This window comes from Enterococcus gallinarum, assembly GCF_021496385.1.
In the GTDB taxonomy this organism is placed as follows: Bacteria; Bacillota; Bacilli; order Lactobacillales; family Enterococcaceae; genus Enterococcus_D; species Enterococcus_D gallinarum.
The window spans coordinates 397,501-455,171 of record NZ_CP050816.1 but is presented as its reverse complement, the minus strand read 5'-3'; the positions used below and the strand labels follow the sequence as shown (position 1 = coordinate 455,171).

General features: G+C 40.2%; 48 protein-coding genes, 1 rRNA gene and 1 pseudogene (2 of these 50 only partly in view). 44 read left to right on the top strand and 6 right to left on the bottom strand.

Annotated features, from left to right (window positions below; translation table 11 throughout):
* From flgL to HED61_RS02130, 8 genes are all read left to right on the top strand, one after another.
* Positions 1-543: the 3' portion of a flagellar hook-associated protein FlgL gene (gene flgL, locus HED61_RS02165; RefSeq protein WP_103300683.1), read on the top strand. It extends 378 nt beyond the left edge of the window; 543 of the gene's 921 nt are visible here — the last part of the coding sequence; its start codon lies beyond the left edge, outside the window; its stop codon occupies positions 541-543.
* 399 nt (positions 544-942) lie between these two features.
* Positions 943-2,028 carry a flagellin N-terminal helical domain-containing protein gene (locus tag HED61_RS02160; RefSeq protein ID WP_138371416.1) on the top strand — a complete coding sequence of 362 codons (1,086 nt, stop codon included), beginning with the start codon at positions 943-945 and terminating at the stop codon, positions 2,026-2,028.
* A 338-nt stretch (positions 2,029-2,366) separates the two neighbouring features.
* Positions 2,367-3,782, top strand: coding sequence for a flagellar filament capping protein FliD (gene fliD, locus HED61_RS02155; RefSeq protein ID WP_219645378.1), 1,416 nt, complete (start codon positions 2,367-2,369; stop codon positions 3,780-3,782).
* 34 nt (positions 3,783-3,816) lie between these two features.
* Positions 3,817-4,146 (top strand): hypothetical protein, encoded by a 330-nt coding sequence (locus HED61_RS02150; RefSeq protein ID WP_219645377.1) that lies wholly within the window; start codon positions 3,817-3,819, stop codon positions 4,144-4,146.
* A gap of 13 nt (positions 4,147-4,159) precedes the next feature.
* Complete coding sequence (gene fliS, locus HED61_RS02145) at positions 4,160-4,534, top strand: flagellar export chaperone FliS (RefSeq protein WP_081131817.1); 375 nt, start codon at positions 4,160-4,162, stop codon at positions 4,532-4,534.
* Positions 4,535-4,934: 400 nt separating this feature from the next.
* Complete coding sequence (locus HED61_RS02140) at positions 4,935-5,321, top strand: DUF6075 family protein (RefSeq protein ID WP_113848978.1); 387 nt, start codon at positions 4,935-4,937, stop codon at positions 5,319-5,321.
* 140 nt (positions 5,322-5,461) lie between these two features.
* Complete coding sequence (locus HED61_RS02135; RefSeq protein ID WP_219645376.1) at positions 5,462-5,836, top strand: hypothetical protein; 375 nt, start codon at positions 5,462-5,464, stop codon at positions 5,834-5,836.
* A 278-nt stretch (positions 5,837-6,114) separates the two neighbouring features.
* A complete protein-coding gene (locus HED61_RS02130; protein ID WP_103300677.1) occupies positions 6,115-6,441 on the top strand; it encodes a hypothetical protein in 327 nt (108 codons plus the stop codon).
* Positions 6,442-7,002: 561 nt separating this feature from the next.
* On the opposite strand, the gene HED61_RS02125 is transcribed toward HED61_RS02130, so the two are convergent.
* Positions 7,003-7,956: a GNAT family N-acetyltransferase gene (locus HED61_RS02125; protein ID WP_103300676.1), complete on the bottom strand. Its 954-nt coding sequence runs from the start codon at positions 7,954-7,956 to the stop codon at positions 7,003-7,005.
* A 426-nt stretch (positions 7,957-8,382) separates the two neighbouring features.
* Here HED61_RS02125 and HED61_RS02120 point away from each other — a divergent pair, with 426 nt between their 5' ends.
* From HED61_RS02120 to HED61_RS02050, 16 genes and pseudogenes are all read left to right on the top strand, one after another.
* Entirely contained in the window at positions 8,383-8,880 is a 498-nt protein-coding gene (locus tag HED61_RS02120) for a hypothetical protein (RefSeq protein ID WP_219645398.1), read from the top strand.
* Between the two features lie 17 nt (positions 8,881-8,897).
* Positions 8,898-9,020 (top strand): hypothetical protein, encoded by a 123-nt coding sequence (locus HED61_RS16890; protein ID WP_255199839.1) that lies wholly within the window; start codon positions 8,898-8,900, stop codon positions 9,018-9,020.
* Between the two features lie 365 nt (positions 9,021-9,385).
* Entirely contained in the window at positions 9,386-9,913 is a 528-nt protein-coding gene (locus HED61_RS02115; RefSeq protein ID WP_171917803.1) for a YfbU family protein, read from the top strand.
* The gene (locus tag HED61_RS02110; RefSeq protein ID WP_219645375.1) at positions 9,914-10,429 is read left to right on the top strand and encodes a (4Fe-4S)-binding protein; all 516 of its coding nucleotides are present in this window, start codon (positions 9,914-9,916) and stop codon (positions 10,427-10,429) included.
* A 190-nt stretch (positions 10,430-10,619) separates the two neighbouring features.
* On the top strand, positions 10,620-11,219 hold the full coding sequence (locus tag HED61_RS02105; RefSeq protein ID WP_171917801.1) for a tyrosine-type recombinase/integrase: 600 nt from the start codon (positions 10,620-10,622) through the stop codon (positions 11,217-11,219).
* A gap of 48 nt (positions 11,220-11,267) precedes the next feature.
* Positions 11,268-11,960, top strand: a complete 693-nt coding sequence (locus HED61_RS02100; RefSeq protein WP_219645374.1) for a Fic family protein — start codon at positions 11,268-11,270, stop codon at positions 11,958-11,960.
* An 85-nt stretch (positions 11,961-12,045) separates the two neighbouring features.
* Complete coding sequence (locus HED61_RS02095; protein ID WP_171917799.1) at positions 12,046-14,280, top strand: KAP family P-loop NTPase fold protein; 2,235 nt, start codon at positions 12,046-12,048, stop codon at positions 14,278-14,280.
* Positions 14,281-14,596: 316 nt separating this feature from the next.
* Positions 14,597-14,839, top strand: a pseudogene (locus HED61_RS02090) (hypothetical protein).
* A 247-nt stretch (positions 14,840-15,086) separates the two neighbouring features.
* On the top strand, positions 15,087-15,539 hold the full coding sequence (gene tnpA / locus HED61_RS02085; RefSeq protein WP_103300663.1) for an IS200/IS605 family transposase: 453 nt from the start codon (positions 15,087-15,089) through the stop codon (positions 15,537-15,539).
* A gap of 306 nt (positions 15,540-15,845) precedes the next feature.
* On the top strand, positions 15,846-17,564 hold the full coding sequence (locus tag HED61_RS02080) for a hypothetical protein (protein WP_171917798.1): 1,719 nt from the start codon (positions 15,846-15,848) through the stop codon (positions 17,562-17,564).
* Positions 17,565-17,784: 220 nt separating this feature from the next.
* A complete protein-coding gene (locus HED61_RS02075) occupies positions 17,785-18,225 on the top strand; it encodes a MarR family winged helix-turn-helix transcriptional regulator (RefSeq protein WP_138371419.1) in 441 nt (146 codons plus the stop codon).
* On the top strand, positions 18,222-19,937 hold the full coding sequence (locus HED61_RS02070; RefSeq protein ID WP_219645373.1) for an ABC transporter ATP-binding protein: 1,716 nt from the start codon (positions 18,222-18,224) through the stop codon (positions 19,935-19,937). The genes HED61_RS02075 and HED61_RS02070 overlap by 4 nt, the downstream gene beginning before the upstream one ends.
* A complete protein-coding gene (locus tag HED61_RS02065) occupies positions 19,930-21,699 on the top strand; it encodes an ABC transporter ATP-binding protein (protein ID WP_138371421.1) in 1,770 nt (589 codons plus the stop codon). Before HED61_RS02070 ends, HED61_RS02065 begins: the two co-directional genes overlap by 8 nt.
* Before the next feature lie 288 nt (positions 21,700-21,987).
* Positions 21,988-23,424: a glycoside hydrolase family 1 protein gene (locus HED61_RS02060; RefSeq protein ID WP_060813651.1), complete on the top strand. Its 1,437-nt coding sequence runs from the start codon at positions 21,988-21,990 to the stop codon at positions 23,422-23,424.
* Positions 23,425-23,609: 185 nt separating this feature from the next.
* Entirely contained in the window at positions 23,610-26,072 is a 2,463-nt protein-coding gene (locus HED61_RS02055) for a heavy metal translocating P-type ATPase (RefSeq protein WP_219645372.1), read from the top strand.
* A gap of 27 nt (positions 26,073-26,099) precedes the next feature.
* Positions 26,100-26,300 carry a heavy-metal-associated domain-containing protein gene (locus tag HED61_RS02050; RefSeq protein ID WP_103300656.1) on the top strand — a complete coding sequence of 67 codons (201 nt, stop codon included), beginning with the start codon at positions 26,100-26,102 and terminating at the stop codon, positions 26,298-26,300.
* Positions 26,301-26,457: 157 nt separating this feature from the next.
* Here the strand turns inward: HED61_RS02050 and HED61_RS02045 are convergent, their stop codons facing one another.
* Together HED61_RS02045 and celB are read right to left on the bottom strand one after the other, a co-directional pair.
* Positions 26,458-27,174 (bottom strand): GntR family transcriptional regulator, encoded by a 717-nt coding sequence (locus tag HED61_RS02045; protein WP_060813648.1) that lies wholly within the window; start codon positions 27,172-27,174, stop codon positions 26,458-26,460.
* Between the two features lie 113 nt (positions 27,175-27,287).
* The gene (celB, locus tag HED61_RS02040) at positions 27,288-28,559 is read right to left on the bottom strand and encodes a PTS cellobiose transporter subunit IIC (RefSeq protein ID WP_219645371.1); all 1,272 of its coding nucleotides are present in this window, start codon (positions 28,557-28,559) and stop codon (positions 27,288-27,290) included.
* Positions 28,560-28,716: 157 nt separating this feature from the next.
* Between celB and HED61_RS02035 the strand changes: the two genes are divergently transcribed.
* From HED61_RS02035 to HED61_RS02015, 5 genes are all read left to right on the top strand, one after another.
* Positions 28,717-30,105, top strand: a complete 1,389-nt coding sequence (locus HED61_RS02035; RefSeq protein WP_103300654.1) for a glycoside hydrolase family 1 protein — start codon at positions 28,717-28,719, stop codon at positions 30,103-30,105.
* Between the two features lie 199 nt (positions 30,106-30,304).
* Entirely contained in the window at positions 30,305-31,585 is a 1,281-nt protein-coding gene (locus HED61_RS02030; protein ID WP_060815438.1) for a PTS sugar transporter subunit IIC, read from the top strand.
* Between the two features lie 175 nt (positions 31,586-31,760).
* Positions 31,761-32,501 carry a GntR family transcriptional regulator gene (locus tag HED61_RS02025; RefSeq protein ID WP_003129115.1) on the top strand — a complete coding sequence of 247 codons (741 nt, stop codon included), beginning with the start codon at positions 31,761-31,763 and terminating at the stop codon, positions 32,499-32,501.
* Between the two features lie 145 nt (positions 32,502-32,646).
* Positions 32,647-33,483: a glycosyltransferase family 8 protein gene (locus tag HED61_RS02020; RefSeq protein WP_113848969.1), complete on the top strand. Its 837-nt coding sequence runs from the start codon at positions 32,647-32,649 to the stop codon at positions 33,481-33,483.
* Between the two features lie 165 nt (positions 33,484-33,648).
* A complete protein-coding gene (locus tag HED61_RS02015; RefSeq protein ID WP_219645370.1) occupies positions 33,649-34,116 on the top strand; it encodes a TspO/MBR family protein in 468 nt (155 codons plus the stop codon).
* 42 nt (positions 34,117-34,158) lie between these two features.
* On the opposite strand, the gene HED61_RS02010 is transcribed toward HED61_RS02015, so the two are convergent.
* The gene (locus tag HED61_RS02010) at positions 34,159-35,964 is read right to left on the bottom strand and encodes a M3 family oligoendopeptidase (RefSeq protein ID WP_219645369.1); all 1,806 of its coding nucleotides are present in this window, start codon (positions 35,962-35,964) and stop codon (positions 34,159-34,161) included.
* Positions 35,965-36,077: 113 nt separating this feature from the next.
* Between HED61_RS02010 and HED61_RS02005 the strand changes: the two genes are divergently transcribed.
* Positions 36,078-36,587, top strand: coding sequence for a VanZ family protein (locus tag HED61_RS02005; protein WP_003129119.1), 510 nt, complete (start codon positions 36,078-36,080; stop codon positions 36,585-36,587).
* Positions 36,588-36,667: 80 nt separating this feature from the next.
* Positions 36,668-37,378: a YoaK family protein gene (locus HED61_RS02000; RefSeq protein WP_003129120.1), complete on the top strand. Its 711-nt coding sequence runs from the start codon at positions 36,668-36,670 to the stop codon at positions 37,376-37,378.
* 45 nt (positions 37,379-37,423) lie between these two features.
* Here the strand turns inward: HED61_RS02000 and HED61_RS01995 are convergent, their stop codons facing one another.
* Positions 37,424-38,821, bottom strand: coding sequence for a L,D-transpeptidase family protein (locus HED61_RS01995; protein WP_113848968.1), 1,398 nt, complete (start codon positions 38,819-38,821; stop codon positions 37,424-37,426).
* A 306-nt stretch (positions 38,822-39,127) separates the two neighbouring features.
* A complete protein-coding gene (locus HED61_RS01990; protein ID WP_060815444.1) occupies positions 39,128-40,111 on the bottom strand; it encodes an L-lactate dehydrogenase in 984 nt (327 codons plus the stop codon).
* Positions 40,112-40,433: 322 nt separating this feature from the next.
* On the opposite strand from HED61_RS01990, the gene pth reads away from it, so the two are divergent.
* From pth to HED61_RS01925, 13 genes are all read left to right on the top strand, one after another.
* Complete coding sequence (gene pth / locus HED61_RS01985) at positions 40,434-40,994, top strand: aminoacyl-tRNA hydrolase (protein WP_003129124.1); 561 nt, start codon at positions 40,434-40,436, stop codon at positions 40,992-40,994.
* Between the two features lie 11 nt (positions 40,995-41,005).
* Positions 41,006-44,527, top strand: coding sequence for a transcription-repair coupling factor (gene mfd, locus HED61_RS01980; protein WP_219645368.1), 3,522 nt, complete (start codon positions 41,006-41,008; stop codon positions 44,525-44,527).
* 19 nt (positions 44,528-44,546) lie between these two features.
* Positions 44,547-46,151: a putative polysaccharide biosynthesis protein gene (locus HED61_RS01975; RefSeq protein WP_081131812.1), complete on the top strand. Its 1,605-nt coding sequence runs from the start codon at positions 44,547-44,549 to the stop codon at positions 46,149-46,151.
* Positions 46,138-46,404, top strand: a complete 267-nt coding sequence (locus HED61_RS01970; protein ID WP_005472932.1) for an RNA-binding S4 domain-containing protein — start codon at positions 46,138-46,140, stop codon at positions 46,402-46,404. The genes HED61_RS01975 and HED61_RS01970 overlap by 14 nt, the downstream gene beginning before the upstream one ends.
* Before the next feature lie 84 nt (positions 46,405-46,488).
* Positions 46,489-46,932 carry an FtsB family cell division protein gene (locus tag HED61_RS01965; protein ID WP_219645367.1) on the top strand — a complete coding sequence of 148 codons (444 nt, stop codon included), beginning with the start codon at positions 46,489-46,491 and terminating at the stop codon, positions 46,930-46,932.
* A 72-nt stretch (positions 46,933-47,004) separates the two neighbouring features.
* Positions 47,005-47,448 (top strand): S1 domain-containing RNA-binding protein, encoded by a 444-nt coding sequence (locus HED61_RS01960; RefSeq protein ID WP_005472931.1) that lies wholly within the window; start codon positions 47,005-47,007, stop codon positions 47,446-47,448.
* A 217-nt stretch (positions 47,449-47,665) separates the two neighbouring features.
* The gene (gene tilS / locus HED61_RS01955; RefSeq protein ID WP_219645366.1) at positions 47,666-49,051 is read left to right on the top strand and encodes a tRNA lysidine(34) synthetase TilS; all 1,386 of its coding nucleotides are present in this window, start codon (positions 47,666-47,668) and stop codon (positions 49,049-49,051) included.
* A 19-nt stretch (positions 49,052-49,070) separates the two neighbouring features.
* Entirely contained in the window at positions 49,071-49,616 is a 546-nt protein-coding gene (hpt, locus tag HED61_RS01950) for a hypoxanthine phosphoribosyltransferase (protein ID WP_003129132.1), read from the top strand.
* 73 nt (positions 49,617-49,689) lie between these two features.
* Positions 49,690-51,783: an ATP-dependent zinc metalloprotease FtsH gene (gene ftsH / locus HED61_RS01945; RefSeq protein ID WP_219645365.1), complete on the top strand. Its 2,094-nt coding sequence runs from the start codon at positions 49,690-49,692 to the stop codon at positions 51,781-51,783.
* 257 nt (positions 51,784-52,040) lie between these two features.
* Positions 52,041-52,922, top strand: a complete 882-nt coding sequence (gene hslO / locus HED61_RS01940) for an Hsp33 family molecular chaperone HslO (RefSeq protein WP_219645364.1) — start codon at positions 52,041-52,043, stop codon at positions 52,920-52,922.
* Positions 52,923-52,925: 3 nt separating this feature from the next.
* On the top strand, positions 52,926-53,936 hold the full coding sequence (gene dusB / locus HED61_RS01935; RefSeq protein ID WP_156248237.1) for a tRNA dihydrouridine synthase DusB: 1,011 nt from the start codon (positions 52,926-52,928) through the stop codon (positions 53,934-53,936).
* Positions 53,937-54,031: 95 nt separating this feature from the next.
* Entirely contained in the window at positions 54,032-55,525 is a 1,494-nt protein-coding gene (lysS, locus tag HED61_RS01930; protein ID WP_081131809.1) for a lysine--tRNA ligase, read from the top strand.
* Positions 55,526-56,197: 672 nt separating this feature from the next.
* Positions 56,198-57,671: ribosomal RNA gene (locus HED61_RS01925) — 16S ribosomal RNA — on the top strand (it continues 77 nt past the right edge of the window).

Sequence of the window (57,671 nt, the reverse complement as noted above, 5' to 3'; positions counted from 1 at the left end):
ACCAATTACGATGGCCGATATATCTTTGGCGGTACCAGTACGACGACCCCGCCATTTGAAATCGTAAAAGAAGATGGCGAAATCGTTGGGATCAAATACAATGGGACTAGCAAAGACTTGCCGCGAGAAATCGCGAATGGTGTTTCTGTCGATTTACTATCCGACGGCAGTCGTCTAATGAAGGAAACCGGAACAGAGTCAGATCCGGAAAATTTAAGTACGTATTTCAATGATTTATTGTCTGCATTGCGTACTGATGACAAAGAAGCTTTGGGGGGCAAACTGCTGGAAGCCCATGATGAGTATGCCAATCATTTTGTGAATGTGCGTTCTCAGATCGGCGCTTTGTACAATCGGCTAGAAGCTGCCTCAGATCGTAATGAAACAGAGAAACTGAATTTGACAGAGACGCTTTCCAACAAACAAGATATTGATTTTGTGGAAAAGTATATGGAGTTTTCTAATCAAATGACTGCTTACCAAAGTACATTGGCGATGGGAACAAAAATCATGCAGTTGACGATCCTTGATTACGTTAGATAATCGTTTATAGATGTCACCGCAAGATGCAAGAGAGGAACAACAAACTCTATGGACTCTACTTAGAAAAGGAAGTTGCAGGCGGCTATGCTCCGCTGCAATTTACGAATAGCTAAGTAGAGTTTTTTGTTTAAGATGTTTTTTTGATGGTTGACTATAGCAGTTTTATTGCCAGATTGGATAAGAATCACTCTCACGATAGCTGGAGCAATAGAAGATGATTTCTTAGATCCTGTCGTTTACCAAGAATGAACGTGGGTTTCTCTTGTTCAAGAGCAGCTGTTTATACGGAGCATAAATTTTTTTTGATTTTTTTTATTTCCCTATCTTAACTAACGGTTTTTTCTTCCGATACATATAAACAGAGGGAAACCTTAGCGAAAAATTAGGAGGAATAATCAAATGAGAATCAATACAAACGTGTCTGCGTTAAACACTTACTCTCGTTTAACAGCAGCAAATGCTTCTAAAAGCAACTCTTTATCAAAACTATCTTCAGGTATGCGTATCAACAAAGCCGGCGACGATGCTGCTGGACTAGCTATCTCTGAAAAAATGAAAGGCCAAATCGGTGGATTGTCTCAAGCGAAAAGCAATGCACAAGATGGTATCTCATTGATCCAAACAGCTGAAGGTGCATTGAATGAAACCCACAGCATCTTAGGCCGTATGCGTGACTTAGCAGTTCAAAGTTCAAACGGAACTTTGAGTACAGATGACCGCGAAGCAATCTCAAAAGAGTTTTCTGCTTTGTCTGACGAAATCGATCGTATCAGCACAACAACAGAATTCAATACTAAGAGTTTATTAAAAGGTGGAGAAAGTGGTGAAAAAGCTTCTTTCATCTTCCAAATCGGTGCCAATGCAAACCAAACGATGAGTGTAAAAATCGGTGACATGGGTGCTAAGGCATTAGGCGTAGACGCTTTAAAACTTGAGGAAGCAAAAGATGCTGAATCTGAAATTGCTAAAAAAGTTGAAACGGCCTTTTTAGATGCAGCTAATTCAGATAAGTACGATGCTGACGGTAAAGTTGATACAACAGCTGGTAAAACAGCTGCAGAACTTAAAGATGCAATTGAAAATGCGGCTGATGATACTGCAAAAGCAGCAGCACAAAAAACATATGATGCAGCTTTAGAAACTTTTAAAGCTTCTACTAATGGCCAAACAGCTATCGCAACGGCTAAGACAGAAGTTGAAGAAGCTTCTAAAAACAGCACAGTCAGCAAAATCGATGAAGCCATCAAAACTGTTTCTGCACAACGTGCGGACCTAGGTGCGGCTCAAAACCGTCTAGAACACACAATCAACAACTTGGGTACAACGCAAGAAAACCTTTCTGAAGCAAACTCACGTATCCGTGACGTTGACATGGCGCAAGAAATGATGAGCTTTACTAAGAGCAACATCCTTTCTCAAGCAGCAACTTCTATGTTGGCACAAGCAAATTCAATGCCAAACAGCGTATTGAGCTTACTTCAATAATTTTGGGGAAATCACAGCCAAGGACCAGACGGGGAAGCAAGGTCCTTGGCTTTACATAGCACCACTAAGAACATCGGTCGCTGGATGACCGCTCACATAATCAAGAGGCACCAAACAAGCAAATTCACAGAGCTGGTCCAGTGTGAAACGCTAGTTGACTGGATGGTCGCTGTTGTCTGCACCACAGCTTTTGAAGAATATCGTCCAAATCAGGAAAAGTGAACAACTTGTTGGAAAGCCCGCCACTATGGTGCAACAGATGATCAGCGTAATTGAAGACTTTAGAGAATAGATCTCTGAAGTCTTTGAAAGGTTGCGCACTAGAAAGGGATGAGGAAATGGCAAGTATTACAAGTGCTTCAGGAATCAGTACGACATTAGGGAGTTATTCGGGGATCACTGCAGAAGATATCGAAAGTTTATTGGCAGCAGATGCCATTAATAAAACCCGCGCCCAGAATCAAATCAAAACCATCAACTCGCAAAAGACTGCCTGGAGCGACATCAGCACTCGTTTGACCAACTTTTTGAACAAAATCGATGCCCTGCAAAAAGACGAGGCATTTCAAACGAAGAAAGCAGCGTCGTCAAACAGTGGGATAGCGTCTATCTCAGGAACAGCCGAAGCATTGGAAGGTTCCTACGATCTAAAGGTAAAGCAGTTAGCTACTGCTACTAAAGTAACAGGAACGAAAGTTACTGATAATAGCAAAGCTGCATTGAATGTCGAAGGCACGCTTTCTTTGACAAGTTCCGAAGTAGATAAAGACGGCAATCCTATCACGGTAGACATTGAGATCACTAGTGAAGACTCACTAAAAGACATTGCAGATAAAATCAATAAACAAAGCAAAAATTCCTCTGTGAGTGCCAATATTATCGATAACCAGTTAGTATTGACCAATACTAAAATGGGGGACAAAAATTTTACTATCTCTGGTGATGTTGCAGAAAGTATAGGGATCGGTTCCACTGCGAAAACGACGCAAGGGCAATCAGCTATTTTTGAGTTAGACGGTATGGAGATCACTCGTGACAGCAACACGGTCAGCGACGTAATCGATGGTGCAACACTGACGCTATCCAAGGTCAGCGACGAATCCGTAAAAGTATCTTTGACCAACGACACTTCCAAATTGGTAGATGCGGTACAAGGATTAGTTGATCAATACAACAGCTTAATGAGCTTTATTGGTGAAAATCTATCTGTTGGTGATCCTAGCAGTGAAAACAACAAGACGGGTGCGTTGGCTGGGGATACTGCGCTGACTCGGCTTCAAACCCAATTACGTAATTTGATCACGATCCCTTCTGTCAAAGGTTCAGATCTAAAACCGAATGATCTGGGAATTTCGACAATCGACAATAACGGCACTTTAGGCTTTGATAGTGAGAAATTTAAGAAAGCTTTAGAAGAAGATCCTTCAGCGATCAAAGATTTCTTTTATGAAAAGACCAAAAGCAAAGACAGCGACGGGACCACATCAACGACAGAATCTGGCTATACATTAGCGATCAAGGAGTTAGTCAATAGTTATGTTGTTAATACTTCTACCAATAAAGGGGTCATCGCTACAAAATCAGCCACCTATGATTCCACCATCAAAGATCTGAACAAGCAAATCACACGTTTTGACAAGATTTTAGAGATGAAAAGAGATCGGTATATCACGATGTTTACCAAACTTGATGAAGCAATGATGCAAGCTGAGAGCCAGTTAGAATACTTAGCTAGTCAATTCTCATCTAAATAATTCTGGACAATCAGAGTAAGAGAGGAAGAGTGGAATGGAAAATAGCCTGCCTACACTGGACGAACGATTAACACGGATTTTACAAGGGTTGACGGATTGGAACGGTGAAGTGGAGCAAGCAGAAGTACTGCTGGAAACCAATGCTGAGCTTTTAGCAACTCTGACAGATAGTCCGAATCGCACAAAACAGACACAAGCCCTAGTTGAAAAGGTCGTGGCTGCGTATCAAACATTTCTTACACAAGTGCAAGCACAACAAACACTGATCAAACAAGAACTGGGACGTTTGAATCGACAAAATAATTTGGTAAAAACCTATCTGCAACAGGAAGATGTTGCTGGATTTGTCGAATTCGACTATTAGTGAGGGAAAGAAAATGAATTATCAGCAAATGCAATCAAATTATTTAAAGAATCAAGTGATGAGCGCGTCTCCTAACAAATTGATCGAAATGCTTTTGCAGGCAGCAATCAAGAATATCAAGTTGGCCCAGTTAGCGATTGAAAAACAAGAACTAGCAAAAGCCCATGAATACTTTATAAAAACACAAAATATTTTGTTGGAGCTGCGTACGTCGTTAGACGAAAAACAAGGCGGTGAGATTGCTGAAGGTCTTGCAACGTTGTATGAATACATGTATCAGCAGCTGATTGAAGCCAATATCAAAAAAGAAGTGGCTCCTGCCCAAGCTGTTGCGGAACTGCTGAGCGAGTTATTAGAAAGTTGGCAGGTCATTACCCAATCTGCTTGATCAAGTCTACCACCAGCTTGCTGACGGTAGCAAAAGCAAGTATGTATATAGAAAAAACAACGACATGCTGTTTTCAGCCGGGCAAAGTCGCAAACATTGGGTTTGCGACTTTTTTATTTATTGACTTTAGTCAGTTTCTTTCGCGTAGCGTACGAAACAAAAAAAACGCGCGTTTCTACGCGTGGACGAAATAGATTTAGCGATAAAAAAAAACCTTTCGATATACTAATAATGGCTACCAACCGCATATCAGATCGAAAGGAGTTTTTTTACGTCTAACGACGATAAAAGTTTAGCACATACGAGATGGAATTGTAAGTATCACATCGTCTTCACGGGTGGATATTTACTTGGAGGAAATCATATGATTAAAATAAGAAACGTTTGAGGAGGATATATAGTGAAAGAATTATTTTTAAACAAGGATCATATGGCAAAATTTAGTTACATGATGGAAGAATTAGGGTTTGAGGATCTTCGGGATCCATATTGGACGAGCCTTTCCTTTATTGTTACAGGCAATGAAAAGCTTTTTAACAAACGTCACTCACTAATCAATTTTGATCAAAGATTGATTAATAGTGAAGTGTGGTTTTCTGGAACACTTTCGGGTGGGGAGCAACGATTGATTGCTCTAGCTTATAACTTATTTACCAACATGGATTTCTATGAGTTTGAGGATGGGAAGAAATACTACATTTCTCCTTTGGAAATATTTTCTGGAGTTGATGAGGTGGGTTACAAGCTTGCGAAAAATGCGATCGATGTGAGACTGAAGTTTTATTAGTTTTGGAAGTACATTTATAAAAAACTAAAGGGCCATTGTTATTCTTAAATAACTTTGAAAAATAGTGTGTTTTCTCAAATTTTTTAATTATCTCAAACATTTGAAAAGGTGTAATTTTTTATGGAAAAAAATATATAAAATTGATAGTAGCATTAGCAGGTGTTTTAACAGTAGTTTTAGCAGCTTTTTTCTTTTTTAGACCAAGTGGTTTCACTGGGTATTATGAAGGAGAAGACGATTTTGGAAATAATTATAGCCTATCAGTAAAAGATGATGAAGTAACACTACCGAATGATGGAGAAATCTCAACTCACAAGGGGGAATATAACGATATTGATAATTCAAATAAGAAATACCTGCTTGTAGATGACAAGCATATCAAACTCGACATGGGGGAAAATTTGGATGGATCAGATACATATACGATGTTTGTATCAGACAAGAATAGTGGTGATACTAGTCAAGTGATACTAAAGAAGGTAAGCAAGAAAGATAGTATGATTGGGTCTAATTAAATAGTAAAGTAGCTTGGCTTTCATAAAATATTTTATCAAGAAATAAAAATAAGAGACTCAGACTGTTTGGGTGTCTTATTTTTATTTATATCCACAAATTCTTTAACAGGCTCTTTTTAATTTAGCTATTTCTCTTTTGGATTTTAAATTATTATCTCAAAAGAGAATAGTAGATTTAACTTATAAATTATTTTACAATTTTTAGTTTAATTTTGAAATTATAGCGCTTTCATGTTATGGTGACAGTGTAAAAATACTGTATTGAGAGTTGAGTAAATATGAGTAGAAAAGGTAAATGGATTTCTTGCTTTGTAATGGTCCTTTTTGGAATTACTTCATTTAACACTTTGGGTCAATCGGTTAGCGCTTCGGAAAATGTCATTGTTAGTAGTAGCGATAGAGAAATAACCGAGCCAAAAATCATAGAATTTGGGGAGCAAGGTGGTATCCAAGCTCGTGTTCAGGTTTTTAAGTTCAGTATATTATTTCCTCCTGGACAATATCCTTCAGCTGTATACTCAACTCATATGTACATTGGTCATTTAGAACGTGTAAGCTATGTCGGCGGAGCTCAGTATATCGGACATTATTCAACTGGAATCTGAGAAGGAGTCTGAGAATATGAATAACTTTGATCTATGGAAATGGGTTGCAGGAAAAAGGGCAGATAAAGAACCCAACTATTCCAAAAAAAATTGGTTGTATGTAGGTTTAATGTTACTGCTGTTCATATTGATTGTCCTATCTTATTATTTCATTTCCGTATTATGGTAGATTCTAGATCTTTTGAATGAGTGTAACATGGATATTATAAAAATGAATAAATAGCAAAAAGCCTCTTGCATGTTCAAGAGGTTTTTAATTTACTAATTACTTGCAGCCAAATCTTGGTAGTACCTAATGAGTGTGCCAACCAAGTTGTAATTAAATTGTTCAAGTTAGTGTGTTAATCTGATTAAAATTTAGTTCCGGCGTATTACAAATTCTTATTAGGACATCAGAGTATACCTTGCTAGTCTGTTTTTCCTGTCATTTTTCTTTTTAAATGGCAATAATTTTATTTTCTAGATGGTAAAAAATCTATGTAATTTCGTGTAGTGATAAAAATATTTTTCGCTTTATTTGCAAAAAGATCAATCCCAATAAACGAGGATTGATCCTTTTTTCTAGTTAATATATTTCTTTAAAATAACCTCATCACCGTTTGTTTCACCAGTTAAAGTAAATCCAAATTTCTTATATAAGCGTAATGCATTGTCGTTATCTGATTTTGTCGATAAAGTAATGACTGGAACGGATTTGCTTCTAAACTGTTCAACAATGATTTCCAATGCTTTTGTTCCGTATCCCTTATTTTGATACGACTTATCAATGGTAAATTGCCATAGCCAATATCGATCTTCATCATTGGGAATCGATTGATCAAACACAAGCGCAGCGTAGCCAATGACTTCATTATTCAAACAAATGAAATAAGGTTCTGCATATTCAGTCATAAAAGCGGATTGAATTGCCTCTGGGATTGATAAAACTAAATTTGAATGTACCTGTTCACTGGTAACAACTACATTATTTCCTAAGAAAGAATTCTTTTCATTCACTGGAAGTAAATGAATCCAGTCTTCAGTTTCATTTGTAAGTTTTTTTTGAAGTTCAATTTCAACAGAATTTGTTTCTATTTGATTTACGTTATAGATGTTTATTATCTTATCGAAACCCGTGGATTTCCAAAATTTTAAACCTACGTAGTTATTGGTCGATACAACAAGCTCTGCTTTTTTTAGTTGTTTTTCAGCATAAAGATTCTCCAATTCTCTTATAGCAAGTTTACCAAATCCACAGTTTCTATATCTCTTACTTATATAGAAATGAAGAATATACATACTTGATGGATAGTCTTCAAATACCCATAAATACCCAATTATCGTATTTAAATAAAAAATACTCAAACAATGACAATCGTCATTCGAAAGTTCAGGGATTATGCTTTCGATATTTTCTAGAGGGGGTATGGGATCACGACCTTCCACATTGTTGAAATGTGGCTTTGCCTCTTCAAAGATGCAATTGAGAGCATTTTTTTCAACGGCTATTGAAGGTTTTAATGTTATTAAGCTCATAAATTTTTTCTCCTTATTAAATAATATGAAATTATTTAACAAAAAAAGTTGGTCTGCCCATATAGTTATCCTCCGTGTTCTTCTTTTAATTAATTCTACAGTACTTTCCCTTTTTTTTGAAACCCCTTTCTATATTGTGGGTTAGTGTCCAGAAAATCACGCATATAGACAAATTGGGAATGCAGTACCTGTGAACATGGGGCGTTGGATTGGAGAGCAAATGCAAAAATATTTTAGCAAATAAGTCAACTATTAGAAAAAATAACTGAAAGGATGAAGATAGTGAGAATTACAACATATGCGGCGATCATTATGAAAGATTTTTTAAAGACTTAGAGTTACAATAATGTAAGAATCTTATTTATACAATCATGATATAATAATAATGTATTAAAACACTATTATTATATCAAGAATGATGAGTCAATGAAAACAAATCTAAGTAAATACTTATTGTCAATTGTTGCTGCAGGGACTTTTTTAGTATTTTCTACTTCTGTGGCAGTAGCTGCAGAAAGTCAAAATGTTGTTGAAGAAGAAAATTTATACGATACAGATGCTGGCATTCCAGATGATTTTGAAAATATGGAAAACATTGATCAAGTAATCTCAGAAATTGATTCCTTTTATATGCGAAACGAGAATCCATTTTTACGGGCAGCTGCGGGAACGAAGTGGGCCGAAGGCCAAAAAGTATGGGATGGCGAAGTAGGTTATTGGGTTACTAGTTATTTTTGGGTTAAAGGAAGCGCTATGTCCCCTTATTTTGTTGTTGGTCAAGCTCAAAGAAAAGCTGTGATTGCTAAATATGGAAGTGTTAACAACAAAACTTCCTACAAGATGAAAACGAAGCAGCATATTACACTAAAAGGTAAATGGAGCTACAAGACTGTTTCAGCTAGTGCCGTTTGTTACGGTCGATAAAGAAAGTAGGGAAAATCATGAAAGATATCATAGTAATTTTAATTGCGCTTATTTCGATTGGTTTTGCAGCATGGGGAACAGTTGTTGAAGGCAATTGGATGAAAGATCAAATAAAAAAGAATAATGACAAGAAGCATTAAAGAATATCTTTCTTAAAAAAAGACACATTAATCTGTGTCTTTTATTTTCTCTATTTCTTTTGACAATTCTTTAAAGGGGTCAGAAACTTAATAGTTTTTGATCCTTTTTTGTTTGCTCGTTTCATGGCTTCTCCAGTAGCTCAATTAATTAGGTCAGAAATAGTTGGTGAAATTTTAATATATTAGCAAAGAGTTCGGAAGGTATAAAAAGGAGACGGGTATCATTCGCCATTAACACCATAAATAATTATAAAATCCGTGTTCACCTACAATTAGATTTAATATATAATACAGGGTGTAATGGCCTATATTTTAGTTTCCAAAAGTTAGGTTCTTATTGACGAACAAGAGAGGAAGAAAAATTTATGGATAAATTTCAGAGATTATCACTAGTAAATCAATTTGAGTTATTGGCTAAATTTGATGACCAAAACAGATCTTATTATGAAAGAAAAATCGAAATATTGAGAGAAGGTTACGAGTATCATTACGATGATGAAATTTGGAATGAACTCTCTGATCCATTGCCTGAAGAGGATTCTCGATTTGTACTTGATGTATTGAGCATGTATAGAGATATCAATTTTAGCAAGCAAAACCTGAACTCGTCTGACAATCAGAATATTAAACTACATGCTACTTATTTCCGAGGGTTTGATTATAATGATCCCAAAGAAATAAAATTAGCATTTTATGCTAAGTTTTTTATTGAGAAGTTAGATCGATTCCCTGAGTTAGTAGAGGATAAAGAATTTGAAGGTTTCAATAGTCATCAACTAATGGCAAACACTTATAAAAAATATTTATCTAATTACAAAGTAGTAAAAACCTTATCAGATTATCAGTTTGGCAATCTTTCTGTAGATCTTATAAATAGAATCTTAGGTGAGTAAATGGATAAAGTAGATACTTTGTTGAATCTTATTGCCGTCATTGCCAGTATCTTTTTTTCTATTGTCAACTATAGATTTAAAGTTGCAAGCAAAAAAAGTGAAGTAAGAGCTGAAAAGAGTAAAGAAGATACTAAAGAAATTGTAGAGAATGCAAAGAAAGAGTTGATAAGATTAAGTCGTGAAAAAGGCTGGATCCAAGAATACTCCTCTATCGAAACTGAATTAAAGAGTATGAGATCTAAACTTGAAGATTTGTTAAAGAACGATGATGAAATTAATTTTAATGGTATCGCTCCAAGAAAAATTATTCCAGAAATTAGAAAAAGCCTACTCAATATTCGTGATAGATCACATTTGCCAGGACTAAAAGGGTTTAATTTTAGCTTATTTGAAAAAGAATTAACGGAAATTGAAACTGCTGACCAAGATAAGAGAATAAATACTGTAAAGAATCTTCAGATTTTGATTTCACAACAGATTTCAACTATAAAAGAGACAACTGATTCTATTAAGTAGAATGCATTGTTTTTATTACAATGCCAATGAGACACAAGCTGGTTGTGTCTCATTCGTTAAAATCGCTCAATCCTTAGAGGCTCTAAGAGGAAATCACTTTTCTTTTAGGGCCTTTTTTCTATAGCTTGTTTAAATGTGACTTATTATCTGTTATAATCATATTAAGTAACATTTGAGAGGGGGACTAAAAATGAAGAACGTGGAACCGATTCGCGACAAAAAAAAGATCGATGCCATGAAAGCAATTTTGGCTTCCGGAAAATATGGACAACGAAATTTAGTGCTTTTTTCGATCGGGATCAATACAGCGTATCGAATTTCCGATTTAAGACAGTTGAAATTAAGTGACGTGTTAGAAATTTCCCGTGGGCGAGTGATTGTCAAAGAACGTCTGGCCATGAAGGAACAAAAAACGGCCAAACATAATTCGGTCTTCATTTCTAACAAATTGCGAAAAGTGATTCTTGATTATGTTCAATCCGAATTTCCTGAGCAGCTGCAAGTACAAGACTTCAGCAAATGTTTGTTTCCAAGTCGAAAAGGAGCAGATACGCCTTTGACCCGACAAAGCCTTTGGCGAATCATTCATGAAGCAGGAACGGCGGTTGGGTTGAAAGAAATTGGTCCCCATTCGATGCGCAAGACCTTCGGCTATTTTTTGTACAAGCAAGGAACCAAAACAGAAATCATTCAGTCGCTGCTTAACCATTCTTCACAACGGGAGACCTTACGCTATATTGGAATCACCCAGGAAGACAAAGATACCGCAGTAAAGAGTTTAGATCTATGACAGAATAACGCCCTATATAACAGAAGGAAAAATTCAAGAGGTGAGAAAATGAACGAAGAAAAGCAACATAACTTTCCTGATAAATACCACTTATCTCGCAAAGAGTCTGTGTATTTATTGAAGAAAAACATTGTGGAACTGGTGTATAATGCGGGGAAATTTGAAGGATTGAATACAACGATATTACAAACAGAAGAGATTATTAAGTATAATCGGGCCAATAATGTGGCTGTAGATGATGTCCTGACCGTCGTTAACTTAAAAAGAGGCTTTGAAATGCTTTTAAATGACATACAGGAGCCCCTAGTAGAGACAAGTAAGCGGATTAATCGGATAGTTGCAGCGGAAGATGCCCTTTTTCCTGGGGAAATTCGGACTGGTGGAGTAGAAGTATCGACTATTCAAGGAAGATATGTGCCACCAATGTTAACTGAAGATGAGGTAAAGAATCAATATGGCAAGATATTGATACAAGATATATCTGACACGGAAAAAGCATTAAGACTGTTTCTGTTTATATCAAAAAATCAAATTTTTTGGGATGGTAATAAGCGAACAGCATTATTAACAGCAAATAAAATTATGTTTGATCATGGTTTAGGCTTGTTGTCTATTCCTGAAATTGTGTTCGAAAAATTTAACGACCTGTTATCTATGTATTATAATAGCAAACAAATTAGTGACGAATCAAAAATATTATCATTTATGTATGAAAAATGTGTTTTTGGAATCAACTATTGAAGCCTTTTTAATTGATTGAGAGTTTCAAATTATTATGCATCAAAGATAATAAATGAAAATTAATAATAAGGAGTATGAAACTGATATGAGTAAGTATCATTCAGATCAACCCGTATTAAAAAAAGCTAATGATGAATATAATCGTAGTATTTTTGTAGCTGACTTTATAAATATTTTGTCAAACTTTGAGGAAAAAGAAAATTATGTGATTGGACTTTATGCTAAATGGGGGCTTGGAAAAACATCTACTGTAAATATGATCCTAGAAAGTTTAAATCATAAAGAAAATTTTTATGGTGTTTATTTAAGTGCATGGGCACTTGGGGGAGAATATGAAGATATTTTATGGGATATCCTCGATCAAGTTTCACGCAAGATTTCAGGGAAAACTGCTAGGACAAAACGATCTCGTTTAGGAAGACTTTTGTCTAAAACGTCTAACGCAGAATTTCCTTTCGATTTAGAAACTAGCTTAGATTTAAATGGAGGGGGACATAAAGAAACGAAAATATCCTCCGGTAAGATCATAAGTACGGTAAGTTATTTTGGACAACTATTATCATCAAGTGACAATATAGAAAAAGCGCGCAAACGTGTGGAAGAAATTGTAGGTGATAAGAAAGTTGTTGTCTTTATTGATGACTTGGATAGACTTGAGGGAAGACAAATTATTGATATATTAAGGTCAATTAACACGATAGCTAATTATGGGGGGATAACTTATATTCTTCCTTTCGATAAAAGGTATGTATGCTCTGCACTTGAAGAAGTGATTCCTAAAAAAAGTAATGGGGATGAATTTCTTGAGAAACTTATCCAGATTCCAATCAATCTTCCTGCACTTACTCAAAGTAAATTAGATAAAATTATGTTGGTAAAACTTGACCAATTACTTCAAGAGTTCAAGATTACTCTTACTGAAGGAGAAGTACAGAGATTTCAAAGAATTTACTACTACAGTGCTAATAAGTACATTACATCGCCTCGAGACATAAATAAGATTTTGAATGTACTTCGATTTAAACTTCCTTTAATAGACGGAGAGATTAATGTTGTAGATACTATTGTAATAGAACTTATTCGAGTTTTTGATGAATCTCTATATGAAAAAATTAGATTAAATCGAGAACTTCTAGTTAAATCTTCCCAAGCTGACAGATATTTTATGGATAAAGATAATAAAACAAGAAAAATGGATTTTGATAATGTTTTTAAAAATATCACCGATGAAAAAACTCAGTTGATTCAAAAACTATTTCCAATTATTTATGACATATGCAATAACCAATATAGTATTAATGTAGAAGAATTGAGGCGTCAACAACGTATTGCATCAGAAAACTATTTTGATCTATATTTTGCATCACTTGATGAAGAAGAGGGAATATCACATAAAAAAATCATCAAAATCTTGCTTGAAACAGAAAAGGAAGACCTCAGAACAGAAATATTTAATTTAGTAAACCGTGGTAACTTTGATATCGTACTAAGTATTATTGTAGACAATAAGGACGCTATTAGAGATAGACAAGAACTGTGTAAAATTTTATTAGATTTAGTGGATAATTTCCCAGATAAAAATAATTCTTATGGATTTAGATTTAGCCTATTAGAATCCCTTATTTTCCAGATTGACAATATTTTAGAGCCTTCGACTAATAAGTTAGAAGACTATATTGCTTTGTTGAATCACACACTTCACCGGAATCATTTTGAAACTTTTGTTCTACTTATTGAAAATTTCTTTATTTACTCTAAGAAAGATAATGATAGACAAAAAATTCATTTAAAGGAAGAAGAAATAAATATCTATAAAGAACGCGTTCTGGAAATTATACTTAATCTTTCTAAAGAAAATAAAATACCTATTGACGCAATAGATAAATCTAGTCACATTTATCGCTATTGGAAAGAAGTTGGGAAGCAAGAGGATATTTCAGAATATATAAAAAGAAATGTGAAGACAGGTGATCAGGCTTTGGATTTCATATCACAGTTTTTGAGTAAATCAACTGCTATTGGAAGTAACAAGTATCATAGACTTGATTTAGATCAGAGTATTTTTAAGTTTGTTAGCGGTTTTGTGGAACCAGATTTTTTATATGAATTGATCATAACTAGCGAAGAGTACAAGCAATTGAGTAATATTGAAAAAGATCAAGTAATTTCATTTGAAGAAGAATATGATTCAAGGGGTAATGTAGATAGTCTGTCTAAAGTCGGAAATGAGCATACGGATGCTTTTCGTACAGCACTTGCAAGCCAATTCATATATTTATATGAGCAATCTACAGATATTTTTGATAAGGAAAAAATATGAAATTGCTATATCTGTATTATGTTTAAAAGAAAAAATAGGATTTAGAATTATAAAAATTCTATTTTTTAGTTTGCATAAGATATATTATACAAATTTAATTGTTTTTGTAGCTGGTACATCAATATTTTTAAAAATAGATGTTTATTTATGTAAACTATAAAAAGTGGATATTTGGTTACTGGCAAAGATTAAAATATATAAATTCGTATAGATTTTCCTCTTCTGGAAATTTTCTAAACGGTTTGCTATAGTATTATTAGATTTGCATAATTAGACTTTGCGCTCCCATTGATGAAGTTTTGGGTAGCACTCTTTGTTGGAGGACTACAAATGGAAAGAAAAAAAGATATTTGAGAAACGCTGGTAACTAGCTTCAAGTGAGCAAAGAGCGAGATACAATGATTTGTTGACCTCCTACCCTGCGATCGATTGGACTTATAAGGAAAAGAAATACTTACTTTGGTTGTGCCAGCTTGATATAGATACCTTTGAAACTTTCGAAGTGATTCTAGAAAAAATTAAACATGATGGTAGCAAAAAAGCAAATCATTTGGAATGAAATGCTTTTTTATTTAAGAATGCTTATATTATTTTTGAAAGGTTTTACAAAAAAATATATCCATTAATATCTAAAATAGATAATATATTATTTTATTCTTGACTTTAGTCAGTTTCGTTCGCGTAGCGTACGAAACAAAAAAACCGCGCGTTTCTACGCGTGGACGAAATAGCTTTAGCGATAAAAAAATCCTTTCGATATACTAATAGTGGCTACCAACCGCATATCAGATCGAAAGGATTTTTTTATGTCTAACGACGATAAAAGTTTAGCACATACGAGATGGAATTGTAAGGTTCACATCGTCTTCACTCCGAAGTATCGAAGAAAAGTGATTTATGGAAAATTAAGAGTAAGTATTGGCCAGATATTAAGAAAATTGTGTGAGATGAAAGACGTTGAAATCATTGAAGCTCATGCAATGCCTGACCACATTCAACTGTTAATAAGAATACCGCCAAAGATTAGTATTTCTAGTTTTATGGGCTACTTAAAAGGACGAAGTGCAACCTTAATCCATGAAAAACATGCGAATTTGAAATATAAGTATGGGAATAAAAGCTTTTGGTCCAAAGGATACTACGTAAGTACGGTTGGGTTAAATCAAAAAACAATTGAGAAATATATTAGAGAACAAGAAGCAGATGATAGAATAAGGGATAGTATAAGTAAACAAGAGTATGTAGATCCATTTAAATAGTTAAAAAGAGATAGGGCTGTGAGCGGTGGTGGTCATTTTAAAAGCCCCTTTTAAGGGGCTAGCGAGTGGTGAGCCCTTCTAGGGCTTTTTACTGCGTTGATACACTTCGTAATTGTACTTTATAAAAAAGTTATAGGAGGTGTAGTTTTTTTGAAGCTGAATTTAGCTTTCATTAAGGACACTTCATTAGGAGATGCTTCATTAAATTTTTACAATGATACCCTTTTCAAAAAGGCTTATTTTTTACCTTATCCGACAATTCTGTTATTCTAAAAAATAAGAACTGTTTTGCAAGGAGGTCATTTAGTGAAAAAAACAGTTTTATTCAAGCCGACAGTTCTGCAATTGCTCGTTATTTTCTGTGTAAGTATGCTGCTATTGTTGCCGCAATTGTTCGGTCGTGGCTTGATTTTAGGTTCGGACGCCGTCTTTCATTTTAATCGTTTTTATGAGACGAGCCAGCAAATCAAAGAAGGAAACTATCAATACTTTCTTTCCATTTATGGTTTTCAGCAATCTGGTCGGATCGTCAATGCATTGTATGGACCATTTTTTGCCTATTTTCAAGGATTATTAGTTTTGATCAGTCGTTCTTGGTTCCAATACCAACTCTTATCAAATGGATTGCTGTACCTTTTGGCAGGAACATCAATGTACACGTTACTGCGAAAATTGAAAGTTTCGGGCTGGTTATCTCTAGGCATGGGCATCCTTTTTATGACCACGTATTCGATCCAATATTGGGTCGAACGACAAGGGTTTTCGGCTTGGGGAGCAGCAATATTGCCTTTTTGTTTCATTCCATTGATTGATATGACGCGCTTTCAACGGATCCGTCCGTTTGCTGTGGGCGTGTCAGTAGCTGCGCTGTTTCAAATCCATGTTTTTTCGAGTATTTTATTGGTTTTGATCTATATCCCTTTCTTTTTGCGCACTTTTTTGAAAAGCCAAGGTAAAAAGCGGCTCTTGCTTCATTTATTCGCCGCCATTGGAATTTTTCTCCTGTTGACTGCCAATATTTGGCTGGCAATGCTTGATCTTTATCAAAGCAATCAGTTACTGCCACCATTCGTCAATCACCACATGGAGCGAAATACGATTACGGGTACCAGCAGTTACTGGTGGACATCGCCCTATCTTTTCCCATTGGTCTGTGGGCTATTTTTTGCCGGAGCTTTAAAAAAATGGCAAGAGATCCCCAATGGATTGAAGCTGTTGACTGTCGTTGCCGGCATTTTTTTCCTGTTATCGTCTAACTATTTGCCATGGCAATGGTTATCTAGTCTCGAAAATCCATTGATTGAACTGATTCAATTTCCGTTTCGCTTTTTTGTCCCTGCGACAGTGCTGATTCTTGCAGGATTGTGTCTTTTGCGGCCCTATTTAGCGGATAGCCGTCTGAATCGGCCGATTTGGCTGATTTTGCTTTTAGTTGTCAGTGTGGGCCAGATTATGTTTCAAACCAGTACTAAGATGAGTGAGTGGCAATCCAGCGATTCCGCGGTGAAAATCAGAAACCACTCCTATCTGTTTGTTTCTGATCAGCAGACGCTGAAAGAGGCTTATTTCAGTCCAGACAAAGCGAAGGCACTGGTGCTGTTCCAACGGTCAACCCCCGATTATGTTCCCATCTATCGTGACACAAAGGAAAATAAATACGATGCTTACGGGGAACAAATCATCAAGCAGAATACGACAGTACAAAAAGCGGTTGTTAATGGACAGTTGATTTTGCGCTGGCAAGGAGAAGATTCTAGCTGGAAGGCGTTGCCGGTCATCAATTACCAACGAACGACCTTACAGCTTAACGGACAGCCATTGAAGCGTTCTGACATCAAAGTGAGTACGATAGGGGCAGTGACTGTTAAGCAACAGACAGGGCTCAACGAGCTGATCGTGGATTATGATGCGCCGTGGTATTTTGACTGGGGACTGTGGTTGACAATGGCTGCATGGGTCTTATTGGCTCTCGGTTTTCTTTGGAAAAAACGGCAGCTGTTTGCTGCAGTTAGACGCCAAAAATGATCAAGAGAACGGTTGTCGGCGGCTTTTTTGTAGACAGCAATGAATGATTAACGGACTTAAACGAAAAAGAAGCAGCTGTGGTGTGCAACACTTTAGCTGCTTCTTTTTCGCTTAAGATTTTTTAAGTAAAAAATTTTTGAAAAATTAGTTGCGTGCGCAACTAATTATCTTTATACTGAACCTACTGTATTTACCTTACTGCATGTAAAGGAGAAAAATTATGGAGTCAATCATTCGTTCAATCAACCACATTGCCCGTTTAGCCGCATTGTACCGGGAAAGGGAACTAAAAAAATATGGGTTAGGTCCCATGCATCATACGTACATTTTAAATGTCTGTCGTAACCCTGGGATCAGTCAAGAAGCTTTAGGTCAGTTGATTTTTGTCAATAAAAGCAATGTTGCTCGCCAGTTAGCAGTCTTAGAAGAAAAAGGGTATGTTTGTCGGCAAACGAGCAGTTTGGATGGGCGGCGACTGCTCGTTTATCCAACCGATAAAGCGTTGGCGATGCAACCTATCCTCCAACAATTGTTGAAGCAGTGGAACGAGCAAGTCTTAGAAGGGTTTTCTGAAGCAGAACAGCAAAAATTGCTGGCAGATCTACAACTAGTAAAAGAAAACTCACAGCGTGCTTTAAAGAAAGAAGATGAGGTTCAGTGAAGTTACTAAAAAAATATTTGCACCCGTATATTGGGCGTATGTCTCTCGGGGTCAGTATCAAGTTTTTTGGGTCTTTGATGGATCTGCTGTTGCCATGGATCCTAGCCTATATCATTGATACGATCATTCCTACAAAAAATGTTTCCGCCATTTTCTTGTGGGGCGGTGTGATGCTGCTGTGTTCGGTGATTGCTGTTGTAACCAATATTCTTGCCAATCGGATGGCTTCCAGTGTTGCCAGAGATGCTACTGGCAGCATACGTCATGATCTTTTTGCCAAAGTGGCCTATTTATTGATTCCGCAGATCGAACAAGTCGGTATCCCTTCGCTGGTTTCGCGGTTGACTACGGATACTTACAATATTCATCAAACGGTAGGCATGATCCAACGACTTGGCATTCGGGCGCCGATCCTCTTATTAGGAGGAGTGTTGATCACAGCAACCTTAGATCCGGTGCTGACACTCGTATTAGTTGGGGTTTTACCATTCACATTAGTTGCCGCCGTTATTATTTCTAAGCGAGGGATTCCTTTGTTTGCCCAATTGCAAAAGCGAGTAGACACGCTAGTTCGCACCGTCCGGGAAAATGTGACGGGTGCTCGTGTGATCAAAGCATTATCGAAAGCAGACTATGAAAAACAACGATTTCAGCGAGTCAATCAGTCAGTCGTTGCGGCAGAAACAAGGGCGAACCGGACGATGGCTGCCACACCACCTTTAATGGATTTTTTTCTGAATGCGGGATTGACATTGGTGATTTTAGTGAGTGCTTATCGGGTGAATGCCGGGTTGACGCAGCCAGGGGTGATTATTGCTTTTCTCACCTACTTTACGATTATTCTCAATGCGATGTTAAGCATCACGCGAATTTTCGTGATCGTCTCAAAAGGTTTGGCTTCCGCAGACCGTATTCAAGCTGTACTGCGCCTGCCGCAGGATATGAAGGTCGTTCCCCTTCCGGCAAGAGATGAAGAAGCACACATTGTATTTGACCACGTTTCCTTTACTTATCCTGATGGTACGTCCGTTCTGAAGGAAATCGATTTTTCTCTAGTCAAGGGACAGACGTTAGGAATCATCGGAGCTACCGGCAGTGGTAAATCAACGATTGTACGCTTACTGCTGCGTTTATACGATCCGACCAATGGACAGATCCGCATCAATGGCCGTGATATCCGCTCACTGGATCCCGAAGAGCTGCACCAATATTTTGGCATTGTTTTGCAAAAAGACATCCTTTTTGCTGATACGATCGAAGAAAATATTGATTTTGGGCGCCGCTTTTCAAAAGAACAAATCGAAGAAGCTGCCGCTAGGGCACAAGCAAAGGAATTTATCCAGCAGTTGCCACAACAACTGGCCTATGAACTTCATGCGAAAGGAAGCAATCTAAGCGGTGGTCAAAAGCAACGAGTCCTCCTATCCCGTGCATTAGCTGGTGAACCACAAATTTTAGTCCTGGATGATTCAGCCAGTGCATTGGATTATCAGACAGACGCCAAACTACGCCAAGTACTTAAACAACAATTTGCGGACACAACGACGATTTTGATTGCACAACGAATCAGTTCGATCCAGCATGCAGATAAGATTCTTGTGTTGGAAAATGGCCGCATGAGTGGATTCGGCGATCATGCCACATTACTGGCGACGAATACCATCTATCAGGAAATCTATCATGGACAGACAGGAGGGAAAATCAATGCCTAGCAAGACAGTCGCCGAAAAACCAAAAGAGACGAAAAAAACTGTGAAGCGTCTCTGGCACTATTTGTATGAAACGAAATGGCTTCTTCTATTATCAGCAGTTTTAATGATGGCTAGCAATCTGTTTTCCTTAGTAGGTCCACTGCTTTCCGGTTATGCCATCGATGCGATTCAGCCAGGACCAGGAAAAGTCATTTTTCACCGGGTCTTCTTTTATTGCGGATGGATGATTGTTTTTTATCTTTGTTCAGCGGTGTTAAGTTATCTGATCTCATTATTGATGATCCGTCTGAGTCAACGTGTCGTCCAGTCCATGCGCAAAGCGATTTTCGACAAAATTTCTGAATTGCCGATCGGCTACTTTGATCGTGTCCAAACAGGCGATATCATTAGTCGAATCAGTTATGATGTCGATACGATCAATACATCATTAGCTAGTGATGCCATCCAAGTGCTGAGTAGTTTAGTCACCATTATTGGTTCGTTTATTATGATGTTGCTGATCTCTCCAGTGCTCGTTTTGATTTTTGTAGTGACAGTGCCTGCCTCGGTTCTATTGACTCGTTATTTAATGAAGAAATTTCAGCCATTATTTCGGCGTCGTTCGCGAAAGCTAGGGGAATTGAACGGATTTGTAGAAGAAATTCTTTCGGGTCAGCAAACGATTAAGATCTATAACCAAGAAGAACCGATCATTGAACGATTTGATGAAAAAAATCAGGCTGCAGTTTCCTCTTATTACAATGCAGAATATTATGGTAGCATGACGGGCCCGTCCATCAACTTTATCAACAATGTTTCGTTGTCACTGATCAGTGTCTTTGGCGCACTGCTATTTTTATTCGGTCGTCTCTCTTTAGGAAGCGTCTCCTCCTTCGTGTTGTACTCTCGTAAATTTTCTGGACCGATCAATGAGCTGGCCAATATCTTTAGCGATTTGCAATCCGCATTGGCAGCAGCAGAACGGATCTTTCGCTTGTTGGATGAAGAACCGGAAGTCTCCGATGTTCCTGATGCCTATGAGTTTACAGAAGTAACCGGGTGTATCCAATTGGATCATGTCTCCTTTGGGTATCAAAAGGATCGCATGATCATTAAGGACCTATCGCTGGACGTTGCCCCAGGCAGTTTAGTCGCTATCGTTGGTCCAACCGGGGCAGGTAAGACCACGATCGTGAATCTCTTGATGCGTTTTTATGATCCGGATCAAGGAGTGATTCGTTTAGATGGACAGGACATCAAAAAAGCGACGCGCAGCAGCTTGCGCAAAAGCTATGCGATGGTGCTGCAGGATACTTGGTTATTTACTGGAACTGTCTTTGAAAACCTGGCTTACGGTAAAGCATCCGCGACTCTTGCTGAGGTAGAGGCAGCGGCTAAAGCAGCCCATGTCCATGAGTTCATTCAACAATTGCCAAAAGGGTATGACACACTGATCACAGAAGATGGTGGCGGGATTTCGCAAGGACAAAAGCAGCTTTTGACCATTGCTCGTGCGATGCTTTTGGATGCGGATCTCTTGATTTTAGATGAAGCCACATCAAATGTCGATACCCAGACCGAGGGGTTGATCCAAACGGCAATGACTGAGCTGATGAAAGGCAAAACGTCCTTTGTGATCGCTCATCGTCTCTCCACTATCCGTCACGCAGATGTGATTTTAGTGGTCCAAAACGGTAATATCGTCGAACAAGGGACTCATGATGAATTATTAGCTAGAGCAGGTGCGTATGCAGCCCTTTACCAAGCACAGTTTGATGAATAAACGACGAATAGCTAGGATCTATGAAGTAGCAGCTTAACAACTGGACTAGAGATCTAAGCATAGTAGCAGAACAATCGGTATTGCATCTAGTTGCAACGAAGATTTATTGAATCTCAGAATTACACAATGACTAGGATAGGCAGTTTGTTGCAGGCCTCTCGTCGCAGCTGCTTCTTTTTCAAGCAAGCAGTTACAAAATTATGCAGCGTTTCCATGACAAACCGCTTTTTTATCGGTATACTTAGAAAGGAAACATTCTGAATTATCGAAAGAAAGAAGGGAACCTGTGTGTTTCATAAACAATTAAAAGATTTCCCCAAAGATTTCTTATGGGGCTCTGCGTCTGCAGCGTACCAAGTCGAAGGGGCTTGGCAAGAAGATGGGAAAGGCGCATCAGTATGGGATGATTTTGTGCGCATTCCTGGAAAAACATTTAAAGGAACGAATGGGGATGTCGCAGTCGATCATTACCATCGATTCAAAGAAGATGTGGCATTGATGAAAGAACAAGGGTTGAAAACCTACCGCTTTTCTGTCGCTTGGACACGGATTTTTCCAGAAGGCCGAGGAGAAGTCAATCAAGCAGGGCTAGATTTCTATTTGGCTTTGATCGATGAATTGCTTGCAGCAGGAATTGAACCAATGGTTACGCTCTATCATTGGGACTTGCCTAAAGCGTTGCAAGAAGCTTACGGTGGTTGGGAATCTCGCCAAATCATTGAAGACTTTACAAATTATGCTGCGACACTTTTCGAAGCATTTCGCGGCAAAGTCAAATACTGGGTCAGTCTGAATGAACAAAATGTGTTTACCTCATTAGGTTATTTATTGGCTGCTCATCCGCCAGGTGTCACTGATCCAAAGCGGATGTATGAAGTGAATCACATTGCCAACTTAGCCAATGCTTCTGTAATCAATACATTTCATGAGATGGAGATTCCGGGTAAAATCGGACCTAGTTTTGCTTACACGCCAAACTACCCGATCGACAGTGATCCCAAAAATATTTTGGCAGCAGAAAATGCGGAAGATTTGATGGCGCATTATTGGATGGATGTCTACCTATGGGGCGAATATCCGATCGCAGCAATGAACTTCTTGAAAGAACAGGGGATCGCGCCAACGATTGAGCCAGGAGATATGGAACTGTTGCGTTCGGCAAAACCGGATTTCTTAGGGATTAATTATTACCAAACTGCCACTAACGCAGCAAATCCGTTAGATGGGGTAGGCGCTGGTAAAATGAATACAACTGGAGAAAAAGGCAGTTCAGAAGAAACAGGAACACCTGGTATGTTCAAAAAAGTCGAAAATCCATTTGTTGATCGTACCAATTGGGATTGGGAAATTGATCCTCAAGGGTTGCGAGTGGCGTTACGCCGTATCACTAGCCGCTATCGGATCCCAGTGATGATCACTGAAAATGGACTTGGCGAATATGACAAGTTGACAGACGATCATCAGATTCATGATCAATACCGCATCGATTATCTGTCAAGCCATGTTCATGCAATCAAAGAAGCAATCAGTGATGGTGCAGAGGTGCTAGGTTACTGTACTTGGTCATTTACTGATTTATTAAGCTGGTTGAATGGCTACCAAAAACGTTATGGTTTCGTTTATATCGATCAAGACGAAAATCAAGACGGTAGTTTGACCCGTTATAAAAAAGACAGCTTCTATTGGTATCAAGAAGTGATCAAGACCAATGGACAAAATAGTTAATTCATAGCAAAATAAAAAGTACGTTTCTAAAAAAGAAGCGTACTTTTTTTGTAGAATGAAAATCGTTGACAAATGTAAACAGTGGAGGTAAAGTAGAAGAGTAGAGATTACAGTTGTAATCAAAAGGTAGCCTCTTTCGCTTATTTGAGGAACCCAGTACGATATTTCATTAAGGAGGAATAAAAATGGCTGAAGGAAACTATGCAATCGAAGGAATGACCTGTGCCTCTTGTGCTCAGACGGTCGAGAAGGCCGTCAGCAAAGTCACAGGTATCGAAGAAGCCTCCGTCAATTTGGCGACGGAAAAACTTCACGTTCGCTACGATGAAACTCAGGTAGATGAACAACTCTTAGCAAAAACAGTAGCCGATGCCGGCTACTCTCTTATAGGAAATCAGCAGCAAGCAACATTCCAGATTGAAGGGATGACCTGTGCTTCTTGTGCCCAGACGGTTGAAAAAGCCGTGAACAAACTTGCAGGTGTTCAAGCGGCTACTGTCAATTTAGCCACGGAAAAATTGACAGTTCGTTACGACAAGCAGCAACTTAATACAGCTACCATTGAAGAGGCAGTAGCTAAAGCAGGATATCAAGCTTTTGGCGAAAAAACTGCGGAGCCGCAATCGGCAAAGAAAGACCCAATTCAAAAGTTATGGCAACGATTTTGGTTGTCTGCCATTTTTACCGTGCCATTATTTTATTTAGCAATGGGCGAAATGATCGGTCTGCCGCTCCCTTCCTTTTTGAACCCTATGACACAGCCTGTAGCATTTGTTAGTACACAATTGTTCCTTGTGCTCCCTGTCATGATTTTTGGCGGTGCTTTTTTTAGCAATGGCTTCAAAGCGTTGTTCAAAGGGCATCCTAATATGGACTCTCTGGTGGCGTTAGGAACCAGTGCGGCTTTTTTATATAGTTTGTATGGGACGGGCATGGTTTATTTAGGAGAGACGCATTTCGCGATGCATTTATACTATGAATCAGCTGCGGTGATCCTCACATTAATTACACTAGGCAAATACCTTGAATCCGTATCAAAAGGCAAGACCTCTGAAGCTATCAAGAAATTATTGGATTTAGCACCAAAAACTGCTCGGATCTTAAAAAATGATTCAGAAATGGAAGTGCCAGTCGAGCAAGTCGTGGCTGGCGATATTGTGATTGTTCGTCCCGGTGAAAAAATTCCTGTGGACGGACAACTGATAGTAGGACATTCAGCAGTGGATGAGTCAATGATCACTGGAGAGAGCCTTCCGGTGGAGAAACAACCTGGTGATTCAGTTGTTGGAGCGAGTATCAATAAAACGGGTACGTTTCGCTATCAGGCGACAAAAGTTGGCAAGGATACCACTCTGGCACAGATCATCCAGCTAGTGGAAGATGCCCAAGGTTCGAAAGCCCCAATTGCACGATTAGCTGACAAAGTTTCGGGTGTTTTTGTTCCGATCGTGATTGGCTTAGCGTTACTAGCAGGACTGGCATGGTTTTTCTTCGGACAAGAGTCGTGGATCTTTGCACTGACGATCACTATTTCGGTATTAGTCATTGCCTGCCCCTGTGCCTTAGGATTAGCAACACCAACGGCAATCATGGTGGGAACTGGGAAAGGCGCCGAGAATGGTGTATTGATCAAAAGCGGTGATGCATTAGAAACGACTCGCAACATCACAACGATCGTTTTTGACAAAACCGGGACGATCACAGAAGGGAAACCAGTTGTGACAGATCTTTTACCTTATGGCGCACATACGAAAGAAACGGTCTTGCAGCTAGCAGCTTCTGCAGAAGATGGATCGGAGCATCCACTGGGAGAAGCTATCGTAGCCGCTGCCAAACAACAGAAATTAACATTTTCTTCTGTTAGTCATTTCCAAGCCGTCCCTGGTCATGGAATCACGGGAAGATTGGATGGAAAAGACGTGCTGTTAGGAAACAAAAAGTTGATGGATCAAAAACAAATAGATGTCTCATCTGTAATTGCATCTGCCGAAGGCTTAGCAAACCAAGGGAAAACACCAATGTATGTTGCCATGGACGGCGCATTGATTGGGTTGATTGCTGTGGCCGATACGGTGAAAACAAGCAGCGCACAAGCCATTGAACGTCTGCATCAAATGGGCATCAAAGTGGCGATGATCACAGGGGATAATTCGCGAACAGCACAAGCCATTGCTGATCAAGTAGGTATCGATGAAGTCATTAGTGATGTGTTGCCAGAAGATAAGGCGGCTAAAGTGGCAGAACTGCAGCAAACTGGACAAAAAGTTGCCATGGTAGGTGACGGAATCAATGATGCACCAGCTTTAGCCAAAGCAGACGTCGGTATCGCCATTGGCTCAGGAACGGATGTCGCCATTGAATCTGCAGATATCGTGTTGATGCGTAGTGACTTGCTGGATGTGCCGACTGCAGTGGAATTGAGTCGAGCAACCATCAAGAATATCAAAGAAAATCTTTTCTGGGCATTTGCTTATAATGTTTTGGGAATCCCTGTTGCCATGGGATTACTGCATCTTTTTGGCGGACCGCTTTTGAATCCGATGATTGCAGGGGCAGCCATGAGTTTTAGTTCAGTTTCCGTCTTATTGAATGCGCTACGTTTAAAACGGTTCACTCCAGTCAGTAAACGAGCAGCAAGAAACCAATAACAAAATAGAGAAGAAAGAAGGATCATTATGAAAAAAACATATCAAGTCGACGGCATGAAATGCGAAGGCTGTGCAAAAACGGTACGAGAAACACTTGCTCAAGTAGTCGGTGTTACCGAAGTTACAGTTGATTTGAACAAGAAAACTGCGACCGTCACAGGCGATGCCTCAGATCAAACGGTGACAGCTGCGTTAAAAGATACGCCTTATCGTTTACTTACTATCTGATAAACATCGAGAAGAGAGCAAGTAAAGCAATGGATCAAAAATAAAAACAGTCAAAGCGAGCAGTGAACAAGACTAATACACCCAAAAACCGAAAAATCTCTTCTCTATATTTTGGTTGTTCTTTTGTCTAGTTTTACTGCGCCGCTTTGGCTGTTTATTATCGTTGAACGTCTAAATAGGAATATACCCGCGTATCATAACGGTTGCGACTGCGGGAGTATTCGATCGGTGAGCCATTTTTTTGGTAAACGATTTGTTGAATTTCTAATACTGGATCGGTTGGATCGCAAGCCAGATATTTCTGATCATATAACGAGCTTTTATCCGCAGAAATCGTCCGATAAGCACCGACAAATTGAATGCCTAGTTCTTCTTTTACATACTGATAGATAGAAGTTTCCAAGTGAGAACGTTTTAGATTAGGAACTAAATGGACCGGCATGTACGTATGCTCCAGAATAAATGGTTTGCCTTCTAAAATTCGCAGACGAATGATCTTATAGACGGGTTGTTCTTCTGTCAGCATCAGTTTTTCTTGGATCTCCTTGTTCGGAAAAGCCACTTGAAAATCAATAACTTCACTAGTCAATGGCCGATTTGCTTTGCGCATTTCAGTGGATAAGCCGACATATTCCGTTAATGTTGTCGTATCTCGATCCACGAAAGGATGATTCAAAATCTTAGTTCCAGCTCCTCGCTGAGAATAGACAAGTCCTTCCATAGAGAGAATCCCGATCGCTTTTTTGATGGTCATGCGGCTCACTTGGAACTCTTCAACGAGATCTATTTGATTAGGTAATAAACTATCTGGAGGATAGGTTTTATTTCTGATTCTTGTTCTTAAAATATTGGCAATTTCTTGATATTTTGGCATCTCCTCACCTCGCAAAGAGTATAGCTGAAAAAAGCGATTTCGACAATCCGAATCGGCAGCCTTTTTTTAAAATAAAAGACTGACAGGTTGATTGACCTGCCAGTCTTTTTGTTTTAACTGATTGAAGCTTCTTGTTGACGATCCAAAATACGCAAGAATGGATACCAGATCACACCAACAAGTACTACATCAATGACTTGTAGCAAGCCACCTAACCAAGAGTTGGTTGCTAACACACCGCTAGCGATCACTGGCACGGTCCAAGGTACGGACACACCAGTTGGTGCTGGAACTAGACCAGCTGCCATCACAAGGTAATTGAAAGTTGTCACCACTAGGGGTGCTACTACCCAAGGAATCAAAATCGTTGCATTCAGTACGATCGGCATTCCGAAAATAGCAGGTTCATTTACATTGAAGATACCAGGAGCAAGAGCCAAACGACCAACATCGCGGTATTGTTTTTTCTTTAGGACAAAAGCCATCAAAATCACAACAGCTAGCGTCATTCCAGAACCCCCTAAACCAACCGTGAAAGTTTCCATGAATGGTTTCGTCACGATATGGGGTAATGCTTCGCCATTTTGATAGGCTTCTAAATTATCCAACATCAATGTGTTCCAGATAGGATCCATGACAGAGTTGACAATGATTTGCCCATGAAGACCAAAGAACCATAAGAACTGAACCAAGAACAGTGCCAATAGTGTAGCAGGTAAGCTGCTGCCAAGACCTGTTAACGGTTTTTGAATCAATTCATAGATTACATCATGAAGGTTCGCATGGAAGACGCCGGTCATGATCGCATTGATCATCAAAAAGATGGTTAGCGTAACGATCGCTGGAATCAAAGCAGCAAATGACTTCGTTACTGCAGGTGGCACCCCATCAGGCATTTTGATTTGCCAACCGCGTTTTGTGACGCGACAATAAATCTCAGCAGCTAAGAAGGCAACGATCATTCCGATGAACATACCTTTGGCACCTAAGCGATCAAGAGATAGCACGCCAGTAATAGTTTCACCTGATTCTGTAGTCATGAAAAATGGTGTTAGAATCAAAAAGCTTGCAAAAGATACAGCGCCTCCAAAGATCCCTTCAACATCATAAGACTTAGACAAATAATAGCCGATACCAAAAGTAACAAAAACTGTCATGATGCTCATTGTTGCATTTTGTCCATTACCGAACAGGGTACTTAGAGTGCCTTTCGTTGCATCATTGAAAAAAGGCAGATTGTTGATAACCACTACGATTGAACCAAACATCGTAATGGGAAAAGAAAGCATGAACGCATCTCGTAATACAGTGAGGTAGCGGTTTTGCCCTAACGCATTGGCTAGCGGCAAGATTTTTTCAGATATTTTATCCATAAAACCGTTCATTAAAAATCACTCCTAACAACTTTTTGCAATCGATTACAATTCATAATGTATCATGTTTTATTTTAAATGTCTATACATTATCCAATAAAAAGATTGATTTTTGGTAGTGCTTCCTTTATGATTACGGTATCAAGCATGAATAGGGAGTGTAAAAAAGATGACGTATCAATTTCCAGAAGGATTCTGGTGGGGTTCTGCTGCCAGCGGTCCTCAGACAGAAGGAACTTTTCCAGGAGACAAAAAAGGACCCAGTATTTGGGATTACTGGTATGAGCAAGAACCAGAAAAATTCTTTGACCGTGTAGGCCCCGAAAAAACATCCCAAGTCTATAAGCGGTATAAAGAAGATATTCAACTGATGAAAGAAACAGGACACAATACATTTCGGACATCGATCCAGTGGAGTCGCTTGATTCCAGCAGGAACTGGCGAAGTTAATCAAGAAGCTGTGGCTTTTTATCATGATTATTTCGATGAATTGATTGCAAATGGGATTGAACCTTTCGTCAACTTGTATCATTTTGATATGCCGATGGCCTTGCAGGAAAAAGGCGGTTGGTTAAGTCGTGAGACAGTTGAGGCTTACGTCGTTTTTGCCAAAACTTGTTTTGAATTGTTTGGTACAAAAGTCAAAAAATGGTTCACTCATAATGAACCAATCGTTCCGATAGAAGGTGGCTATCTCTATCAGTTCCACTATCCAAACGAAATCAACATGAAGCATGCTGTTCAAGCCGGTTTCCATGAAACCTTAGCGAGCGCGAAAGCAATCAAGGAATATCATGCGCTAGAATTGGGTGGAGAGATAGGGATTATCTTGAATCTAACACCTAGCTATCCGAGAGATGAAGCAAACCCGGAGGATGTTAAAGCAGCCCAAATCGCCGATGCCTTCTTCAACCGTTCCTTTTTGGATCCAGCAGTTAAAGGGACATTTCCTGAAGAATTAGTCACGATCATCAAAGAATTAGACATGATACCGGAACATGAAGCAGAAGATTTAGTGATCATCCAAGAAAACACGATTGACTTATTAGGCATCAATTACTATCAGCCTCGTCGTATTATGGCAAAAGAAACACCGATCGACCACACGAATGGTCCATTACCAGATGATTATTTTGATAATTATGATAAACCTGACAAAAAAATGAACCCTTATCGTGGATGGGAGATCTATGAAAAAGGGATTTATGATATCTTGACCAATACCCGTGAGAATTATGGCAATATCAAATGCTACATTTCTGAAAATGGCATGGGCGTTGAAGGGGAAGAACGTTTTGTCAACGATGAAGGGATCATTGAGGACGATTATCGAATCGAATTCGTTAAAGAACACTTGAAGTATGTTCATCAAGCGATCCAAGAGGGTACCAACTGTGTTGGCTATCATATGTGGACATGTATGGATAACTGGTCTTGGACGAACGCATATAAAAATCGTTATGGCTTCATCTCAGTTGACTTGAATCATGATGCCAAGCGCACAATTAAAAAGTCTGGTCGCTGGTACAAAGAGGTTTCTGACAATAACGGCTTTTGATTCAAAACACAGTGAAGATTGCTTCACTGTGTTTTTTTTATTGTCAAAAAATGGTGCTGTCTATAGCAAAAGAATAGGACTGTATAATCCATGCTCAGTTTTATAACTAAAAAGACTAGACTTATAAATGTAAGCGTGGTATTCTATAGAGGAAATCGGTTTCACTAAATTATAGGATGGTTTTTGAAAGGAGAAAAAAATGAATAAGTTTATCGCGTTTATGGAGAAGCATTTTATTCCTATTGCTTCCAAAATCGGTTCACAACGTCATCTAGTTGCGATTCGTGACGGTTTTATCGTAACGATGCCATTGATGATCTTGGGATCTTTTGGGGTATTGATCAATAATTTGCCTATTCCAGCTTATATTGATTTTATGAACGGTATTTTTGGTGAAGGCACCTGGCAAGCATTTGGCAATAATTTATCTGCAGGTACATTTTCTATTTTAGCTTTATTGATTGCATTCACAGTTTCTTATAACTTGGCCAAGAGCTATGACCAAGATGCATTAGGAGCAGGAGCAATTTCAGTTGCCAGCTTTTTTGCATTAGGTGCAATGGCCACAGATGCTGATGGTTTGCTGACAGCTGCGGGTCTTGGTTCACAAGGATTATTTTTGGCATTGATCGTTGCTATTATTTCTACTGAGATCTTCCGTCGTTTGGCAGGCAATCCTCGTCTAGTGATCAACATGCCTGATGGTGTACCACCTGCAGTTTCTCGTTCTTTTGCAGCGCTGTTCCCAGCAATGATCACTATTTCGATTTTTGCATTGTTCACAGCAATCTTCCAAGCATTTGGTGTATCAAGTTTGGTTCTATCTTTCTATGAGCTTGTGCAACAACCATTCATGGGATTGGCAAACTCTTATCCAGCTGCATTGCTACTAGGGTTCATTTCTGCTTTCCTTTGGTTCTTTGGTTTGCATGGTGCAAATATCATCGATCCATTTATGCAAACGATTAACATTCCAGCTATCGAAGCGAATACGAAAGCGCTTGAAGCAGGAGACAAATTGCCGTATATTGTAAATAAGCCGTTTTTTGATTCATTTGTTAATATAGGTGGTACCGGTGCAACATTAGGCTTATTGATCGCAATTTTCTTGGTTGCTCGTCATCATAAAGCCTATATGACTGTAGCGAAATTATCATTGGCTCCAGGGGTATTTATGATCAATGAACCAGTGATGTTTGGATTGCCAGTCGTGTTGAATCCAATTTTGTTCATCCCTTATGTTTTGACACCACTTGTATTAGTTTCAACTGCATATTTTGCCACAGCAACAGGACTGGTACCAGCATGTACCGTTATTGCGCCTTGGACAACACCACCGATCATTGGTGGGATCTTGTCAACACAAAGCATTGCTGGCGGAATCTTAGCTGCAGTTAATTTGATTATCTCGATCGTGATCTATCTTCCATTCGTGAAGATGGCACAGATCCAAGAAAATCGTCGTCTGAAAGAAATCTAACCGATCAAAATTAGGCTGGGACATAAGTCAGAACAAGACGAAACTACCCGAACGAATGAAAATGACAATCCTGTTGCTTTAGTTGCTAGTTGGTGGCTAAAGCAACAGGATGGGTAGTCGTCTTTGTTGCTTATGCCGCAGTCTTTTTTAATTAATAGGATGTGAGGTGAATGTTGTGCCAAAGTATGTTGAGATAGCAGATGTCCTTCGAAAAAGAATCAAAGATGGAACTTATCCCAAAGAGAGCTTTCTGCCGCATCAAACGGAGTTAGTAAAAGAATTTGGTGTCAGTCGGATGACCATTAAGAATGCCATCAATATTTTGATCATGGAGGGACTGTTGCTTTCGAAACGAGGATCTGGGACGAAAGTGTTGAACCATTCTTTTTGGGATCGTGACACGTCTTCTGTAAACGAATACAAAGGACTTAGTTACCAGATGAAAATGCAAAAAAGAGATTTGCAAAGTCAGGTAATTACCTTCGAAGTCTGTTTCCCAGATAGCAGAGTACAAGAGATGTTGAAGGTTGCTGCGGAAGAGCCGGTATATCATGTGATTCGTTTGCGAATATTAGATGGGCAACCTTATATTTTGGAACATTCGTTTATGCCAGTAGATTTAGTGACGGGATTAACGAAAGAAATCTTGCATCGATCGGTATATGATTATTTGTTAGAAGAGTTGAATTATAAGTTTGCCGGTGCTTATCGGACATTTCAAGCAGCGAAAAGTGATGAGTATGATCGTCAATATTTGAAGTGTCAATCGGATGATCCAGTTTTGGAATTAGAGCAGATTATTTATTTAGAATCGGGAAGACCGATCGATTATTCAAGAAGCCGAAATCGGTATGATGTTCGCGGGTATTCCATGTTAGACATGAAACCAGATCTTTTAAATCATCGAAAACCATAACGACCAAAGTGCTCGCTGCTTTGGTTTTTTTGTTTTTGATGGCCGAATGGTTTGTTTTCGTATAGATTCTGAGAATCAGGTATACTAATAGTACGAAGATAGATACAAGCAGTTTTCAATGACTGCTTAAGGAGTGAAGAAAAGTATGAACCTGCTGTTTGCGATTGACGATACGTTTGTAGAACAATTAAAAACAACCCTCTATTCAATTTGGTTGCACACATCGGCAAGCCGATTGGATGCATTTGTTTTACAAGAGAAGGAACTTGCTCAGACAGAGGAATTGAATCAATTTTGTCATGGACTGGGAATTGTCTACCATCCAGTCATTATCGGTACAGGATCTATTTTTAAACAAGCCCCTGTCAGTGATCGTTATCCAGAGTCGATTTATTACCGGTTATTGGCCCAAAATTATTTGCCGAAAGATCTAGATAAGGTCTTATATTTAGACGCAGACATATTGTGTATCAACGATTTGCAGCCGCTATATGAATTACCGCTTGAAGATCATCTTTATGCGGCAGCAAGCCATTCAAAATTAACAGAGGTTACGACAGTCATCAATAAAGTGCGTCTCAAAAATTATGAGTCTGAAGGATATTTCAATTCGGGCGTTTTGCTGATGAATCTGACTCAGTTACGTCAAGAAGTAAAAGAAAAAGAAATTGCGGCATTTATTCAGAAGAATCAATTGAATTTATTTTTACCGGATCAAGATATTCTAAATGGGCTGTATGGGGATCGGATCTTGGGAATTCCAGACCAACTATATAATTATGATGTAAGAAAAAACCGTACATATGAAACGATCAGCCTAGGACACTGGGACTTAGACTGGGTCATCAATCATACTGTATTGCTGCATTTTTGTGGTAAAGACAAGCCTTGGAAGAAAGGGTACAAGAGCCGTTATGGTTCGCTTTATAAATATGTTGCCCAACAACAAAGCAAGTATAGCAGGTCGTTATTAGACAACTAGAGCTGAAATCGACCAACGATCTCTTTGAGACGAGCATTACTTTTTTGAAATGAAGGTAGGAATGATACCATAATATTAGAAACTAAAGCAAAAGCAGCAAACCGTTGCTAGATTCATTTAACCGAGTAGCGGAAGAAAAGTGGAGAACGAAAGGGAGCGATAGAAATGAAATTTTTGCTTTGGCTTGTTTGTGTGGTAGGAATCGAGATTACTGGGATCATTTCCAGCTTGTTCGCGGGTGATATTGCTGCGACGTATGCCCAAATGGACAAACCGTTTTTGGCACCTCCAGGAGGGATTATTGGTATCGTTTGGACGATTTTATATGCCTTTATGGGGACAGCTTTGTTTTTACTCATCATTCCGAAAGTAAATCCAGCATTTAAGAAACAAGCCTATATCTTCTTTGGTATCCAGCAAGTGTTGAACTTTTTGTGGAGTATTGTCTTTTTTGGCTGGAATCTTTATTGGGTAGGAACAGTGGTTATCGTCTTATTGGTTTTGACAGTCATCGTCTGTATGTTTTTATTTGCCCGAATCGATAAAAGAGCCACCTATCTTTTTGTACCTTATCTGATTTGGTGTCTCTATGCGGGGTATTTAACTATCGGATTAACACTATTAAATAGTTGATAGTAACAAAAAACAAGCGCAGAAATCTGCGCTTGTTTTTTGTTATAAATATTCTTCTGTCAACTCCATGAAGGTATCGATATCTTGTAAGACCCGATCGATTCCGGCTTGCCAGAAATCAGGTTTTGTCAGATCAACGCCTAAATGTTTTTGGGCCAATTCTTCCGTCGGCATAGAAGCTGTGTCTTGTAACAAAGCAATATATTCTTCTTCAAAACTCGTCCCTTTTTGGTTGGCATAAGCATAGATTCCCATGCTGAAAAGATAGCCAAATGTGTAAGGAAAGTTATAGAAAGGAACATCATCAATAAAGAAATGTAGTTTTGCCGCCCAGAAATGTGGGTGATAGCTAGCTAATCCATCGGCGTAACTTTCTTTTTGTGCAGCCACCATCATTTCTGTGATTTGTTCAGCAGAAACCAGCCCTTTTTGCCGTGCTTGGTAAAAATTGTTTTCAAAAATAAAGCGGGCATGGATATTCATGAACATGGCAATGGCATTTTGCATTTTGGCATCTAACAAATTGATTTTTTCTTCTTTTGTTTTTGCTTCTTTCAATGTTGCATCAGCAACGATTAGTTCGGCAAAGGTACTTGCAGTTTCAGCCACATTCATCGCATAATCCTGATTAAGCTGCGGCAAGTCCCAAAGAACACTACTATGGAAAGCATGACCTAACTCATGCGCCAAAGTGGCTACCTCATTGACGGAATTACTATAAGTCATGAAAATACGTGATTCTCTTGTTTCAGGCAGACTTGTACAATAACCGCCAGGACGTTTGCCAGGACGATCTTCTGCTTCGATCCAACTTTTTTCAAAGGCTTCTTGCGCAAAATCAGCCATTTTGGGACTGAATTTTTTAAAGTTTTCTAAAATGAAAGCAGCTGCTTCATCGAATGTATAGGTACGTTCCTTCATTTCACCTAAAATGATCGGAGCATCTTGATCCTGCCACTCCATTTTTTCTTTTCCGAATAATTGGGCTTTTCGTGTCAAAAAGTCCACGATCGGTTGTTTGTTCTTCTGGATCGTTCTCCACATTGCGTCTAATGTCGCTTTTTGCAGGCGATTATACTCGAGAGGCTCCTTCAGATAGTCATCTACACCGTGCAGTTTGTAATTGGAGAGACGGAATCCATCCAGATGATTCAATGTATCGGCAAATAAATCTTCTTTTTCTCCCCATGCTTTTTCCCACTCCGCAAATAGTTGAGCACGAACTTCAGGATCTGGGTCACCCATCATTTTGTTGAAAGCTTGACCAGCTGAAAGAGTAATCGTTGTTCCATCCGACCGGGTAAATGGAATCGCAATCGAAGCAACAATCGTATCATAATGCTGACTCCAAGCATTTAGTCCGTCTAAAGAAAGTGTGTTAATAATCGTTTCTTCTGCTTCCGACAAAAGCTCCTTGCCGTCGCGACGAATTTCGCTCAAACGAAAGGCGATAGTCGCAAAGGGTTCTTCTTTCAATAGTGTCTCCCAGTCTTCATCAGAAATTTCTGTCAATTTTTTCGAAAAAACTGTTTCGGCTGCTTGTAGCATTGGCAATTTGGCATAGAGATCGCCCGAAAGTAATTTTGCCTGATTGTCATTAACGTTGGCAGATAGCAATGCATTGATAAAGCTGCTGCACTGAGAAAATCCTTTACTGATTGTTTCGGACAATGATAATAATTCAGCTAATTCCTCTGGTTGAGAGGCATTGTCGGGTTGCCACGCATCTACTTTTGTGCGATAAGTTTTGATTTGTGCATCTAGTTGGGACATTCGTTCTTGCAGTTGGGTAGACGTGCTGCCGCCTGAAAAAATCGAATCAAGGTCCCAGTTGAGAGAATAAGTCATCTTGGGTGTTGCTCCTTTCGTTTATCAGATGGTAATAAGTATAGCACACCCTTCGAAAAGTAGTTGCAGAGAATACTGAAAATGGTAAGATTAGAAAATGAGGGGCTGAGATGATGAAAAAAATGTGGAAAGAACCAAATTTTTATTTCACGATTGCGGTAGCTGTGATGGTGATTTTATTTATTAGTTCGTCACAAACTTATGAACAACAATCACAAGTCGGTTTGCTTTCTCGTCTGTTAAAAGAAGAGCCATTGAAAGAATGGTTGAGCAAATTCGCTTTCTCTTATGCAGGATCTGAAATCAGTATTGCCGAAAAAGGTTATTTTTCTTTTGTGGAATTTTTTATTCGTAAAGGGGCTCATTTCTTTACTTACTTTGTATTAGGAGGTAGCTTATTTCTATCATTGAGCTATCGAAAAATTCCCTATTGGCTGTCAGCTTTCTTTGGCTGGTTGGCAGCAACGGGGTATGCAGGGATGGATGAGTACCATCAAATGTTGACCGGTGGCCGTACACCTTTGTTCCAAGATGTCATGCTCGATTCAGCTGGAGCACTGACAGCTGTCTTGCTTAGTTGGGGGATTCTTAGTTGGCAAAAGCGAGGCAAGAAAAGAAAATAAGATTAGTTTTTTAACAGCAACCATAACTAAAATGCAATCAATCAGCTAGAAATAGTAAAGTAAAGACAGAGGCGGAAAAGATGCAAGCAGATCACAGCAGTAAAATAAATGATCCGAATAGACGACAACCGGATATCGTGGTGCATGAAAGTCTACCAGTAGGAGTTGCCTTAGCAATGGCAGGGGGATTCTTAGACGCATATACTTATCTCTTTCATGGAGAAGTGTTTGCCAGTATGCAATCAGGAAATGTCATTTTGTTAGGAATCAATTTGGCATCTGGAGAGTTTGGACAGGCTGCCAGATATTTACCGCCAATTTTGCTGTTTTTGATAGGGATCATAGTGACTAATGGCTTGCAGCATCGTTTCCCAACAGGTGGTAGAATTGTTTGGCAAAATGTAGCCCTCTTCTTTGAAGCACTCGGTATTTTTCTTTTAGGATTTTTTGCTCAGACATTGCCAAATGTCTTTGTGGATTCTGGACTTTCTTTTTTTGCAGCCATCCAATATGCTTCTTATCGCAGATTAGCTGGAATGCCCTATGCAACGACGATGACGACCGGAAATTTGCGTTCAATGGCGGATTATCTTTATCAGCGTTTCTTCAAAAAAGATGCTACTGTAGATTATAAGATCAAGTATATCGCGATGATCATCGGAGGATTTTTCTTCGGGGCAGTCAGCAGCAGTTTATTAGGTATGTTTCTTTTTCACCGAACGATTTGGGTCGTATCGGGCATATTACTTTTTGTACTGACGATTACGATCAGAAACCAGAATCGGGTATAAAAAAGGACGGAGAAATAATTCTCCGTCCTTTTTGGATTATATAGATTAAATAACGATAACAGGCGTTCCTACTTCTACCATACCAAATAATTCTTTCATCACACCTGGTGGAGTATTGACACATCCGTGAGACCCGCGGGTCTTCCATAAATCGCCACCATATTCTGGTTGCCAATCTGAATCATGAATCCCAACGCCGGTCCAATCAATAGGCATCCAGTAGTCAACAGGAGAAGAATAATCTTCGCCGGTCAATGTAGCATTCCGCTCTTTGTTCCAAACGTAAAATACACCTGTAGGAGTGGGTGATTTAGGTTTTCCAGAAATGATGTCTGTTTCAAGAGCGACTGCACCGTCTTTGTAATACCACATATGTTGATTTTTTAAATCAACTTCGATATAAGTGTTTCCAAACAGTGGACCACTTGGATCTGCACTACCCAAGACCACTGGAGAACGAGTAAAGTCTTCTCCAGTCTTTAAGGCTTCGATCAATGCACTTGTTTCAGAATCAGTTTGGATCGTCCAACTTAGTGTCCCAGCTGGTACGGATACCTCGCCTTGTTTCGTGCTTTTGAACGTAGAAGCATTGGTGCTTGTGTTGTATTGGTTCCCTAGGTCTGCTACATAATTCCGTACTTTTTCTTCATCAATCGTGGTTTTTCCATCTTTATAAGAGAGCCAATCCATGATTGTTGCGGTCGGAATCTGGAAAGTTGAGCCATTGATGGAATAATTAGCATTTACTTGAGCAATTTTATTCAATGATTCCATTTCTTTTGCTAGTTCTTTGTCATCAGAAGTAACGCTAGGTTTCTTTTGATACGCAGTCAAATCCAATTCACTTTCGCCGCTAGTAATTGCTTTTTGTAAATCCGCGACAGTTTGTTCGACGTCAATGGCATCACCAACAACTTCTGGTTCAATCGAGAAGCCATCATCTCCTTTTTTCAATGTGGCATCTTTAGAAGCGGTCCGACCTTCATTTAAGGTTTCCAAAGCCTCTTTGATTGTGGCTGTTTCACTTGTCAACTTTTGTTGATCAACAGAAACGGTACCTAGTTTTTTATCTTCTGCAGCAGATACATAGGCCATTCCCCATGTCCACTGGTTTTGTTCATCTTTCAAATCTTCCAATTCTTTTGTAAAATCCGTTTGCAAACCAAATTGAGCCAAATTGATGGTTTTCCAATCCGTATTGCCTTCTTTGATTGTAAAAGACTGTTTGCTGTAACGGTCATGCAACAAATCATTGGCTTCCGCGACCGTTTTATTGCTGATGTCAATATCATCGATCGAGGTATTTGGCAAGAAACGGTCTTGATAATATGTACTTCGATAAGTGTATCCGCCCGCAATCACGACTAGAACGGCAGCGATAGCGATCAGAACGATCTTTTTCGTCTTACTCTGAGTATGTGTGTGTTTGTTGGATCGTGTCATTTAAAGGCTCCTTTTATGATGATTTAAAAATGATAGATCGGCTAAATCATACCATATTCTACAAGAAAAGCGAATTGATTAAGTGAAAGTTCCATGAAAAAATAGAGAATTCTTAAATTATAAAAAGAGTCTGCTCATAGGACAGCAACCAAGAAGTGATTCAACGAAAGCTGCTGTGTGATAAAAGCACAGCAGCTTTACGCAATATTCTTTGGATCAAAGTACACGAAGCATCTTGATTCAAAGGATCTCTTTCTTGTTCGGTCTTATGTTACAGACTCTTGTAAGTGGCTTATAGCAATCGTTTTATTGATTGTCTTCCGCATCTAGTTTCGCAAAAGCTTCATCTAGAATGTCTTTCAATTGTTTTGCAGAAGCAGTCATTCGATCTTGTTCTCCATCCGTCAATGGAATTTCGATTACTTTTTGGATTCCTTGGGCATTAATGATAGCAGGGGCACCGATATAAATATCTTTTAATCCGTATTCGCCATTCATAAAGACAGAAAGCGGCAGTACTGCATTTTCATCATCCAAAATGGCACGAGTGATACGAGCCAAGGCAACAGCGATACCATAGAAAGTAGCACCTTTTTTCTCAATGATTGTGTAAGCTGCATCACGAACACTGAAGAACAAGTTAACCATTGCTTCTTCATCAATATCGGGGTTGTTTTTGACCCATTCATAAATTTGCAATCCGGCAACATTTGCATGAGACCAAACTGGGAATTCTGAATCGCCATGTTCCCCTAAAATATAAGCATGGACATTACGTGCATCAACATCGATCAACTCAGCTAACGCTTGACGGAAACGAGCAGAATCTAGTGAAGTTCCTGAACCGATTACGCGCTCTTTTGGAAAACCTGAGAATTTCCATGTTGAGTAGGTAAGAATATCTACTGGATTTGCAGCGACAAGGAAGATACCGTTAAATCCTGAATCAACGATTTGTGTAACTACTTCACGATTGATTTTTAAGTTTTTGTGGACTAGATCCAAGCGAGTTTCGCCAGGTTTTTGTGGCGCACCAGCTGTGATCACCACGACATCGGCGTCATGTGCATCTGCATAAGTGGCAGCATAGATTTTTTTGGGTGAGGTAAATGCTAACGCATGAGATAAGTCGATAGCATCTCCTTCTGTTTTTGCTGTATTTATATCAATGATCCCTATTTCTTGAGCAATATTTTGAGTGACTAACGCAAATGCATAACTGGAACCAACCGCACCGTCTCCAACAAGGATTATCTTTTGGTGATCTTTTTTATTTGTCTTAGCAGTCATTTGTGTATCATTCCTTCCGCATATTTGTTTTACTAGGTAACATCCTAACACTTTCAAGCGATTTTGTCATGTGATTTGCTCAACAATGTTACAGATATTTTTGCTGTTTCATTTGTAAATGCTTTCTTTGTTATCCTGTAGGAATTAGGATAAATCAAGGTTTCTAATGATTTTTTTAAGAAAGAGAAATTCTGAGCAAAGGAAAGACACGGTAACAGTCCGTTATGTGTTATAATCGTAGTGAACGTTTTTACTGGGCAGAATTGTCGTGCCCAGTATTTTGTGGTGGTAATTTTTTTGAAAAAATGGAGCGGATCAAAAAATGAAAATGATTATAGGTCTGGGAAATCCAGGCAAAAAATACGAAAAAACAAAACACAATGTTGGGTTTATGGTAGTCGATGCGTTAGCGGAGAAATACCAAGCTACTTTTAAATCATCAGCTTTTGAAGCAGAAATTGCTGAATTTTTTATGAACGGTGAAAAAATCATGTTGGTCAAACCTCAGACTTTCATGAATGAATCGGGCCGGGCAGTAGGGCCTTTAATGACTTATTATGGAGTTTATCCTGAAGAGATCGTGGTTATCTATGATGATCTTGATTTAGCGTTAGGCAAAATTCGTTTGCGGCAAAAAGGCAGTGCGGGGGGGCATAACGGGATGAAAAGCTTGATTTCCCATCTTGGTACATCTGTATTTGATCGCATCAAAGTAGGGATCGATCGACCACAGCCAGGCCGGACAGTGGTCGATCACGTTCTAAGTCCTTTTGCTAAAGAAGACCAGCCGATGATTCTGCAAAGCTTGGATAAAGCAGCAGCAGCAAGTATCGATTACTTGACCACCGGTGATTTTCTTGCCACAATGAATCGATTTAATTAAGGAGGACCTGTATGGATCTGATTGAACTAATAAATAAGGTGCCGCAAGTCGCTGCCTGGCACCAACAATTAACGGATCACGCATCTCGACAGCTATTGACTGGCTTAGCAGGTTCCGCAAAAACATTAGCTTTTGCCGGAGCTTATCAGAAATTTGATCGGCAAGTTATTGTTGTTACACCAAATCTTTATTATACCAATCAAGTTGCCGAAGATTTGCGGAATATTATTGACGACGTGTATGTCTTTCCGGTGGATGAAGTGTTGTCGGCCGAAATGGCGTTTGCTTCACCAGAAGCTCGAGCGGAGCGAGTGACAGCATTGAATGCTGTCGCTACCGGAAAAAAAGGAATTTACGTCATGCCGATCGCTGCATTGCGGAAATATCTGCCTGCTAAAGATACTTGGCTGAACTACCAATTTTCTTGGCATGTGGGGGATGAGATCAATTTAGATCAGTTGCCGCAGCAATTGGTATTGATGGGGTATGAGCGGCAATCAATGATTGGCAAACCTGGTGAATTTAGTATTCGTGGAAGCATTTTGGATATTTATCCTTTGAAAGCTGAATATCCGGTGCGGATCGAGCTTTTCGATGTGGAGATCGACTCGATGCGCTCTTTTGACGTGGAAACACAGCGTTCAGTAGAAACGTTGTCAGAAGTAACGATTGTTCCCACAACAGAATTAGTGTTTTCGCCAGCTGATTTAGCTCATGGACAAAAAGTTCTGCAAGAGTTGCTGAAGAAACGGCTCGCTGTAGTGAAAGAGACCACAGATAAAAACTTTTTAGAAGATTATTTTGGTCAATTAGCATCGGCTTGGCAAAGTGGCATACCTGACGAGAATGCTCGTTATTATGCGGATCTTTTGTATCAGCAACCGACGAGCATTTTGGATTATTTTTCAAAAGATGCACTGCTGATGATCGATGATTATGCTCGTATTATGGAGACAAACCGCGAGATTGAACGAGAAGAAGCTGAGTGGCATACACAAAAAATTGCAGAACTTCGCGTTTTTTCTGAGCAATCTTTCGGGCAAGATGTCCAGCAGTTGATTCAAAAAGAACAATTTTCTACAAGTTTCTTCTCGCTTTTTCAAAAGGGGATGGGAAATCTTCGTTTTCAAGCGATCCACAATTTTCAATATCGACCAATGCAACAATTTTTCAGCCAAATGGGTTTGCTGAAAGTTGAAGTAGATCGCTGGGAGAAACAACAACAAACGGTTGTCTTTTTAGTAAGTGATTCAGAACGAGCAAAAAAATTGGAACAAGATTTTCGTGATCACTCCATTTACGCAGTACAAACCACAGCAGATCGACTCTTTACAGGTCGAACGCAAATCGTTGTAGAAACACTGCAAAGCGGGTTTGAAATGCCCCAAGATAAGTTGGTCATTGTCACAGAAAAGGAAATCTTCCAAAAAATCAACAAGAAACGTACGCGGCGTCAAAATGTGACCAATGCGGAGCGATTGAAGAGTTACAATGAATTAAAAGCCGGCGACTATGTCGTCCATGCGAATCACGGGATTGGTAAATACATTGGTATGGAAACGCTGGAAGTAGATGGTGTACACCAAGACTATATGACCATCCTCTACCAAAATGATGATAAGCTGTTTATTCCAGTTACCCAGTTGAATCTGATTCAAAAATATGTTGCCTCTGAATCTAAAACGCCAAAGATCAATAAATTAGGCGGCAGTGAGTGGGCGAAAACGAAACGAAAAGTTTCAGCAAAAATCGAGGACATTGCAGATGATCTCATTCTTTTATACGCAAAACGCGAATCGGAGAAAGGTTACGCGTTTCAGCCTGATGATGGCTATCAAAAAGAATTTGAAGATGCCTTTCCTTACTCTGAGACAGATGATCAATTACGCAGCACTGCGGAGATCAAACGTGATATGGAAAAAGAAAAACCAATGGATCGCTTATTAGTCGGAGACGTTGGCTTTGGGAAGACAGAAGTGGCATTGCGGGCGGCTTTCAAGGCCATCAAAGAGAGTAAGCAAGTAGCCTTTCTGGTGCCGACAACGATTTTAGCACAACAGCATTATGAAACAATGCTGGATCGCTTTGAAGGGTTTCCAGTCAATGTCGGTTTGTTAAGCCGTTTTCGCACGAAGAAACAGCAAACGGAAACGATCGAGCAAGTGAAAAAGGGCCAAATTGATATTTTAGTTGGCACGCATCGCCTGCTGTCTAAAGATGTAGAGTTTGCAGATCTGGGATTATTGGTGATCGATGAGGAACAGCGTTTTGGCGTCAAACACAAAGAGCGCTTGAAACAATTACGCTCGCAAGTCGATGTTCTTACATTGACGGCTACCCCGATTCCCCGGACACTGCATATGTCCATGTTGGGGGTGCGGGATCTTTCTGTGATTGAAACGCCACCGGAAAATCGCTATCCTATTCAAACTTATGTGATGGAAATGAATCCAGGTGCAGTTCGAGAAGCTATTTTGCGGGAGATGGCACGGGGAGGACAAGTTTTTTATCTCTATAATCGAGTAGATACGATTGAACGTAAAGTCGAAGAGCTCCAAGCGTTAGTTCCAGATGCGCGTATTGGGTATGCCCATGGGCAGATGACAGAAATCCAGCTAGAAAACACATTGTTTGATTTTATCGAAGGACAATACGATGTGTTGGTGACAACCACGATCATCGAAACTGGGGTCGACATTCCGAACGCCAATACATTATTTGTAGAAAATGCGGATTACATGGGCTTGTCTACTCTTTATCAATTGCGAGGTCGTGTCGGTCGAAGCAATCGTGTTGCGTATGCTTATTTTATGTACGAACAGCAAAAAAATTTGAACGAAGTCAGTGAAAAGCGGCTCCAGGCAATCAAAGACTTTACAGAATTAGGTTCCGGATTTAAAATCGCGATGCGTGATCTTTCGATTCGAGGTGCAGGAAATCTCTTGGGGGCGCAACAGCACGGATTTATTGATGCTGTTGGGTTTGATATGTACTCTCAAATGCTGTCAGAATCCGTGGCGCGTAAACAAGGGAAAAATACACAAGCGGAGAAAACAACGGTTGAGATCGATCTTGGCATCGATGCGTATCTGCCAACTTCTTATATAGAAGATGAACGGCAAAAAATTGAAATTTATAAACGCATCCGTGAATTGGATTCTCAAGAAGCGGTGGATGAGCTGCAGGATGATCTGCTTGATCGCTTTGGAGAATATCCGGTCGAAGTGGCTCACCTATTAACTGTCGGAGAAATCAAAATGAATGGGGATCGGGCATTGTTAGATACGATCCGTAAACAGCAGCAAACAGTGATCCTAACGTTAAGTAAAGTTGGCACCAAAAACTATTCTGTCGAACAGCTGTTTGAAGCGTTGAAAGCGACCAAGCTTAAAGCGACGATGGGTGTCGATCACGAGCAGATGACAATCAAACTTCAGATTCCTGCTGTGATGAAAGAAAGCACTTGGCTGTTAGAGATTCAAGATTTTGTCAAAGCGCTACGGGAACAAAAATACGTGTTACAAGAAAATTAGTTATAAAGGGGCGGAGAAGATGCCAAAGTCACAATTAAAACGGACGATGGAAGGAGCATTTATTTTAACGATTGCTTCTTTCATTGCCAAGGTGTTAAGTGCGGTTTACCGCGTCCCTTTCCAAAACTTAGTTGGTGACGAAGGGTTTTACGTCTATCAGCAAGTCTATCCAATCTATGGATTAGCTATGACATTGGCTTTATCTGGGTTGCCGCAATTTATTTCGCGCGTGATCGCCGAACAACCTGATCCTCAGAAGCAGCGTGCCCAGATCCAAGTCATCTATCCGTATGTTTTTTGGACAGCGATTGGACTATGGGCAACGACGTTTTTCTTTGCCGATGTTATCGCTCGGGTCATGGGAGACGCAGGACTGGCATCTTTGATCCGCGTGGTATCATTTACATTCCTCTTTGTACCACCCCTGACTTTTTATCGTGGGAGTTTCCAAGGAAATTTACAGATGGTACCGACGGCAGTTTCCCAAGTAGTAGAACAGCTCCTTCGAGTCGGAGTGATTTTAGTAGCGGCCAGTTTTTTTCATCTCTTCTCATGGGATGTTTATCAGACAGGGACTTTGGCAATGTCCGGCGCATTGATTGGCGGACTTGCAGCGTGGGGGATTTTAAGCTATTATAGTCGGAAAATCACCGGTCGGTCGTTAGCGATCCCCACAAAAACTATGCCTACCGCACATGCTCCTTCCTTGCGTCGCCGTTTTTTGATTGAAGGGGGACTGTTGACCATTTACAGCGGTTTTTTGATTTTGTTTCAGTTGGCAGATTCTTTTCTGATGACGAACTCACTTGAAGCCAGCGGTTTGACGGAACAAAGTGCCCGCATTGCAAAAGGAATCTATGACCGAGGACAGCCATTGGTTCAGTTAGGTCTCGTGGTAGCGATGGCTCTAAGTTCGACTTTCTTGCCAACATTGACGAAATATCTGACAGTCAAAAATCAGCACTTGTTTGAAAAATCAGCTAAGATGTACTTGCGGTTGACTTTAGGGATTGCCAGTGCTTCTGCAGTTGGCTTGGCTATCCTGCTTCCTTATATCAACTTCGCTCTTTTTAAAGATGGTGCCGGCAACAGTGCGTTGGTCTTATTTGTTTTTGCGGTCGCTTTGATGGCTGCAATCCAAGCGTATCAAAGCATCCAACAAAGCCGGAACCAATTCCGTGTAGGGATTTATGCAGCAGGATGCGGCCTTTTGCTTAAAGGTTTGCTGACGTGGCCCTTGACCTATCTTTTAGGAACAACTGGTGCGAGTTTGAGTACCCTTTTAGGTTTGATCGGTACTTTAATCTATTTTGTGTTTTCTGAGAAAAAAGCATTGAACAGCTTTTGGACAGAGCAAGGGTATGGCAAAAAACTCCTGCTTTGTTTAGGGATCATGGCTTGCGCACTGTTTTTATATTATGGTGTGATCACTCTGTTGAGTGGAGGTCCAGTGACGAAAAGACTGCAAGCGCTGATTTTTTGCCTTGGAGGGGTCTTTTTTGGCGGGACAGTTTTCATTATAATGGCTCTCAAAGTTAAATTATTAACGATTCGAGAATGGCTGCTCGTTCCGTTTGGAAAAAAATTGTTGAAATTAAGAGGTGGAAAAAATGAGATTAGATAAATTTTTAAAAATATCCCGGATTATCAAACGTAGATCTGTTGCAAAAGAAGTAGCAGATAAAGGGCGTATCCAAATCAATGGCAAATTGGCAAAATCCAGCAGTGATATCAAAGTTGGCGATACGGTGCGTATTCAGTTTGGAAATAAAGTATTAGAAATAAAAGTACAAGAATTGCACGAATCAACTAAAAAAGAAGATGCAGCTAAAATGTACGAGATCCTCAAAGAAGAACGTATCTCAGAAAATGCTTGATTTTTGTCCCATTTTCAGTTAGACAACTTTTGTGGATGTTGGTATAATGGAAAAAACAATCACAGTGACAGGAGCGAGGTCAGCGTGGATAAAGAGCCAAACAAACAAATAGAACTATTGCAGACCGAGTATGCCAAAGAGCAATTTGCCAAGTTCGAAAAAGAACGACGACAAGTGGTCTTTCGTCGACGTCGACTTGTAGCTGTTTTTGTTGCAGCGCTAGTGATTTTTGCAATCGTAGGTATTCAAATGTTCAATGATCAAATGCGTCTGCAAAAATTACAAGAGTATAAAGCAGAAACAGTAGCAAAACAAGAAACAGCGGACAAAAAAGTGACACAACTTAAGCGAGATGTGGCACTGTTGCAAGATGACGAATACGTTGCAAAATTAGCTCGCAGTAGATTCTTTTATTCAAAGAAAAATGAAAAGATCTACCCTGTCTTGCCGGATGCTTCTGATTCAAAAACAGAAACAAGCGGTGATGAGGCAAATGCTAGTGATACAAAGACAAGTGATTCGGAATAAACAAGGTCATACCTACTCATCGCAGTAGTTGAAATGATTAAATGGGTAAAAATTAGGAGGAACATTTTTTATATGTCAATCGAAGTTGGAGCGAAACTAAAGGGCAAAGTGTCTGGTATTACAAATTTTGGTGCGTTCATTGATCTTGGTGAGGGGAAAACTGGTTTGGTACATATCAGCGAAGTATCAAATGGGTTTGTGAAAGACATTCATGACGTGTTGTCTATTGGCGATGAAGTAACCGTTGTTGTGACGGCAATCGGCAATGATGGAAAAATCGGGCTATCGATCCGTAAAGCAGAAGCAAAGCCGGAAGAAAAACGTGATTTTCCTAAAAAAGAATTCAATCGGTCAAGTCCGAAGAAATCTTTTTCACGCAATCAACCGACGAACGTAAATAAACAAGACTTCGATTCATTGATGAGTTCTTTTCTAAAAGATAGTGATGATCGTTTATCTTCATTACGACGTAATACGGAAGGTAAACGCGGCGGCCGTGGCGGTCGACGTAACTAAACAGGAGGAGCAAGTTGTCAAAAGAATTTGTGACGTAACGATAAGTATTTCAAAAAATATCCGAACTATATCCGATTACTCCTACCATGTAGTAGGCTTTCGCCGTGGAGCACGGCGTTTTGGAATCGACATAGTTCGGATATTTCTCTTTCTTAGCAATAGACAGTCATTTTTAGTTTGAAGTTAAGTATAGAAGCAAGAGACACGGAGGGATAGAATGCTTAAGCAAAAAGTCTATCATGCAATCAAAGCCGATGGATGGGTAGAGGATGCTACTTGTTTGCTTGCTGTTTCGACAGGCGTGGATTCAATGGTTTTACTCCATGTGATCGAAGAGTTGTTTCAGCAAGGAACATTTGGCGTGGCTCATGTCAATCATAATCTGCGGGAAGCTTCAGACGACGAAGCAGCGTTCCTGAAGGACTATTGTCAAACGCGCGGGATTCCATATTATGAACGAGTTTGGCAAGATCCGCCCCAAAATGGCATCGAAGCGGCCGCTAGAGAGTTCCGCTATCGTTTTTTTGCAGAAACGATGACTCTTCAGAGTTATGATTGGTTATTAACCGCTCATCATGCAGATGACCAGATGGAAACGATGCTGATGAAGATGGTGCGAGAGGGACGCTTGCAAAACGCTTCGGGAATCATGCGCAAGCAACCTTTTGGTAACGGTTATTTGATCCGTCCCTTCCTAACGATCGCCAAAGAGGAGATTAGAGACTATGCAAGAAGGAGAGGGATCGCTTATTTCGAAGATGAAACGAATCAGCAAACGCTGTTTCAAAGAAATCGCCTGCGTCATCAAGCGGTCCCTCTGCTGAAAGCAGAGAACCCGAGAGCTCTTGATCATTTTCAGCAGCTTTCTCAAGAGATGATCTATGCTGACCAATTGATCAAAAAGCAGCAAGCAGATTGGCTCGCCGCGATACTTCATGAGGAAGCTGAAGGCTATTTTTTAAACTTGGATGAATTGGCTGCGTTTACCGCAGCAGAACGCTATTACTTTTTTGAAGGTTTGCTACAGAAAGTTTCCCATGATAAAGGAATCTCGTACAATACTAAACAACGAGAGCAGTTGCTGTATCTGCTAGAACATAATCCCAGTCAGTGGATAATCGATTTGAATCAAGACTGGCAGATTGTTCGAGTTTATGATCAGTTGAAAGTCACTGCTGTTAAAAAAGGCTCTCACCTCCAAACGCAGGTAGATGAGACGCATTTTGTTCTAAAAAAAGGTGAAAGTTTCTTTTTGTCGGACCATGAATGGATCGGCTACATTCCAAGTGACGCCCAAGTTCCAGAAAAAGTCATGGATTGGTCAGAGATTTCACAAATTTTACCGATACAATATCCTGCGACAGTTTTTTTGCGGAAGCGAAAACCAGGGGATCGGTTACAGCTGAAACCAGGTCTTACGAAAAAAATCAGGCGTTTCTTTATCGATGAGAAGATTTCGAATGAAAAGCGTGCTGCTAGTTGGGTCCTGACAGACGCTCAAGAGAATGTATTGGCACTTTTGCCTTATCTATTTTCCTATTTGAGTATTGAGCAAGAAACTGATAAAATACACTACATACTTCTTTATAAATATCGGAAGTAAGAGTTGGAAGGAGAACTTTATGTTAGACAAAGATATTGAGAAAATTTTGATTACTCGTGAAGAGATCCAAAATCGTTGTTCTGAACTAGGTAAAGAACTGACGGAAATCTACAAAGATAAGAATCCACTGGTTGTTGGCGTATTAAAAGGAGCTGTTCCTTTTATGGCAGACATCGTCCGAGAAATGGATTGTCATTTGGAATTGGACTTTATGGATGTTTCTAGTTATGGGAACGCGACAATTTCTTCTGGCGAAGTGAAGATTTTGAAAGATTTGGATACAAATGTCGAAGGCCGAGATATGCTGATCGTAGAAGATATTATTGATAGCGGTCGCACATTAGCCTATCTAGTAGACCTATTTAAATATCGCAAAGCAAAGTCGGTTAAAATCGTGACATTGCTAGACAAACCAGAAGGACGTGTGGTGAAAATCGATGCCGACTATATTGGCTTTGATGTACCGAACGAATTTGTGGTCGGCTATGGATTGGATTACGCGGAGCAATACCGTAACCTCCCTTATGTGGGTGTCTTAAAACCAAGCGTTTATCAATCAAATTAGTGACTGATCTAAATCAGTTGTGATACAATTAAATGGTCAGGATTGATAAAACAAAATAGCCAAGGAGGTACGCATGAATAAGAAAAATAACGGTATGATCAAAAATACCTTATATTATGTACTTGTCTTGTTAGCAATGGTCATGGTCGTCTATTTCATTTTTGGAAATGGCAATCAGCAAACGCCAACAATCGAGTACTCAACATTTACGGAGCAGCTGAAAGACGGAAAGGTCAAACAGTTTACTGTTCAGCCTGCTAACGGTGTTTACCGGATCGTCGGTGAATACAATGCCGAACAAACCGTCAGCAATGACAATGGGCTTTCCGTACTAGGAAGCACGCAAGCAAGTACGACACGTTTTACAACGATCATTTTGCCGAATGACTCGACATTGAGCGAGGTTACGACATTAGCAAAGGATCAAGGGGTTAAAACAACGATCGAAGAAGAATCGAACAGTGGTGTTTGGTTATCGTTGCTGATTAGTTTCTTGCCAATCGTAATCATCATTTTCTTCTTCTATATGATGATGAGCCAGCAAGGCGGCGGTGGCGGCGGTGGCGGCCGTGTCATGAACTTTGGAAAATCCAAAGCGAAAGAGGCCGACAAAAAAGCCAATCGCGTTCGTTTCTCTGATGTAGCGGGTGCTGAAGAAGAGAAACAAGAATTAGTCGAAGTGGTCGAATTTTTGAAAGATCCACGACGCTTTGTCGAATTAGGTGCGAGAATCCCAGCTGGTGTGCTGCTAGAAGGACCTCCAGGGACAGGGAAAACATTGCTAGCAAAAGCGGTTGCCGGAGAAGCTGGCGTTCCGTTTTACTCTATCTCAGGCTCAGACTTTGTGGAAATGTTTGTCGGGGTCGGAGCGAGCCGTGTCCGGGATCTATTTGAAACAGCCAAGAAAAACGCACCGGCCATCATCTTTATCGATGAAATCGATGCGGTTGGGCGCCAACGTGGTGCCGGCATGGGTGGTGGACATGATGAACGTGAGCAAACGTTGAATCAGTTATTAGTTGAAATGGATGGATTTGATGGCAATGAAGGAGTTATTGTTATTGCAGCAACCAACCGTTCCGACGTGTTAGACCCAGCCTTGTTACGTCCAGGTCGTTTTGACCGACAAATTCTTGTTGGCCGTCCGGATGTTAAAGGCCGTGAAGCTATTTTACGAGTTCACGCACGGAACAAACCGTTGTCGGATGATGTGGATTTGAAAGTCGTAGCACAACAAACACCTGGTTTTGCCGGTGCTGATTTAGAGAATGTCTTAAATGAAGCTGCGCTAGTCGCTGCCCGTCGCAATAAAAAGAAAATCGATGCCTCTGATATTGATGAAGCAGAAGATCGGGTAATCGCAGGACCTGCGAAAAAAGATCGTGTCATCAATAAAAAAGAACGCGAAATGGTTGCTTACCATGAAGCGGGTCATACGATCGTCGGTTTAGTCTTAAGCCGTGCGCGGGTCGTTCACAAAGTAACGATCATCCCTCGGGGCCGTGCTGGCGGTTACATGATCGCATTACCTAAAGAAGATCAATTCTTAATGACGAAAGAAGATATGTTTGAACAAATCGTCGGATTGCTTGGTGGACGGACAGCAGAAGAAATCATTTTCGGCATTCAATCAACCGGAGCATCCAATGACTTTGAACAAGCAACAGCTTTAGCTAGAAGTATGGTCACAGAATATGGTATGAGCGACAAACTAGGTCCAGTTCAGTATGAAGGCAATCATCAGGTCTTCGTCGGTCGTGATTATGGTCAAACCAAAGCTTACTCAGAACAAGTTGCTTTCGAGATCGATCAGGAAGTACGCCGTATCTTGATGGAGGCACATCAAAAAGCACATGAGATCATCGAAGAACATCGTGCGCAACATAAATTGATTGCCGAAAAACTGCTTGAATATGAAACATTGGATGCAAAAGCAATCAAGTCATTGTTTGAAGAAGGCAAAATGCCTGCTGGAACTGAGAATTCAGAATATCCAAGCGAAAAAGCTCAAACTTTTGAAGAAGCAAAACGCGCTTTAGAAGAGAAGGATGCTGAAAAGCAAGCTGCTGAGAAAAAAGATTTTGATCAGCAAGTAGACGAACTTCGTCACAATAATGAAAACCACGAAGCTTCATCTCAAGATAAAACAGAGGACGGTCAAGAGTAGTCGTTCAATTATCAATAGGTGATTAGCTATCGTAAAGTCTAGGGACTGTGTCATAAGTCAAAACAAGAGAACAGATTCGAATGAGGTTCGGACCAGTTGCTTGTTTTACGGCTTGTGCCGCAGTCCTTTCTTGTTAACAAATCGAGAAATAAACCGACAGAAAACATTGGCTTTTCTCTAAAATGGTGACATTCAGTTGAAAAAAAAACAAGTTCCTAGTATGATTCACTAATGAACGAAATAAAGGAGCATAAACAATGGAAGATTACTTAGTAAAAGCATTAGCTTATGATGGTTTTGTTCGTGCCTATGCAGTGTCTGCAACAAAAACTGTAAGTGAAGCACAACAACGTCATGATACTTGGAATACAGCATCAGCAGCGCTAGGCCGCGCTATGGTTGGAAGCCTGCTTTTGGGCAGCACGTTAAAGGGTGATGACAAATTAACGGTCAAAATCCAAGGGAACGGACCCGCTGGAGCAATCATTATTGATAGCAATGGTCGTGGAGATGTCAAAGGGTACATAAAAAATCCGCATATCAGCTTGCCGCTAAACGGACAAGGAAAGTTGGATGTGCGAGGAGCAGTAGGAGATCAAGGAATCCTTACTGTAATCAAAGATTTAGGGTTGAAAGAACCGTTTTCTGGACAAACACCTATTGTCTCTGGAGAATTGGGAGAAGACTTCACTTATTACTTAGCGGTTTCTGAACAGATCCCTTCGGCCGTTGGATTGAGTGTGTTAGTTGATACCGATGATTCTATTCGAACAGCTGGTGGTTTCTTGCTACAGATCATGCCGGGAGCAGATGAAACGGTTATTGATTCAATCGAGAACCGCCTGCAAGAATTACCACGAGTGTCATCATTGCTGGATGAAGGGAAATCGCCTGAAGAAATCTTGACGGTATTGTTGAATGACACCAAAGTCGAAGTGTTAGAAAAAATGCCTGTTCAATTTCGATGTGATTGTAGCAAAGAAAAATTTGCGACAGCGATCATTACATTAGGCGCGGATGAAATACAAGAAATGATGGATGAAGATCATGGTGCAGAAGCTGTTTGTTCATTCTGCGGTAATAAATACCATTTCGATGAACAAGAACTTGCTGGATTAAAGAAAGAAGCTGAGGCATAGAAGATGGCGAGACACAGCTGGAAAATCGGTAATGTCGAAATCCCTAATCGAGTTGTCGTTGCGCCTATGGCAGGAATAACCAATGCGGCGTTTCGCGTAACGGTCAAAGAATTTGGCGCAGGCTTAGTCGTCTGTGAAATGATCAGTGATCGGGGAATCCAACTACGAAACAAAAAAACATTAGAAATGCTTTATATAGATGAAACAGAACATCCTTTAAGCTTGCAAATTTTTGGTGGGAATAAAGAGTCTTTGGTCGAAGCGGCTCAATTTGTCTCAGAAAATACAGCAGCAGATATCATTGACATCAATATGGGGTGTCCGGTAAATAAAATCATTAAAGCGGAGGCTGGTGCAAAGTGGCTATTGGATCCAGACAAAGTCTACGAAATGGTGCATGCAGTAGCTACGGCAATTGATAAACCGGTCACAGTCAAAATGCGGATCGGTTGGGATGATGAACATATTTTCGCTGTCCAAAATGCGCAAGCTGCTGAAGCGGCAGGTGCAGCGGCGATTGGGATGCATGGCCGCACGAGGGTCCAAATGTATGAAGGAGCGGCTAATTGGTCGGTATTAAGAGAGGTGAAGCAAGCAATTTCGATCCCTTTTATGGGGAACGGAGATGTTCGGACACCAGAAGATGCCAAACGAATGCTGGAAGAAGTCGGCGCAGATGCTGTCATGATCGGACGAGCAGCATTGGGGAATCCGTGGATGATCCATCGTACAAAACATTATCTTGAAACGGGAGAGCTGATCGCCGAACCTACTCCACGGGAGAAGATCGCTACAGCCAAACTTCACTTGGAAAGACTTGCTGATTTAAAAGGTGAATTTGTTGCTTCTCGAGAGTTTCGGCAGCATGCTGCCTACTATTTAAAAGGCATTTCACGGGCAGCTAAAGTCAAAGCGGCAATCAACCAGACAGAGAATAAGCAAGCGATTATTGATCTGTTAGATGCATTTGTAGAAAAGACAGAAAAACAACCTGTCGGAAATACTCCTGAGTAAAGTAAAATCAAGTCGATCTTGAACTTCGGCTTGATTTTTTGTGGCATCATTGGCATTATAAGAAGGAAACCCAAGTTAAGAATGGAGGAAAACTCGTGACAGAGGAACGACAAAAACAAGAAGAATTAAATGATCAAATGTTGGTTCGCCGTGAAAAGATGGAAAAATTACGGGAAGAAGGCATTGATCCCTTTGGCAAGCGCTTTGAACGTACGCATAATTCTGCCGAGTTGCATGAGTTATTTGATCAACGAACAAAAGAAGAGTTAACAGAGATGAATCTTTCTGCAAGTGTTGCTGGACGAATGGTGACGAAACGTGGTAAAGGGAAAGCTGGCTTTGCACATTTGCAAGATCGTGATGGTCAGATTCAAATTTATGTCCGCAAAGATCAAGTAGGTGACGAACCGTATGAAGGATTTAAGCATGCTGACTTAGGTGATTTCTTTGGTGTCTCAGGGGAGATCATGAAAACTGATACGGGGGAAGTAACGATCAAAGCAAAAGAAATCGTTATTTTGTCTAAAGCGTTACGCCCACTTCCGGATAAATACCATGGTCTGACCAACATCGAGCAACGTTACCGTCAACGTTATCTGGATTTGATCAGTAATAAAGATAGCTTTGACCGATTCATGAAACGCAGCCAGATCATCAGTGAGATTCGTCGCTATTTGGATGGTCATGGCTACATTGAAGTGGAAACGCCTGTTTTGCATAATCAAGCGGGTGGGGCAGCAGCTCGTCCATTTATCACTCATCACAATGCGTTAGATATTGATCTATACTTGCGAATCGCGCTTGAGTTGCACTTGAAACGATTGATCGTAGGTGGTATGGAGAAAGTCTACGAAATTGGCCGGGTCTTCCGTAATGAGGGGATTGATACTACCCATAATCCAGAATTTACTATGTTAGAAGCTTATACAGCCTATACAGATTTCAAAGATGTTATGGATCTAACTGAGGGAATTATCCGCAATGCAGCAGAGAAAGTTTTAGATTCTGCTGTGATTACTTATGATGGACAAGAAGTCGACTTGGCGAGTGATTTTGCCCGTGTGCATATGGTCGATGCTATCAAACAACAAACGGGTGTCGATTTTTGGAAAGAGATGACAATCGAAGAAGCACATGCTTTAGCAAAAGAACACCAAGTGGAAGTCACTCCAACGATGACAGTAGGACATGTTATCAATGAATTCTTTGAAACGTTTGTTGAAGAAACCTTACAGCAACCGACCTTTGTTTATGGACATCCGGTAGAAGTCTCACCTCTAGCGAAGAAGAATCCAGAGGACCCTCGATTTACAGATCGTTTTGAACTATTTATCGTAGGCCGGGAGTTTGCTAATGCTTTTACCGAATTAAATGATCCAATTGATCAAAGACAACGGTTTGAAGCACAAGAAAAAGAACGACAAGAAGGAAACGATGAAGCTCATGGAGTCGATGAAGACTTCCTTGAAGCGCTAGAATACGGCATGCCGCCAACCGGTGGTTTAGGGATCGGGATCGATCGTCTAGTCATGCTGTTGACAGATGCACAATCGATTCGCGATGTGCTGTTATTCCCAACAATGCGTTGATAATTCATAAAGAGAGACACACGAGTGTTTACTTGTGTGTTTCTTTTTTACCAGTAGTTCCCTCCAAAATGGCTAACAAGAAAAAAACAAGGGAGAAACTCACTGCTAAATGGAGCGAAAACGAATTAAAAACGAACGATGATTTCATTGGATTGTAAGAATGAACGCCTTTGAGAAATTACGAAAATAAGAGAGAAAGTTATTGACCTGACAGCATTTAGTTGGTATATTATTACATGTGCCAAATGACAAAAATCATTTCTAAAAGAAAATGAAAAAAGTTGTTGACGCCAGAACCAACAGATGATATTATAACGAAGTCGCAAATTTAAGAAATCAATTTGATGCTGATGCAGCAACAAAAAAGATTGAAAAAAGTTGTTGACAAATAACAATTCATTTGTTATTCTAATGGAGTCGCTGATGACGCACAGGAAGTTGTTGAATAAACACTTTCGAAAAAACTTTTAAAAAAGAGTTGACATTCACTTGTTGATCTGATATGATTTAAAAGTTGCTAACGCAGCGCAGTAGACCTTTGAAAACTGAACAAAGCAAGCAAACGAACCAATGTGTAGGGCGCTTCATTTATGAAGCAAAATACATGCAAGCAATAGCTAGCAAAGTTAATTTTATTTGAGCTTAACGATCCTATGGATCGTTCAAACAAATCATTATGAGAGTTTGATCCTGGCTCAGGACGAACGCTGGCGGCGTGCCTAATACATGCAAGTCGAACGCTTTTTCTTTCACCGGAGCTTGCTCCACCGAAAGAAAAAGTGGCGAACGGGTGAGTAACACGTGGGTAACCTGCCCATCAGAAGGGATAACACTTGGAAACAGGTGCTAATACCGTATAACACTATTTTCCGCATGGAAGAAAGTTGAAAGGCGCTTTTGCGTCACTGATGGATGGACCCGCGGTGCATTAGCTAGTTGGTGAGGTAACGGCTCACCAAGGCCACGATGCATAGCCGACCTGAGAGGGTGATCGGCCACACTGGGACTGAGACACGGCCCAGACTCCTACGGGAGGCAGCAGTAGGGAATCTTCGGCAATGGACGAAAGTCTGACCGAGCAACGCCGCGTGAGTGAAGAAGGTTTTCGGATCGTAAAACTCTGTTGTTAGAGAAGAACAAGGATGAGAGTAGAACGTTCATCCCTTGACGGTATCTAACCAGAAAGCCACGGCTAACTACGTGCCAGCAGCCGCGGTAATACGTAGGTGGCAAGCGTTGTCCGGATTTATTGGGCGTAAAGCGAGCGCAGGCGGTTTCTTAAGTCTGATGTGAAAGCCCCCGGCTCAACCGGGGAGGGTCATTGGAAACTGGGAGACTTGAGTGCAGAAGAGGAGAGTGGAATTCCATGTGTAGCGGTGAAATGCGTAGATATATGGAGGAACACCAGTGGCGAAGGCGGCTCTCTGGTCTGTAACTGACGCTGAGGCTCGAAAGCGTGGGGAGCGAACAGGATTAGATACCCTGGTAGTCCACGCCGTAAACGATGAGTGCTAAGTGTTGGAGGGTTTCCGCCCTTCAGTGCTGCAGCAAACGCATTAAGCACTCCGCCTGGGGAGTACGACCGCAAGGTTGAAACTCAAAGGAATTGACGGGGGCCCGCACAAGCGGTGGAGCATGTGGTTTAATTCGAAGCAACGCGAAGAACCTTACCAGGTCTTGACATCCTTTGACCACTCTAGAGATAGAGCTTCCCCTTCGGGGGCAAAGTGACAGGTGGTGCATGGTTGTCGTCAGCTCGTGTCGTGAGATGTTGGGTTAAGTCCCGCAACGAGCGCAACCCTTATTGTTAGTTGCCATCATTTAGTTGGGCACTCTAGCGAGACTGCCGGTGACAAACCGGAGGAAGGTGGGGATGACGTCAAATCATCATGCCCCTTGACCTGGGCTACACACGTGCTACAATGGGAAGTACAACGAGTTGCGAAGTCGCGAGGCTAAGCTAATCTCTTAAAGCTTCTCTCAGTTCGGATTGTAGGCTGCAACTCGCCTACATGAAGCCGGAATCGCTAGTAATCGCGGATCAGCACGCCGCGGTGAATACGTTCGGGCCTTGTACACACCGCCCGTCACACCACGAGTTTGTAACACCCGAAGTCGGTGAGGTAACCTTTTTGGAGCCAGCCGC

Coding starts and splice junctions, on each gene's coding strand:
- HED61_RS02160 (WP_138371416.1), top strand. CDS start 943: ATGAGAATCAATACAAACGTGTCTGCGTTAAACACTTACTCTCGTTTA.
- fliD (WP_219645378.1), top strand. CDS start 2,367: ATGGCAAGTATTACAAGTGCTTCAGGAATCAGTACGACATTAGGGAGT.
- HED61_RS02150 (WP_219645377.1), top strand. CDS start 3,817: ATGGAAAATAGCCTGCCTACACTGGACGAACGATTAACACGGATTTTA.
- fliS (WP_081131817.1), top strand. CDS start 4,160: ATGAATTATCAGCAAATGCAATCAAATTATTTAAAGAATCAAGTGATG.
- HED61_RS02130 (WP_103300677.1), top strand. CDS start 6,115: ATGAGTAGAAAAGGTAAATGGATTTCTTGCTTTGTAATGGTCCTTTTT.
- HED61_RS02125 (WP_103300676.1), bottom strand. CDS start 7,956: ATGAGCTTAATAACATTAAAACCTTCAATAGCCGTTGAAAAAAATGCT.
- HED61_RS02120 (WP_219645398.1), top strand. CDS start 8,383: ATGAAAACAAATCTAAGTAAATACTTATTGTCAATTGTTGCTGCAGGG.
- HED61_RS16890 (WP_255199839.1), top strand. CDS start 8,898: ATGAAAGATATCATAGTAATTTTAATTGCGCTTATTTCGATTGGTTTT.
- HED61_RS02115 (WP_171917803.1), top strand. CDS start 9,386: ATGGATAAATTTCAGAGATTATCACTAGTAAATCAATTTGAGTTATTG.
- HED61_RS02110 (WP_219645375.1), top strand. CDS start 9,914: ATGGATAAAGTAGATACTTTGTTGAATCTTATTGCCGTCATTGCCAGT.
- HED61_RS02105 (WP_171917801.1), top strand. CDS start 10,620: ATGAAGAACGTGGAACCGATTCGCGACAAAAAAAAGATCGATGCCATG.
- HED61_RS02100 (WP_219645374.1), top strand. CDS start 11,268: ATGAACGAAGAAAAGCAACATAACTTTCCTGATAAATACCACTTATCT.
- HED61_RS02095 (WP_171917799.1), top strand. CDS start 12,046: ATGAGTAAGTATCATTCAGATCAACCCGTATTAAAAAAAGCTAATGAT.
- tnpA (WP_103300663.1), top strand. CDS start 15,087: ATGTCTAACGACGATAAAAGTTTAGCACATACGAGATGGAATTGTAAG.
- HED61_RS02075 (WP_138371419.1), top strand. CDS start 17,785: ATGGAGTCAATCATTCGTTCAATCAACCACATTGCCCGTTTAGCCGCA.
- HED61_RS02065 (WP_138371421.1), top strand. CDS start 19,930: ATGCCTAGCAAGACAGTCGCCGAAAAACCAAAAGAGACGAAAAAAACT.
- HED61_RS02055 (WP_219645372.1), top strand. CDS start 23,610: ATGGCTGAAGGAAACTATGCAATCGAAGGAATGACCTGTGCCTCTTGT.
- HED61_RS02050 (WP_103300656.1), top strand. CDS start 26,100: ATGAAAAAAACATATCAAGTCGACGGCATGAAATGCGAAGGCTGTGCA.
- HED61_RS02045 (WP_060813648.1), bottom strand. CDS start 27,174: ATGCCAAAATATCAAGAAATTGCCAATATTTTAAGAACAAGAATCAGA.
- celB (WP_219645371.1), bottom strand. CDS start 28,559: ATGAACGGTTTTATGGATAAAATATCTGAAAAAATCTTGCCGCTAGCC.
- HED61_RS02035 (WP_103300654.1), top strand. CDS start 28,717: ATGACGTATCAATTTCCAGAAGGATTCTGGTGGGGTTCTGCTGCCAGC.
- HED61_RS02030 (WP_060815438.1), top strand. CDS start 30,305: ATGAATAAGTTTATCGCGTTTATGGAGAAGCATTTTATTCCTATTGCT.
- HED61_RS02020 (WP_113848969.1), top strand. CDS start 32,647: ATGAACCTGCTGTTTGCGATTGACGATACGTTTGTAGAACAATTAAAA.
- HED61_RS02015 (WP_219645370.1), top strand. CDS start 33,649: ATGAAATTTTTGCTTTGGCTTGTTTGTGTGGTAGGAATCGAGATTACT.
- HED61_RS02010 (WP_219645369.1), bottom strand. CDS start 35,964: ATGACTTATTCTCTCAACTGGGACCTTGATTCGATTTTTTCAGGCGGC.
- HED61_RS02005 (WP_003129119.1), top strand. CDS start 36,078: ATGAAAAAAATGTGGAAAGAACCAAATTTTTATTTCACGATTGCGGTA.
- HED61_RS02000 (WP_003129120.1), top strand. CDS start 36,668: ATGCAAGCAGATCACAGCAGTAAAATAAATGATCCGAATAGACGACAA.
- HED61_RS01995 (WP_113848968.1), bottom strand. CDS start 38,821: ATGACACGATCCAACAAACACACACATACTCAGAGTAAGACGAAAAAG.
- HED61_RS01990 (WP_060815444.1), bottom strand. CDS start 40,111: ATGACTGCTAAGACAAATAAAAAAGATCACCAAAAGATAATCCTTGTT.
- pth (WP_003129124.1), top strand. CDS start 40,434: ATGAAAATGATTATAGGTCTGGGAAATCCAGGCAAAAAATACGAAAAA.
- mfd (WP_219645368.1), top strand. CDS start 41,006: ATGGATCTGATTGAACTAATAAATAAGGTGCCGCAAGTCGCTGCCTGG.
- HED61_RS01975 (WP_081131812.1), top strand. CDS start 44,547: ATGCCAAAGTCACAATTAAAACGGACGATGGAAGGAGCATTTATTTTA.
- HED61_RS01970 (WP_005472932.1), top strand. CDS start 46,138: ATGAGATTAGATAAATTTTTAAAAATATCCCGGATTATCAAACGTAGA.
- HED61_RS01960 (WP_005472931.1), top strand. CDS start 47,005: ATGTCAATCGAAGTTGGAGCGAAACTAAAGGGCAAAGTGTCTGGTATT.
- tilS (WP_219645366.1), top strand. CDS start 47,666: ATGCTTAAGCAAAAAGTCTATCATGCAATCAAAGCCGATGGATGGGTA.
- hpt (WP_003129132.1), top strand. CDS start 49,071: ATGTTAGACAAAGATATTGAGAAAATTTTGATTACTCGTGAAGAGATC.
- ftsH (WP_219645365.1), top strand. CDS start 49,690: ATGAATAAGAAAAATAACGGTATGATCAAAAATACCTTATATTATGTA.
- hslO (WP_219645364.1), top strand. CDS start 52,041: ATGGAAGATTACTTAGTAAAAGCATTAGCTTATGATGGTTTTGTTCGT.
- dusB (WP_156248237.1), top strand. CDS start 52,926: ATGGCGAGACACAGCTGGAAAATCGGTAATGTCGAAATCCCTAATCGA.